58 protein-coding genes, 1 pseudogene and 1 other annotated feature (2 of these 60 running past the window's edge) are annotated in these 55,895 nt (G+C 52.3%); of the genes and pseudogenes, 27 read left to right on the forward strand and 32 right to left on the reverse strand.

Going from position 1 to position 55,895, the window contains the following annotated elements:
* Positions 1 to 863: the 5' portion of an alpha-amylase family glycosyl hydrolase gene (locus LJ739_RS08470; protein ID WP_229159202.1), read on the reverse strand. 445 nt of this gene lie to the left of the window's left edge; the window shows 863 of its 1,308 coding nt (coding positions 1–863); its start codon is at positions 861 to 863; its stop codon lies beyond the left edge, outside the window.
* Positions 864 to 1,000: 137 nt separating this feature from the next.
* The gene (locus LJ739_RS08475; protein WP_229159204.1) at positions 1,001 to 1,879 is read right to left on the reverse strand and encodes a LysR family transcriptional regulator; all 879 of its coding nucleotides are present in this window, start codon (positions 1,877 to 1,879) and stop codon (positions 1,001 to 1,003) included.
* Positions 1,880 to 1,974: 95 nt separating this feature from the next.
* Here LJ739_RS08475 and LJ739_RS08480 point away from each other — a divergent pair, with 95 nt between their 5' ends.
* Together LJ739_RS08480 and LJ739_RS08485 are read left to right on the forward strand one after the other, a co-directional pair.
* A complete protein-coding gene (locus LJ739_RS08480) occupies positions 1,975 to 2,475 on the forward strand; it encodes a lactoylglutathione lyase family protein (protein WP_229159206.1) in 501 nt (166 codons plus the stop codon).
* A gap of 102 nt (positions 2,476 to 2,577) precedes the next feature.
* Complete coding sequence (locus LJ739_RS08485; RefSeq protein ID WP_229159209.1) at positions 2,578 to 3,075, forward strand: GNAT family N-acetyltransferase; 498 nt, start codon at positions 2,578 to 2,580, stop codon at positions 3,073 to 3,075.
* 15 nt (positions 3,076 to 3,090) lie between these two features.
* Here LJ739_RS08485 and LJ739_RS08490 read toward each other — a convergent pair whose 3' ends face one another.
* Positions 3,091 to 3,978 carry a sulfite exporter TauE/SafE family protein gene (locus LJ739_RS08490; protein ID WP_229159211.1) on the reverse strand — a complete coding sequence of 296 codons (888 nt, stop codon included), beginning with the start codon at positions 3,976 to 3,978 and terminating at the stop codon, positions 3,091 to 3,093.
* A 90-nt stretch (positions 3,979 to 4,068) separates the two neighbouring features.
* Here LJ739_RS08490 and LJ739_RS08495 point away from each other — a divergent pair, with 90 nt between their 5' ends.
* The 3 genes from LJ739_RS08495 to LJ739_RS08505 all read left to right on the forward strand — a co-directional run bounded on the left by LJ739_RS08495 (position 4,069) and on the right by LJ739_RS08505 (position 6,876).
* The gene (locus LJ739_RS08495) at positions 4,069 to 4,566 is read left to right on the forward strand and encodes a DUF2244 domain-containing protein (protein ID WP_229159213.1); all 498 of its coding nucleotides are present in this window, start codon (positions 4,069 to 4,071) and stop codon (positions 4,564 to 4,566) included.
* Between the two features lie 114 nt (positions 4,567 to 4,680).
* The gene (locus LJ739_RS08500; protein WP_229159216.1) at positions 4,681 to 5,898 is read left to right on the forward strand and encodes a saccharopine dehydrogenase family protein; all 1,218 of its coding nucleotides are present in this window, start codon (positions 4,681 to 4,683) and stop codon (positions 5,896 to 5,898) included.
* Between the two features lie 120 nt (positions 5,899 to 6,018).
* The gene (locus LJ739_RS08505; protein ID WP_229159218.1) at positions 6,019 to 6,876 is read left to right on the forward strand and encodes a hypothetical protein; all 858 of its coding nucleotides are present in this window, start codon (positions 6,019 to 6,021) and stop codon (positions 6,874 to 6,876) included.
* Between the two features lie 27 nt (positions 6,877 to 6,903).
* Here the strand turns inward: LJ739_RS08505 and LJ739_RS08510 are convergent, their stop codons facing one another.
* The gene (locus LJ739_RS08510; RefSeq protein WP_229159220.1) at positions 6,904 to 7,197 is read right to left on the reverse strand and encodes a hypothetical protein; all 294 of its coding nucleotides are present in this window, start codon (positions 7,195 to 7,197) and stop codon (positions 6,904 to 6,906) included.
* 252 nt (positions 7,198 to 7,449) lie between these two features.
* Positions 7,450 to 7,570, forward strand: a sequence feature (His leader region).
* Positions 7,571 to 7,597: 27 nt separating this feature from the next.
* Here LJ739_RS08510 and hisG point away from each other — a divergent pair.
* The 10 genes from hisG (at position 7,598) to LJ739_RS08560 (ending at position 15,899) form a co-directional block, all read left to right on the forward strand.
* Positions 7,598 to 8,497, forward strand: a complete 900-nt coding sequence (gene hisG / locus LJ739_RS08515; protein ID WP_229159222.1) for an ATP phosphoribosyltransferase — start codon at positions 7,598 to 7,600, stop codon at positions 8,495 to 8,497.
* A gap of 4 nt (positions 8,498 to 8,501) precedes the next feature.
* Positions 8,502 to 9,800 (forward strand): histidinol dehydrogenase, encoded by a 1,299-nt coding sequence (gene hisD, locus LJ739_RS08520; protein WP_229159224.1) that lies wholly within the window; start codon positions 8,502 to 8,504, stop codon positions 9,798 to 9,800.
* The gene (gene hisC / locus LJ739_RS08525) at positions 9,793 to 10,878 is read left to right on the forward strand and encodes a histidinol-phosphate transaminase (protein WP_229159226.1); all 1,086 of its coding nucleotides are present in this window, start codon (positions 9,793 to 9,795) and stop codon (positions 10,876 to 10,878) included. The genes hisD and hisC overlap by 8 nt, the downstream gene beginning before the upstream one ends.
* A 2-nt stretch (positions 10,879 to 10,880) precedes the next feature.
* Complete coding sequence (hisB, locus tag LJ739_RS08530; protein ID WP_229159228.1) at positions 10,881 to 11,951, forward strand: bifunctional histidinol-phosphatase/imidazoleglycerol-phosphate dehydratase HisB; 1,071 nt, start codon at positions 10,881 to 10,883, stop codon at positions 11,949 to 11,951.
* Positions 11,951 to 12,559: an imidazole glycerol phosphate synthase subunit HisH gene (gene hisH, locus LJ739_RS08535; protein WP_229159230.1), complete on the forward strand. Its 609-nt coding sequence runs from the start codon at positions 11,951 to 11,953 to the stop codon at positions 12,557 to 12,559. Before hisB ends, hisH begins: the two co-directional genes overlap by 1 nt.
* The gene (gene hisA / locus LJ739_RS08540; protein WP_229159232.1) at positions 12,559 to 13,296 is read left to right on the forward strand and encodes a 1-(5-phosphoribosyl)-5-[(5-phosphoribosylamino)methylideneamino]imidazole-4-carboxamide isomerase; all 738 of its coding nucleotides are present in this window, start codon (positions 12,559 to 12,561) and stop codon (positions 13,294 to 13,296) included. The genes hisH and hisA overlap by 1 nt, the downstream gene beginning before the upstream one ends.
* Complete coding sequence (gene hisF / locus LJ739_RS08545; RefSeq protein ID WP_229159234.1) at positions 13,278 to 14,069, forward strand: imidazole glycerol phosphate synthase subunit HisF; 792 nt, start codon at positions 13,278 to 13,280, stop codon at positions 14,067 to 14,069. The genes hisA and hisF overlap by 19 nt, the downstream gene beginning before the upstream one ends.
* On the forward strand, positions 14,066 to 14,686 hold the full coding sequence (hisIE, locus tag LJ739_RS08550; RefSeq protein WP_229159236.1) for a bifunctional phosphoribosyl-AMP cyclohydrolase/phosphoribosyl-ATP diphosphatase HisIE: 621 nt from the start codon (positions 14,066 to 14,068) through the stop codon (positions 14,684 to 14,686). The genes hisF and hisIE overlap by 4 nt, the downstream gene beginning before the upstream one ends.
* A gap of 110 nt (positions 14,687 to 14,796) precedes the next feature.
* On the forward strand, positions 14,797 to 15,348 hold the full coding sequence (locus LJ739_RS08555; protein ID WP_229159238.1) for a cytochrome b: 552 nt from the start codon (positions 14,797 to 14,799) through the stop codon (positions 15,346 to 15,348).
* Entirely contained in the window at positions 15,345 to 15,899 is a 555-nt protein-coding gene (locus LJ739_RS08560) for a YceI family protein (RefSeq protein ID WP_229159240.1), read from the forward strand. Before LJ739_RS08555 ends, LJ739_RS08560 begins: the two co-directional genes overlap by 4 nt.
* A 44-nt stretch (positions 15,900 to 15,943) precedes the next feature.
* On the opposite strand, the gene LJ739_RS08565 is transcribed toward LJ739_RS08560, so the two are convergent.
* Positions 15,944 to 16,687 carry a GGDEF domain-containing protein gene (locus tag LJ739_RS08565; protein WP_229159243.1) on the reverse strand — a complete coding sequence of 248 codons (744 nt, stop codon included), beginning with the start codon at positions 16,685 to 16,687 and terminating at the stop codon, positions 15,944 to 15,946.
* A 195-nt stretch (positions 16,688 to 16,882) separates the two neighbouring features.
* On the opposite strand from LJ739_RS08565, the gene LJ739_RS08570 reads away from it, so the two are divergent.
* Positions 16,883 to 17,584: an aspartate/glutamate racemase family protein gene (locus LJ739_RS08570; RefSeq protein WP_229159245.1), complete on the forward strand. Its 702-nt coding sequence runs from the start codon at positions 16,883 to 16,885 to the stop codon at positions 17,582 to 17,584.
* A gap of 59 nt (positions 17,585 to 17,643) precedes the next feature.
* On the opposite strand, the gene LJ739_RS08575 is transcribed toward LJ739_RS08570, so the two are convergent.
* A complete protein-coding gene (locus tag LJ739_RS08575) occupies positions 17,644 to 17,991 on the reverse strand; it encodes a TonB-dependent receptor (protein WP_229159247.1) in 348 nt (115 codons plus the stop codon).
* 155 nt (positions 17,992 to 18,146) lie between these two features.
* Between LJ739_RS08575 and lepB the strand changes: the two genes are divergently transcribed.
* The 6 genes and pseudogenes from lepB to LJ739_RS19190 all read left to right on the forward strand — a co-directional run.
* A complete protein-coding gene (lepB, locus tag LJ739_RS08580) occupies positions 18,147 to 18,788 on the forward strand; it encodes a signal peptidase I (RefSeq protein ID WP_229159249.1) in 642 nt (213 codons plus the stop codon).
* A 201-nt stretch (positions 18,789 to 18,989) separates the two neighbouring features.
* Positions 18,990 to 19,430 (forward strand): Hsp20 family protein, encoded by a 441-nt coding sequence (locus LJ739_RS08585; protein ID WP_229159258.1) that lies wholly within the window; start codon positions 18,990 to 18,992, stop codon positions 19,428 to 19,430.
* 659 nt (positions 19,431 to 20,089) lie between these two features.
* Positions 20,090 to 20,545, forward strand: a complete 456-nt coding sequence (locus LJ739_RS08590) for a hypothetical protein (RefSeq protein WP_229159260.1) — start codon at positions 20,090 to 20,092, stop codon at positions 20,543 to 20,545.
* A 437-nt stretch (positions 20,546 to 20,982) separates the two neighbouring features.
* The gene (locus LJ739_RS08595) at positions 20,983 to 21,285 is read left to right on the forward strand and encodes a type 1 periplasmic-binding domain-containing protein (RefSeq protein WP_229159262.1); all 303 of its coding nucleotides are present in this window, start codon (positions 20,983 to 20,985) and stop codon (positions 21,283 to 21,285) included.
* A 12-nt stretch (positions 21,286 to 21,297) separates the two neighbouring features.
* Positions 21,298 to 21,807: a MipA/OmpV family protein gene (locus tag LJ739_RS08600; RefSeq protein ID WP_229159264.1), complete on the forward strand. Its 510-nt coding sequence runs from the start codon at positions 21,298 to 21,300 to the stop codon at positions 21,805 to 21,807.
* A gap of 69 nt (positions 21,808 to 21,876) precedes the next feature.
* Positions 21,877 to 21,960: pseudogene (locus tag LJ739_RS19190) on the forward strand (PEP-CTERM sorting domain-containing protein); the annotation flags it as partial.
* 218 nt (positions 21,961 to 22,178) lie between these two features.
* Here LJ739_RS19190 and LJ739_RS08605 read toward each other — a convergent pair.
* Both LJ739_RS08605 and LJ739_RS08610 read right to left on the reverse strand, forming a co-directional pair.
* On the reverse strand, positions 22,179 to 22,841 hold the full coding sequence (locus LJ739_RS08605; protein WP_229159266.1) for a hypothetical protein: 663 nt from the start codon (positions 22,839 to 22,841) through the stop codon (positions 22,179 to 22,181).
* Positions 22,842 to 22,981: 140 nt separating this feature from the next.
* Positions 22,982 to 24,013, reverse strand: a complete 1,032-nt coding sequence (locus tag LJ739_RS08610; protein WP_229159268.1) for a hypothetical protein — start codon at positions 24,011 to 24,013, stop codon at positions 22,982 to 22,984.
* 538 nt (positions 24,014 to 24,551) lie between these two features.
* On the opposite strand from LJ739_RS08610, the gene LJ739_RS08615 reads away from it, so the two are divergent.
* The gene (locus LJ739_RS08615; RefSeq protein WP_229159270.1) at positions 24,552 to 27,434 is read left to right on the forward strand and encodes a TonB-dependent receptor; all 2,883 of its coding nucleotides are present in this window, start codon (positions 24,552 to 24,554) and stop codon (positions 27,432 to 27,434) included.
* 99 nt (positions 27,435 to 27,533) lie between these two features.
* Here LJ739_RS08615 and LJ739_RS08620 read toward each other — a convergent pair whose 3' ends face one another.
* The 3 genes from LJ739_RS08620 to LJ739_RS08630 all read right to left on the reverse strand — a co-directional run bounded on the left by LJ739_RS08620 (position 27,534) and on the right by LJ739_RS08630 (position 32,806).
* Positions 27,534 to 29,513 (reverse strand): tetratricopeptide repeat-containing sulfotransferase family protein, encoded by a 1,980-nt coding sequence (locus LJ739_RS08620; protein WP_229159272.1) that lies wholly within the window; start codon positions 29,511 to 29,513, stop codon positions 27,534 to 27,536.
* Positions 29,513 to 31,033 carry a tryptophan halogenase family protein gene (locus LJ739_RS08625; protein WP_229159275.1) on the reverse strand — a complete coding sequence of 507 codons (1,521 nt, stop codon included), beginning with the start codon at positions 31,031 to 31,033 and terminating at the stop codon, positions 29,513 to 29,515. Before LJ739_RS08625 ends, LJ739_RS08620 begins: the two co-directional genes overlap by 1 nt.
* 1,035 nt (positions 31,034 to 32,068) lie before the next feature.
* Complete coding sequence (locus LJ739_RS08630; RefSeq protein ID WP_229159277.1) at positions 32,069 to 32,806, reverse strand: DUF4956 domain-containing protein; 738 nt, start codon at positions 32,804 to 32,806, stop codon at positions 32,069 to 32,071.
* 31 nt (positions 32,807 to 32,837) lie between these two features.
* On the opposite strand from LJ739_RS08630, the gene LJ739_RS08635 reads away from it, so the two are divergent.
* Positions 32,838 to 34,019 carry a hypothetical protein gene (locus LJ739_RS08635; protein ID WP_229159279.1) on the forward strand — a complete coding sequence of 394 codons (1,182 nt, stop codon included), beginning with the start codon at positions 32,838 to 32,840 and terminating at the stop codon, positions 34,017 to 34,019.
* Here LJ739_RS08635 and LJ739_RS08640 read toward each other — a convergent pair.
* Positions 34,012 to 35,169, reverse strand: coding sequence for a metallophosphoesterase (locus LJ739_RS08640; RefSeq protein ID WP_229159281.1), 1,158 nt, complete (start codon positions 35,167 to 35,169; stop codon positions 34,012 to 34,014). The two genes, LJ739_RS08635 and LJ739_RS08640, sit on opposite strands and share 8 nt — an antisense overlap.
* 327 nt (positions 35,170 to 35,496) lie before the next feature.
* Positions 35,497 to 36,333, reverse strand: coding sequence for a tetratricopeptide repeat protein (locus LJ739_RS08645; RefSeq protein ID WP_229159283.1), 837 nt, complete (start codon positions 36,331 to 36,333; stop codon positions 35,497 to 35,499).
* 179 nt (positions 36,334 to 36,512) lie between these two features.
* On the opposite strand from LJ739_RS08645, the gene LJ739_RS08650 reads away from it, so the two are divergent.
* Complete coding sequence (locus LJ739_RS08650) at positions 36,513 to 37,574, forward strand: endonuclease/exonuclease/phosphatase family protein (protein ID WP_229159285.1); 1,062 nt, start codon at positions 36,513 to 36,515, stop codon at positions 37,572 to 37,574.
* Positions 37,575 to 37,623: 49 nt separating this feature from the next.
* On the opposite strand, the gene LJ739_RS08655 is transcribed toward LJ739_RS08650, so the two are convergent.
* From LJ739_RS08655 to LJ739_RS08670, 4 genes are read right to left on the reverse strand one after another with little or no spacing between them, the layout of a single operon-like run.
* Complete coding sequence (locus LJ739_RS08655; protein WP_229159287.1) at positions 37,624 to 38,418, reverse strand: motility protein A; 795 nt, start codon at positions 38,416 to 38,418, stop codon at positions 37,624 to 37,626.
* A gap of 3 nt (positions 38,419 to 38,421) precedes the next feature.
* Positions 38,422 to 39,270 carry a MotB family protein gene (locus tag LJ739_RS08660; protein ID WP_229159482.1) on the reverse strand — a complete coding sequence of 283 codons (849 nt, stop codon included), beginning with the start codon at positions 39,268 to 39,270 and terminating at the stop codon, positions 38,422 to 38,424.
* A 23-nt stretch (positions 39,271 to 39,293) separates the two neighbouring features.
* Positions 39,294 to 40,001 (reverse strand): hypothetical protein, encoded by a 708-nt coding sequence (locus tag LJ739_RS08665; protein ID WP_229159290.1) that lies wholly within the window; start codon positions 39,999 to 40,001, stop codon positions 39,294 to 39,296.
* Positions 39,994 to 40,332 carry a PadR family transcriptional regulator gene (locus LJ739_RS08670; RefSeq protein WP_229159292.1) on the reverse strand — a complete coding sequence of 113 codons (339 nt, stop codon included), beginning with the start codon at positions 40,330 to 40,332 and terminating at the stop codon, positions 39,994 to 39,996. The genes LJ739_RS08665 and LJ739_RS08670 overlap by 8 nt, the downstream gene beginning before the upstream one ends.
* Positions 40,333 to 40,525: 193 nt before the next feature.
* Here LJ739_RS08670 and LJ739_RS08675 point away from each other — a divergent pair, with 193 nt between their 5' ends.
* A complete protein-coding gene (locus LJ739_RS08675; RefSeq protein ID WP_229159294.1) occupies positions 40,526 to 41,200 on the forward strand; it encodes a hypothetical protein in 675 nt (224 codons plus the stop codon).
* Here the strand turns inward: LJ739_RS08675 and LJ739_RS08680 are convergent.
* From LJ739_RS08680 to LJ739_RS08740, 14 genes are all read right to left on the reverse strand, one after another.
* Positions 41,156 to 41,980: a PEP-CTERM sorting domain-containing protein gene (locus LJ739_RS08680; RefSeq protein ID WP_229159296.1), complete on the reverse strand. Its 825-nt coding sequence runs from the start codon at positions 41,978 to 41,980 to the stop codon at positions 41,156 to 41,158. The genes LJ739_RS08675 and LJ739_RS08680 overlap by 45 nt on opposite strands.
* Positions 41,981 to 42,098: 118 nt before the next feature.
* Positions 42,099 to 42,332, reverse strand: coding sequence for a hypothetical protein (locus tag LJ739_RS08685; RefSeq protein WP_229159298.1), 234 nt, complete (start codon positions 42,330 to 42,332; stop codon positions 42,099 to 42,101).
* Positions 42,333 to 42,370: 38 nt separating this feature from the next.
* Positions 42,371 to 42,775 (reverse strand): MAPEG family protein, encoded by a 405-nt coding sequence (locus LJ739_RS08690; protein WP_229159300.1) that lies wholly within the window; start codon positions 42,773 to 42,775, stop codon positions 42,371 to 42,373.
* A 78-nt stretch (positions 42,776 to 42,853) separates the two neighbouring features.
* Positions 42,854 to 43,498, reverse strand: a complete 645-nt coding sequence (gene adk, locus LJ739_RS08695) for an adenylate kinase (protein ID WP_229159302.1) — start codon at positions 43,496 to 43,498, stop codon at positions 42,854 to 42,856.
* A gap of 398 nt (positions 43,499 to 43,896) precedes the next feature.
* A complete protein-coding gene (gene htpG / locus LJ739_RS08700; RefSeq protein WP_229159305.1) occupies positions 43,897 to 45,819 on the reverse strand; it encodes a molecular chaperone HtpG in 1,923 nt (640 codons plus the stop codon).
* 119 nt (positions 45,820 to 45,938) lie between these two features.
* The gene (gene recR, locus LJ739_RS08705; RefSeq protein ID WP_229159307.1) at positions 45,939 to 46,538 is read right to left on the reverse strand and encodes a recombination mediator RecR; all 600 of its coding nucleotides are present in this window, start codon (positions 46,536 to 46,538) and stop codon (positions 45,939 to 45,941) included.
* 17 nt (positions 46,539 to 46,555) lie between these two features.
* Positions 46,556 to 46,882, reverse strand: a complete 327-nt coding sequence (locus tag LJ739_RS08710) for a YbaB/EbfC family nucleoid-associated protein (protein ID WP_229159310.1) — start codon at positions 46,880 to 46,882, stop codon at positions 46,556 to 46,558.
* 26 nt (positions 46,883 to 46,908) lie between these two features.
* Positions 46,909 to 49,428, reverse strand: coding sequence for a DNA polymerase III subunit gamma/tau (gene dnaX, locus LJ739_RS08715; protein ID WP_229159312.1), 2,520 nt, complete (start codon positions 49,426 to 49,428; stop codon positions 46,909 to 46,911).
* A 9-nt stretch (positions 49,429 to 49,437) separates the two neighbouring features.
* On the reverse strand, positions 49,438 to 49,974 hold the full coding sequence (apt, locus tag LJ739_RS08720; RefSeq protein ID WP_229159314.1) for an adenine phosphoribosyltransferase: 537 nt from the start codon (positions 49,972 to 49,974) through the stop codon (positions 49,438 to 49,440).
* Positions 49,975 to 50,013: 39 nt separating this feature from the next.
* On the reverse strand, positions 50,014 to 50,136 hold the full coding sequence (locus LJ739_RS19050; RefSeq protein ID WP_267494179.1) for a hypothetical protein: 123 nt from the start codon (positions 50,134 to 50,136) through the stop codon (positions 50,014 to 50,016).
* A 73-nt stretch (positions 50,137 to 50,209) separates the two neighbouring features.
* Positions 50,210 to 50,950 carry an HvfC family RiPP maturation protein gene (locus tag LJ739_RS08725; RefSeq protein WP_229159324.1) on the reverse strand — a complete coding sequence of 247 codons (741 nt, stop codon included), beginning with the start codon at positions 50,948 to 50,950 and terminating at the stop codon, positions 50,210 to 50,212.
* Positions 50,950 to 51,798, reverse strand: coding sequence for an HvfB family MNIO-type RiPP peptide maturase (locus LJ739_RS08730; protein WP_229159326.1), 849 nt, complete (start codon positions 51,796 to 51,798; stop codon positions 50,950 to 50,952). The genes LJ739_RS08725 and LJ739_RS08730 overlap by 1 nt, the downstream gene beginning before the upstream one ends.
* An 80-nt stretch (positions 51,799 to 51,878) precedes the next feature.
* Positions 51,879 to 52,415: an HvfA family oxazolone/thioamide-modified RiPP metallophore gene (locus LJ739_RS08735; RefSeq protein ID WP_229159334.1), complete on the reverse strand. Its 537-nt coding sequence runs from the start codon at positions 52,413 to 52,415 to the stop codon at positions 51,879 to 51,881.
* 205 nt (positions 52,416 to 52,620) lie between these two features.
* Complete coding sequence (locus tag LJ739_RS08740) at positions 52,621 to 54,498, reverse strand: GGDEF domain-containing protein (protein WP_229159336.1); 1,878 nt, start codon at positions 54,496 to 54,498, stop codon at positions 52,621 to 52,623.
* A 164-nt stretch (positions 54,499 to 54,662) separates the two neighbouring features.
* Here LJ739_RS08740 and LJ739_RS08745 point away from each other — a divergent pair, with 164 nt between their 5' ends.
* A complete protein-coding gene (locus LJ739_RS08745) occupies positions 54,663 to 55,217 on the forward strand; it encodes a hypothetical protein (protein WP_229159338.1) in 555 nt (184 codons plus the stop codon).
* 60 nt (positions 55,218 to 55,277) lie between these two features.
* Here LJ739_RS08745 and tmpT read toward each other — a convergent pair whose 3' ends face one another.
* Positions 55,278 to 55,895: the 3' portion of a thiopurine S-methyltransferase gene (gene tmpT, locus LJ739_RS08750; protein WP_229159341.1), read on the reverse strand. 21 nt of this gene lie beyond the right edge of the window; the window shows 618 of its 639 coding nt (coding positions 22–639); the start codon falls outside the window, past its right edge; the stop codon is at positions 55,278 to 55,280.

Below are 55,895 nucleotides of genomic sequence, written 5' to 3' on the forward strand. Positions count from 1 at the left end.
GCATCGCCAAACTGTTCGAATTGGGTGCCGTCCCAGGCGTTTTTGTCGTGATTGCTGACAAAGGTCATCCGTATCGCCTCATGGGGAAAGGCTTTTTCGTTCCAGGCGTAGTACTTGTAGAGTTTCTGCAGGCTGCACTTGCCATTCGCCAGGCTATGCAGGGTTTCATTCCAGCTCCAGGCGTAGGTCATATCGAAGGCATCAAAATGCAATTCCCGCGACTCCCATTCAGCCAGCATCAATACCGGTTTAATCGCGCTGAGGTCGTGTCGGAGCTGGGCCCAGAAATCGTTCGGCACAAACCCGGCGACGTCACAACGGAAGCCGTCAATATCGGTCTCCCGCACCCAGTATTGCATCGCTGTATTCATGTATTGCCGCAGGCCGGGGTGGTGATAATCGAAATCGATAATATCACTCCAATCCCACCATGGCGTTGACCTAAACTGACCATTGTGGTCTTTGTCATACCACTCGGGGTGCTGCTGGGTCAGTGGGTTGTCCCAGGCGCTGTGATTGGCCACCCAATCAAGGATCACTTTCAGGCCCAGACGGTGGGCTTCCTTAACCAGCGCCTTGAAGTCATCCATATCACCGAATTCCGGATTAACGCCGTAATAATCTTTAACCGCGTAAGGAGAGCCCAATGTTCCTTTGCGATGCAGCGTACCAATCGGATGCACCGGCATCAGCCACAGGACATCAACGCCCAACGCGACCAGTCGTGGGAAGTGCTGCATCGCCGCAGAGAAAGTACCTTCGGGGGTAAACTGTCGAACATTGATTTCATAGATAACCGCGTCTTTGACCCAGTCTGGCGGGGTAATTTTCACCAATGGTTGCGCTTGGTGGCTTGATGGCATTTGGCAGCTCCCGAATTGCACGCCTAATCTGTCCATGTATCAAGCTTAAGACACAACCGCGCTACGGGAAAGGCTCCCGCAGGGTTGCTGCCCCAGTCAACGGGTTCCTTCTGATACCCGCTCCTGTGACGACGCCCCTAACCAGATTTCAGCCAGGCGCGTATCTCCTCCAACAGTACCTGTACTCGGGCCGGACGTTGTGTTGTCGCTGATGTCACCAGATACAGAGGCTCATAGACCGGCGTGCTCAGCGTGTGCACGCGGATAGATTCGGGCTTAGCGAAAGATGCAACCGCGTGTTGAGGCAATACCGTAAAGCCCAACCCTAAGCTGACCGGTTCGAGGATAAGGCCAATCTGGTTGGAAAAGCCGCGTACCGGGATCTGTTGCGAGCTGGAAAAATCACTGAAATTAGCGCTCAGCAGTAAATTGGCATGGTGATGACCATCGGGGTGATCAATGAATCCCAGCTTTTCCAACGCACTGAGTGACGGAACAGATTCTGAGGCAGGGGTGACCAACAACAGTTGTTCCCGGCCAACGTCGTTGAACGCGCATTGAGGGTGTTGAGGGATCTGGGTCATCAAACCAATGTCCGCGTGCTTTTGTACAACGGCAGACTCTATTGAGCCGTTCGGCGCAAAACGATGGTCAATGATCAGGCCCTGATGCTGCTGTTGGAAACCTAACAAGTGTCGGTACAACTGCAACCCCACACTGCCCGGCGATATCACATTGACCCGTCCTTGATGGGGAGGATCTGCCATCACCTGTTCCTGAAGATGTGCCAGTGAATCCACTATCGGCTGTGCTTGTTGATAGAGGCGCCGCCCTGCTTCGGTCAGTTCAAAACCGTTGGCATCGCGATCCAGCAATGATGCGCCCAGAAAACCTTCCAGCTTTTTGATGTGCTGACTGACACCCGACTGGGTCATAAACAACTGCTCAGCAGTGCGCGTAAAATTTTGCGTGTGTACCAGGGTGCAAAAGCTGCGTAGCCAGGCTGGGTTAACCATAACGTTTTGTAATCATCAAGCTAACAAATGATAATTTTATATCATTGCCCACCATCTACTACACTGCAAGTGTTTTCAATCAACGGAGCCACGTCATGCAAACCCCTTATCCGCGAACCTTTTCCCACATCGGTATTTCAGTACCCGACCTGGATCGAGCCGTGTCGTTTTACACTCAGGTATTGGGCTGGTACCTGATCATGAAGCCAACCGAAATCACCGAAGATGATTCAGCCATCGGGCAAATGTGTACCGACGTGTTTGGCGCTGGATGGCAGCGGTTCAAAATTGCCCACCTCTCTACCGGCGATCGGATCGGCGTTGAACTGTTTGAATTCGATAATCAGCAAAACCCGGACAACAATTTTGAATACTGGAAAACGGGCGTGTTTCACTTCTGCGTGCAGGATCCGAATCTGGAGGAGCTGGTGGAAAAAATCGTTGCCGCCGGCGGTAAAAAGCGCATGAAAAATCCCCGTTACTACTACCCGGGGGAAAAGCCTTTTCGGATGATTTACATGGAGGATCCGTTTGGCAACATTCTGGAAATTTACAGCCACAGCTACGAATTAACCTACAGCGCGGGGGCCTACTAGTCGACGCACGGGCTGCGTTTCCTGGCGCGGCCTTGTTCCATCGTAGAGCAGATCATATACTCGCGGCACACTTACGCTACCCGATGGAACCCTTGTTACCTCATGATTAGAGCGGCAACCAGTCATGATTGTGCCAATATTGCCCTGTTGGGCCTGTGCGTATGGATCGACACGTACGCCACAGATGGCATAAAAACCGCCTACACCCGCCATGTACTGGACACGTTTACCGAACACCGCTATCAGGCGTTGTTGAATGACCCTCACTACCATCTGCTGGTGAGTGAACAGGAAGGTATCTTGCAAGGTTATGTGTTGATCAACCTTGCTTCTCACTACCAGCACCCGGACAACGGCTTCGAAATAGACACCCTGTATGTGGACAAACGCCATGCCGGACTCGGTATTGGCAGACAGCTCCTGGAAGCCGTCCAGGGACGTTTCGGCGACCGATACTGGCTATACACCTGGACACAAAACGCCGCCAATGGGTTCTACCAACATCTGGGCTTGAAGCCCTGCGGTCAGATTGATTTCGAGTTTGACGGCGTGACCATTACCAACACAGTGTACCTGTCCCCCGGTAGCCAATCGGCGTAAAGCGGACAGCATTCTCTAGGCCGGCAATGCTGCCACGCCGAGCACCAGTACCCAACCGGCAAAAAACAGCTTCAGGTGAGTGGGCGAAAACCATAGCACCAGGTACTTGGCCAACTGCCCGCCAATGATGGCGCCGGCGCCGGCAAACAACACCACCGGCCAGAATACCGTTGCGCTGACAAGCGCGTGATACATCACCCCGGCCCAGACCGTAAATGCGCTGAGGATCACTGCCACAGCAATGGCCAAGGTCACGTTGAAACGCCTTAGGATCAGATAAATCGCCACCAACTCGCCGACCCCGATGGACAGCCAGGATGTCACCGCCCCCCCCATCAGCGCAATCAACACCAGCGACAGATAGTCGAACCGGGCCAGACGATGATTAATGGCCCGTTGTTTCATCAACGGCACCGTGGCGACAATGGCAATTGCCAGGAAGATAGAAAACACCCCGAATCGCCAGTGCAACACATCGGCATCAATGATCGGGCCACTGAAATGCTGGTATCCCTGGGCCAGCCACAGACCCGCGATGGACGGCAGCACGGTTATCCACACCAACGTGCCGATGGGCTGCCATTCCTGATCGGCCCGATGCTGGTGCCGGTAATGGGCCCACCAGGTGAGCGCGCCTGCGGTCATGCCACAACACTGGATGGCAAAGCTGGTGGCAACCGCTACCTGGGGAGAGAAATCGAGTTGATTAAAAAACGGGATAAACACCACCCCACCACCCGCACCGGTCGCGTTGGCAAACACCGCGCCCGTAACGCCCAGCAGTAAAAATGCAGCGTAATCACGAATAAGGCCAAGACTGTCGGGCAGCAGCACAAGCAATGCGCACCAAAAGACAGCCACCGTCACGCGTGTCAGGGTTGCAGGAGAAAATGATAACGTCACAGACCAACGGGTTCCTTTGTTTTGGGTTGATTACGGCTTGATGCAATGAACGGATTAACCCCTTGGCGGGAAATGTGCTAAACCGTATTCATGGTTACTGTACATGCTGACACACAGGAAACAGTGATTGTCCTGACGCCAAACCGCTCGGCATCATGGTCACAAACCAAAATCCTGTTGTGGATCCTTTGCCCGTTTGTGCTCCTTGTCGCGCTGGCGTGGAGCCTCAGTGGCGCCTGGTTGATACTGCCGTTCGCCGGTCTGGAGGTCGGCTTGTTATCCTACCTGATGTACCGGGTTTCGCAACAGTCCTATCGACGCGAGGTGATCACCATCACCGCCAATGATATTCGCGTACAACAGGGCCTTCGTTACCCTAATCGGCTATGGCGACTGCCGGTCCCTGACACCTACCTGCACGTAGCACAGGGAGCGCTGCATCACGACCTGCCCGATTTGACCCTCAGCGCGGGTCAGATCCGCCTGCCCATCGGGCGATTTCTGAATCAACCCGACCGGCTGGAAACCCGTCAGCAACTGGCTCAAGCGGGACTCATGGTGTGCTGCAACCGTTGGTGGCAGCAATGAATCCGCCCGTTTTGTGGTTGTCATGAAATCGCCATTGATCAGATATAGTCTTTTTGAGTCAAGCACTTATACTGTAAACCTAACTCATCACATTTGTTGTTGCCAAGGAGCATCATGAGCAAACATGACATCGTATTGTATGGAGCGACCAGTTTCGTCGGGCAAATCACTGCCGATTACCTGGTGCAGCAATTAAGCACCCAGCCAGAGCTGCGCCTTGCATTCGCCGGGCGCAACATGGACAAGCTGGAAAGCTTAAAGAAACAACTGGGTGAAAAGGCCAATCCGGTAACACTGCTGCACGCCGATGCCACTGACAATGACAGTATTCACAGCATGTGCAACGCCACTCATGTGGTTATCTCCACAGTCGGGCCCTATGCCCTGTACGGAGAACCGGTGGTGAAAGCCTGTGCCAGCCTGGGCACAGATTATTGTGACCTGACCGGTGAACCCCAGTGGATCCACCGCATGCTGGCGCGCTACGAGAGTGTCGCCAAGTTGTCCGGGGCACGGATTGTCCACAGCTGCGGGTTTGACTCCATCCCGTCGGATCTGGGGGTTTATTTTCTGCAACAACAGGCACAACAGGAGCACCAGCAACCGTGTAGCACCATTGCCATGCGGGTCAGGCGCCTCAAAGGTGGCGCGTCCGGCGGGACCGTCGCCAGTATGTTGCAGTTGATCGAAGAAGTCAGTCGTTCGCCGGCACTGCGCAAGGTGATCGCGAACCCTTACGCCCTGTGTCCCGACGGACATGGCTTCACGGTCAGGCAAGATAATCTGCATTCGGCCAAATACGACCGCCGCTTCAAGTCGTGGATGGCGCCCTTTGTCATGGCCGCCATCAATACCCGCATCGTGCACCGCAGCAACGCATTGCTGCAAAACGCCTATACCGATCACTTTCGCTACGACGAAGCCATGCTGACCGGTCACGACATGTCCGGCCGTATGCGTGCATATTCAATGACGGCCGTACTGGGAGGGATCATGCTGGCCGGTCGCTTCAAACTCAGCCGCGATATGCTGGCCAACTGGATTCTGCCCAAACCCGGCGAGGGCCCGTCGCCCCGGGAACAGGAAAATGGCTACTATGATCTGCGTTTTATTGGCCAGACCGATGACAATCACACCGTGTCGGTAAAGGTATATGGCGATCGGGATCCGGGCTATGGCTCAACCGCCAAAATGCTCGGACAGGCTGCACTGTGCCTGCGTTTTGATATCGCTGACAAGGAAGGCGGTTTCTGGACCCCGGCCAGCGCCTTTGGCCAGGATCTGATCACTCGTCTGGAGCAACATGCCGGCCTGCAGTTTACGGTGGAATAAACGGTCGGGGCTCGCAACCGGGTCGCAACTGTACTAAGGTTAATTAATCTACCGACGTGCGCGGTTTGACCGCCAGGGAACAAGGAATTGAGGCCCGGTTAAGGGCAGCAAGGTGACAGCATGATTAGGACGATGATCATTCTGGGCTGCCTGTGGTGTGCGGGCAGTCAAGCCAACGCTGACAGTACACTGGTCTGGGGGATCAACAACGCGCCCCCGTTTCATATCATGAGCGAACCTTTCAAGCATGCCGGGCTGTGCGATGTGCTGGTCGATGAGCTGATCGACAGGCTGCCCGATCTCAAGCATCAACGTTATTTCGCTCCCCACAGCCGCATCCGTCAGCAAGTCATCGCGGGCGAAAACCTGTGTTTCCCATGCATGATAAAGCGTCCGCCCAGTGAACACTGGTATTTCTCCGATGTAACAGCGTTGTACCCACCGCACCAGTTGATTGCGCGCACGAGTGCCCTTGAGCGTTGGCAAGGTGAAGAGGTGCAGGTTTCGTTACGCAGTTTATTGAATCGCAAGGAGCTGGTGTTCGGGATTTCCGCGTCGCGTAAATTCCCGCCAACGATTCAGCGGTTGATTGACAATGCCCCCTTCCCCTCAACGCAGGTACAACTGACCGGCACCGAAGGCACGGTGCGGTTGCTTAACCAAATCAACCTGGATCGCATTCAGTACACCATCGACTATCCGGCGATTTTTCGCTACTACACCTTATCTCAGGGACTTACCGATCTGTCCCTGTCCCCCATCGCAGAAAACCATGATGAGTGGGTCTACGGTGCCATTGGCTGCACCAACAATGCCTGGGGACGGCATGTGATAGGTGCAATCAACCGCGCAATACCTGCGGTTTTGGAAGATAAAACCTATCTGGAGAATCAGAGTTTTTGGCAGGGAGTCCCGCAACAGGAACTGGTTGAACGACTCCGAAAAACCGACCCCAAGGCGACCATGTCACCGCCTTGAAATGGCCTTAGGGCGTTGATGAAATAACTAGATATAGATGTCCAGGTGTTTGCGGCCGAACTCGTCCACAGTAATGTCGCCGTTGTCGCCATCCTTGTCCTGCTCGGCCTTATTGTCATCATCCTTGTCTTGCCCCTCCTGTTTGCCTTGCTGCTTGGCGTTTTGTTTGGGGTGGCGCTCATCAATAACATCCGCGCGCTCTTCATCGTTGAGCTCACGCAACTTAGCTTCTTTGCTGACCTGCTCAACTTTCTGCTCTTCCGCAGTCACCGGCACTTTGCCTTCACGGGGAAGTATGGGAAATATCAAATCATTCGACATGGGCGCTCAATAAAATCAATAACCTACACATATATCGTACACTTTTTGACCATCTTTAGCGCGCATTTGTTCCGATAAAAACTATTAACAGGTTGGGTTATAACCTTTGGTTTTAAGTAATGCCGTCGCAATGTGATGATTTTTGCGCCACCACTATTGCATTGACCAGCGTCATTCGCTACTGTTTAAAACAACAAATTGATAGCCAATGGCTGAAAACAAACCCATGCAAACCATTTTCCTGACACAAAATCATCACCATCATCATATAGCATAACCTTTCAGGTTGGTGCTGGAAGGTTATTGGGTTCCTTCCAGCGGCTTAAGCAGAATCGCATGACCCCCGGAAGGATCCTTCCGGGGGTTTTTTGTTTGGGTTACACAACTGCGAGAGGACAACATGACTGACAGTAAACGACTACGTATCGCCATCCAGAAATCGGGGCGACTGAGCGATGACAGCATCGCGCTGCTAAAAGCCATCGGCATCAAACTGCAAATCCGCGACCGTTTACTGATCGCCCATTCCACCAATCAGCCCATCGATCTGCTGCGCGTCAGAGATGACGACATTCCGGGACTGGTGATGGATGGCATTGTTGATCTGGGCTTCATCGGCGAAAACGAGTTGGAAGAGAAAATGCTGGAGCGTCAGGCGGCCGGCAAAGCCAATGCCTTCAACGTATTGCGCAGGCTGGATTACGGCGGTTGCCGACTGTCCATTGCGGTGCCAAGCGAATTCAATTACCGCTCGCCAAAAGACCTCAACGGATTGAAAGTCGCAACCACGTATCCCTATTTGCTGGAACGCTATTTCAAGCAATCTGACATTGATGCCAAGGCGGTCATGTTAACCGGCTCGGTGGAAGTGGCACCCCGTGCCGGTGTCGCCGATGCGATCTGTGACCTGGTGTCCACCGGTGCCACGCTGGAAGCCAACGGTCTTAAGGAGGAGGAAGTGATATTTCGCTCCAAGGCGGTACTGATCCAGCGCGCCGATCCCCTCGAGGATGATAAGCAGGCATTGGTCAACCGTTTGTTGCCGCGCATTGATGGCGTGATGCAGGCCAAAGAGAGCAAGTACATCATGTTGCACGCGCCCAAAGCCTACCTCGAACAGGTCAAAAAGCTGCTGCCCGGTGCAGAAAACCCCACCGTACTGCCGCTGGCCAGTTGTGAGAATACCGTCGCCATTCACGTCGTCAGCGCGGAAAACCTGTTCTGGGAAACGATGGAAAAGCTTAAAGCCCTGGGTTGTAGTTCAATCCTGGTCATGCCAATCGAAAAAATGATGGGATAACACAATGATTACCTGGTCAGCACTGCCCGCAATCGAACAACAGGACGCCCTTGCGCGTCCTGCCATGGCCGACAATCAACGCATCCGCGACGCCGTCAGCGACGTGATCAGTCTCGTGCAGGACGAAGGTGACAGCGCCTTGTTCGCCCTCACCGACCGGTTTGACGACGTTGAACTGCAAACCCTCGCACTGAGCCAAGAGCGTTGGCAAGCCCTCGCCGCGCAGACACCCGAAGCCACTCAGCAGGCGATTACCCAAGCATTTAACAACATCAAGGCCTTTCATGAAGCGCAGCGACCGGCCAATATCCGCCTCGAGACGCAGCCCGGCGTTGTGTGCGAACAACGTTATGACCCGCTCAGTGCCGTTGGACTGTACGTGCCAAGCGGCAGTGCACCATTGCCCTCCACGGTACTGATGCTGGGCATACCGGCCTTAGTGGCAGGCTGCCCGCGACGGGTATTGTGCACACCGCCGGATAAAAACGGCGACATTGCTCCGGCCATTTGCTTCGCCGCCTCATTGTGCGGTATCACCGAAATTTACCGCCTCGGTGGCGCTCAGGCGATTGCCGCGATGGGGATTGGCTCACAAAGTGTGGTCAAAGTGGACAAAATTTTTGGTCCCGGCAATGCCTACGTCACCGAAGCCAAGCAGCAAATCAGCCAGATCCCCGGTGGCGCTGCCATTGATATGCCTGCCGGTCCGTCGGAAGTGCTGGTACTGGCAGATCACACGGCAAACCCGGTCTTTGTGGCCGCCGATTTGTTGTCCCAGGCTGAACACGGCGCCGACTCACAGGCGATTCTGGTCTCCACCAGCGAAACCCTGGTGCAACAAACCGAGCAGGAAGTGGCCCGCCAACTGGATTCATTGACACGTCAGGACATTACCCGCCAGGCAATGGCCAATGCCCGCTACATCTGGGTACGTGATATCGACGAAGCCATCGAGGTCAGCAATCGCTACGCCCCGGAACATCTGATTGTGCAAACCGAACAGCCGCGGGCGTTGGTACCCAAACTGCAAAATGCCGGTTCCATTTTTCTGGGCCAATGGTCGCCAGAATCCGCCGGCGACTACGCCAGCGGCACTAACCATGTACTGCCGACCTACGGCTACGCACGCAACTATTCCAGCCTCGGACTGGTCGACTTTATGCGCCGTTACACCCTGCAGGAGCTCTCTGCCGACGGTATCCGCGGACTCGGTCCTACCCTGATGACCCTGGCCGACGCTGAAGGACTGGATGCCCACAAGCAAGCCGTGGCAGTGCGATTGGAGGCTTTGAACAATGACTGACTCACTCCAGGCATTGGTGCCTGACTACGTCAACGCCCTTACCCCGTATGAATCTGCCCGACGTCTGTTCAGTGGCGGGCAGGACTGGTTGAATGCCAATGAATCACCGTTTGTGCATGACTATTCGCTGGACTGTGAGCGCCTCAACCGCTACCCCGATTGTCAGCCGCCGCAATTACTTAAGGCTTATGCCGCCTACGCAGGGGTAGATGCTGATCAGGTGCTGGTCAGTCGTGGCGCCGATGAAGGCATTGAACTGCTGACCCGCGGGTTTTGCCAGCCAGGTGAAGACCGGGTACTGATCTGCCCGCCTACCTACGGGATGTACGCCATCAGCGCACAAACCTTTAACGTCAGTGTCGAAACCGCGCCACTAAAGCCGGATTTCAGTCTCGATCTCGACGCAATGGCAGCCTTTGTCGGCAAGGTAAAACTGGTGTACGTGTGCTCACCGAACAACCCCACCGGCACCCGTGTCAGCCAGCAAACCCTCAGGGCAGTGCTCGAGTGTTTTGGTACCACGGCCCTGGTGGTAGTGGATGAGGCTTACATCGAGTTTGATCGCCAAGGCAGTGCCAGCGCACTGATGAACGATTATCCGCAACTGGTGATCCTGCGCACATTGTCCAAAGCCTTTGGACTGGCAGGCCTGCGTTGTGGCTTTACCCTGGCTCAGCCAGGCGTCATCCAGACCCTGCTCAAGGTCATTGCGCCCTACCCGATCAGCGATCCGGTGGCGCAGATCGCCCAACAAGCGCTGTCCGCTGACGGCCTGCAACGTATGCAGCAAGACGTCAGCACCCTACAGGCTGAACAGCAACGGCTGAAAAACGCCTTGTCTGACATGCAAGGCATCACGCTGCTTGGTGGTGACAAGGGCAACTTTCTGTTGTTCCGGGTCGACAATGCCGCTTCGGTCATGGATGCCTTGGTCAGCCAGGGCATGCTGATCCGCAATCAATCCAAACAGCCACAACTGAATAACTGCCTGCGTGTGTCAATTGGCACCGAGGCGCAGAATAATCGCTTGCTGGACATGCTCAACAGCGTGCTGGCACCGCAACGTAAGGAAGTCTGAGCATGCAACAACAAGCCATTTTGTTTATCGATCGCGACGGTACGCTGGTAGAAGAGCCGCCCATCGACAAGCAGTTGGATAGCCTTGAAAAGCTCAAGTTTGAACCCTCTGTGATCCCGGTGTTGCTGCGTTTGCAACAAGCCGGTTATCGACTGGTGATGGTCAGCAATCAGGACGGTCTGGGCACCGACAGTTTCCCGCAGGCCGACTTCGACCTGGCCCACGACGCCATGATGGCGGTATTCAGCTCACAGGGCGTGGTGTTTGACGATGTACTGATTTGCCCACACTTTGCCGAGGATGACTGCAGTTGTCGCAAGCCCCGCCTGGGCCTGGTCAAAGACTACCTGCAACAAGGCCGTGTCGATTTCACCCGTTCGGCAGTGATTGGCGACCGCGAAACCGACATGCAACTGGCCGACAACATGGGCATCGCCGGATACCGCTACGACCCCAACAACCTGCCATGGCCGGCCATCGAGCAAGCCCTGCTGGCCAGCGAGCGGGTCGCCACGGTACAACGTAAAACCTCGGAAACCGACATCACCATCAGCGTGGATCTTGACCGCAGCGGTGGAAGCAGCATCAACACCGGCATCGGCTTTTTTGACCACATGCTGGATCAGATTGCCACCCATGGCGGTTTCCACCTCGACGTCGCGGTGCAAGGGGATTTGCACATCGATGATCACCACAGTGTCGAAGACACCGCCCTGGCACTGGGGGAAGCATTGAAGAAAGCCCTGGGTGACAAGCGCGGCATCGGCCGCTTCGGTTTTGCCCTGCCCATGGACGAATGCCGTGCAGAATGCATCATGGACATCAGTAACCGTCCGTACCTGAAATTTGATGCACCGTTCAGCCGCGATCAGGTCGGCGGCATGGCAACAGAAATGGTGCCGCACTTTTTCTATTCGCTGGCCCAGTCGATGGGCCTGTCATTGCACCTGACCACCACCGAGGGCAATGCCCACCACCAGGTGGAAAGCCTGTTTAAGGTATTTGGTCGCGCACTGCGTCAGGCCATTACCCGACAGGGTAGCGATTTGCCCAGCAGCAAGGGAGCGTTGTGATGAAACAGGACATCGTCATCGTCAATACCGGCTGCGCCAACATCGCGTCAGTCCGCTACGCCTTTGAACGGCTGGCAGTGGCGGTATCGGTCAGCGATGACCCGGCGCGCATCAACAGGGCCGACAAGGTGATTCTGCCCGGCGTGGGCAGTGCCCAGGCGGCCATGACCAGCCTGCACCAGAAAGGCTTGGTTGAACCGCTGCAACAACTGACCCAACCGGTATTGGGGGTATGTCTGGGCATGCAGATGATGGTTGATGCGTCAGCTGAAAGCCGCGACGGTGACATCCCCTGCCTTGGCCTGATCCCCGGACGGGTTGAGCGCCTGCAGGCCGAGGGGTTGCGACTGCCGCACATGGGCTGGAACACCCTCAGTGATATCGCCGAACACCCGTTGCTGCACGGTATCGATGAACAGCAGTACTTTTATTTTGTGCACAGCTTTGGCGTTGCGGTCAGTGACACCACCCTGGCGCGGGGCAACTACGGCCAACCGTTCGCCGCCGTCATCGCCAAAGGCAACTTTATGGGCGCCCAGTTTCACCCCGAACGCTCCGGTCGTGCCGGTGCCCGCTTACTGAAAAATTTCGTGGAGTTAGTCAACTGATGATCATACCCGCAATCGATCTGATCGACGGTGACGTCGTACGCCTCTACCAGGGGGATTACCAGCAAAAAACTGCCTACTCTGCCGATCCGTTGTCGGTGGTAGAACGGTATGCCGACGACGGTGCAAGCTGGTTACACATTGTGGACTTAACCGGCGCAAAAGACACCGACCGCCGCCAGCTTGCCCTGATCAAAGACATGGTCGATACCAAGCGCATGCATTTTCAGGCCGGCGGCGGCATTCGCAGCGAACGGGACGTGGAACAGCTGCTGTCGACCGGTGTTTCCCGCGTTGTCATCGGCTCACTGGCGGTCAGCCGCCCGGCGTTGGTTGCCAGTTGGCTGCAACGTTATGGCAGCGACGCCATTGTGCTGGCACTGGACATCAATATCGCCCCTGATGGGCGTAAGTGCATCGCTACCCACGGCTGGCAGCAAGACTCCGGCGTTGAACTGGAACCCCTTCTGGACAGCTACCTTGACGCCGGTGCACGCCATATTCTGTGCACCGACATCAGTCGCGATGGCACCTTGCAGGGTCCCAACACCGAACTCTACCAGGCCATGGCGGCGCGTTTTCCAACGCTGGCATGGCAGGCCTCAGGGGGCATTGGCGGCCTTAACGACATTGAAGGCCTGAAACCCACCGGGGTGGCCGGTGTGATCCTCGGTCGTGCGCTGCTGGAAGGCAAATTTACCGTCAAGGAGGCCATCGCATGCTGGCAAAACGCATAATTCCCTGCCTGGATGTCCGCGACGGCAAAGTGGTTAAAGGGGTACAGTTCCGCAACCACGAAATTGTCGGTGACATCGTGCCTCTGGCACAGCGCTATGCCGAAGCCGGGGCCGACGAGCTGGTGTTTTATGACATCACAGCGTCCAGTGATGCCCGGGTAGTGGATAAAAGCTGGGTCAGTCGCATCGCCCAGGTGATTGATATCCCCTTCTGTGTGGCCGGCGGAATCAAAAGTATTGAGGATGCCGGACGCATTCTGGAAATGGGTGCCGACAAGATTTCGGTTAATTCACCGGCGCTGGCAAACCCTGACCTGATCCGCGCACTGCACGATACTTTCGGCCAGCAATGTGTCGTGGTGGGCATCGACAGTTTTTTTGACGCACAGACCGGTCAGTATCAGGTATACCAGTTTACCGGTGATGAAAAGCGCACCCAGGCAACCCGCTGGCAAACCCAGGATTGGGTAGCAGAAGTCCAGCAACTGGGGGCCGGAGAAATCGTCCTCAACTGTATGAATCAGGACGGTGTTCGACAGGGGTATGACATCCCACAACTGAGCAGCATTCGGGCACGTTGCAACGTGCCGCTGATCGCCTCCGGCGGCGCGGGCAGTATGGCCCACTTTGCCGATGTGTTTACCCAGGCAGACGTCGACGGTGCACTGGCAGCGTCGGTGTTTCACAAAGGTGTCATTGACATTCCGGCACTGAAACAGTATCTACGCCAACAGGGTGTAGCAATGCGCAATGATGACAGGGAGTGCGTATGAAGATTGATGAAACCAACCTGACAGAGCTGGCATGGGACAAAATGGACGGCCTGTTGCCTTGTATCGTACAACACGCGCGCAGTGGCGAAGTGCTGATGCAGGGCTACATGAACCAGGCTGCGGTACGCGCCAGCCTGACCTCCAACAAGGTGACCTTCTTCAGCCGCTCCAAACAGCGCCTGTGGGTCAAAGGAGAAACGTCCGGACACTTTCTGATGATGCAGAGCCTGTGTGTGGATTGTGACGGAGATGCGTTGCTGGCACTCGCCCTTCCCCAGGGCCCGACCTGCCACACCGGCGCCAAAACCTGTTTCCTCGACGCCGATGCACCGGACATGGCGTTTATTGCCAACCTGGAACAGGTGATTGCCTCGCGTAAATACGCGGACCCGGATTCGAGCTACACCGCCAGTCTGTATGCCAAAGGGATCAAACGGATTGCCCAGAAAGTTGGCGAAGAAGGGGTCGAAACCGCGCTGGCGGCGACGGTGAGAGATCACGAAGAGCTCAAAAACGAATCCGCCGATCTGCTTTACCATTTGCTGGTGCTGCTGCAGGCCAGTGAAATCAACCTCACCGACGTGATACAGGTGCTGCGCAAACGCCACGCGGACTGATCCTAAACCACCAAACCGTTCTAATTAACTGAACGGTTTGGTTGTTTTTCGTGATTTTCATCCCCATTGACGCACGATAAACTCCGGCCATCGATTGGAGAAAGACCCTTATGCTTCGTAATACCGACACCAGTTACGGCTGGCTGACCATTGTTGTGCACTGGCTGACCGCCGTTACCGTCATCGGGCTGTTTGCCGCAGGTGTATGGATGGTCGATCTCGACTATTACAGCAGCTGGTACAAAACCGCTCCCCACTGGCACAAAAGTGTCGGTTTGTTGTTGGCAGTGGTTACCCTTGCCCGTCTGGTATGGCGCTACAGCCATCCGCGCCCGGTGATGGATTTGCCCGCCCTGCATCGACGACTGGCCCGTGTAGGTCACATGGCCCTGTACCTTGGTCTGTTAGCCTTGTTTACCTCGGGTTTTCTGATTTCCACCGCCGATGGCCGCGGGATCGATGTGTTTAACTGGTTCACCGTACCGGCATTGCCGGTTGCCTTTGAGCGCCAGGAAGACATTGCCGGCGTCGTTCACGAATGGGTCGCCTATGGCCTGATTGGCCTGGCTGTTGTACATGCACTGGCGGCCCTTCAGCACCACCTGTTACACAAAAACGATATTCTTATCCGCATGTTAAAACCGTTAAAGGAAGAGCTATGAAAAAAACACTGATTGCGACAACGTTGTTGGGTTTCCTGTCCCTGCCTGCACTGGCTGCAGACTATGTGATTGATACCAAAGGCGCCCATGCCTCGATCAACTTCAAGATCAAACACCTGGGTTACTCATGGCTGACCGGCCGCTTCAATACTTTCGACGGTACCTTCAGCTATGACAAGGCCAATCCCGGTGCTGCCAAAGTGGTGGTTAACATTGACACGGCCAGCATTGACAGCAACCACGCCGAGCGTGACAAGCACATTCGCAGCGATGATTTTCTGGATGTGAATCAATTTCCAAAAGCCAAGTTTGTCAGCACCAACATCACCGATAACGGCGACGGTACACTGGTAGTCGCGGGCGATTTGACCTTACACGGTGTGACCAAGTCAGTGACCATCGATGCGTATAAAATTGGTGAGGGTGAGGACCCGTGGGGCGGATATCGTGCCGGCTTCTCAGGCACCACGCAGCTGACGCTGGCCGACTTTAACATTAACGGTCCGGCAACCATTGATCTGGATCTGCACATTGAGGGTATAAAGCAGTAACACTTCCCCTTGTGTTGAGCCCGCTCCAGTTGTGCGGGCTTTTTTTATTCGCTGAATACCCTGTTCCGACCGCCCTGTTTGCTGCGATACAGCAAGCCATCGACCCGGTCCAGGGTGGTATCGAGATCTTCACACTCGCGGTAGGCTGTGCAGCCGAAACTGGCGCTGATCCCCTCAGGTAATTCGAAATCGAACTGACTGATGGCCTGTCGTATTCGCTCTGCCAGCTTGGTCGCCGCTGCCAGCTCGGTGCCACAACAACCAATTAAAAATTCTTCCCCACCCCAACGGATCAGAATGTCACTGCGACGGCTGTGGCGATGAACAATTTCCATCACCCGCTTAAGGACGTTGTCGCCCACACCGTGACCGTGGGTGTCATTAATGCGCTTAAAATGGTCGATATCAAACATGATCAACGACAGAGGGACTTTGTGCAGATTGGCGCGTACCACTTCGGTATCCAACAATTCCTGGCCCTTGCGCCGGTTGAACGCACTGACCAGTGCATCGGTATTGGCCTCAGTGATTTTGTTGCGCATTTCACGCTGACGTCGCAGCACGTACAACCCCAGATACAACGACATCAGGGCCAGACTCAGGATCACATTGCCCACTGGCGCCCACTGCTCATCATGCAACAACTGCAGTAGCCACTGTGCGCCGTCGTACTGCCCGATCATAAACCAGGTAACTGCAAAGGCCGCCAGCAACAAGGTGGTATCCAGCCAGACGATACGTTCGCCAGCCGGAAATTGCTTGAAGAAATGTAACAGCGCTTTATTCACAGTGTTCCCTGTTGTTATTGTATGGGGCGAAAACAGCTGTACTGGCAAGAAAATTGACAGTCCAGGGCCGTTCAAGACACCCTTTAACCCGGTATTATCGGCACAACGCCAAAAAACTGTCTGTTTTTTGCGTCATTGGCGCTAATTTGCAACTTTAATGCCACCATTTGATGAATTTTTCAGCAAGGAGTCGCGATGCGTACCATCGGTTTGATTGGCGGAATGAGCTGGGAATCCAGCATCAGTTACTATCAGGGATTAAACACGGGTGTCCAGCAGCGCCTCGGAGGCCTGCACAGTGCCAAGGTGATCCTGCACAGCCTCGACTTTGCGCCGATTGCCGACGCCCAGCGCAACCAGGACTGGGACCGTGCCGCCCACCCCCTGATCGCGGCTGCCAAGGGGCTACGGCTGGCTGGCGCGGAGGGGATCATGATTGGTACCAATACCATGCACGTGGTGGCAGATAAGGTTCAACAAGCGGCGGCGCTGCCATTGCTGCACATTGCCGATGCGGTGGGTCAGGCACTGCGGGACGATAACATCAGCACCGTAGGACTGCTGGGCACCCGGTTTACCATGACCCTGCCCTTTTACCGTGACCACCTCAAAACCCACTATGGCATTGACACGCTGGTACCCGACGAGGACGACCAACAAAAGGTACATGATGTTATCTATCAGGAACTGTGTGTTGGCCGCATTGAAGCGACATCAAAGCAGGCCTATCTGGCGGTGTGTGACAGACTGGCGCAACGGGGCGCACAGGGGATCATACTGGGCTGTACCGAAATCGGTCTTTTGATCAACCAGCAGGATACGCCGCTGGCACTGTACGACAGCGCCCAATTGCACGTGGACTACGCCCTCGACTGGGCATTGTCATCGCAAAATTGAGCAGGCATTAAAAAGGCCACCCGAAGGTGGCCAATCACTCTTCACGGAACCCGTGACACTTAGTAGAAGGTGTAGTCCAGACGTACAGTCAGGCTACGGCCTTCCAGATACTCAATGTATTGCTGAGCCGTGGTATTGTCCGTGCTGCGGCTACGGGCGTTACGGTATTTAACCGCTTCTTTATCAAACACGTTGTTCAAATGAACACTGAGTTTGATGTCATCCGACACATCAACACGACCTGACAGGTTGAAGTAGCTGTAGGAAGGTACAACGTCTTCATCACGCACGTTGAAATGGGTTTTGTATTCACCGTAGTAGGAGTAATCCATCCGCACGTAGGCTTGTTTACCGAACAGGTCATAGCCTTTAAATAAACAGAACGCACATACAACGAAGGCAAGCATGTGACCAACTGCACCGGCGGAGTGACGAACGAGGTGAACGATGATCAATTTTCCATCACAGTCTGACAAACGCTGTTACATCTCGGCGTGGAACCGGGCGTGTTTTTACTGCATCTTATGTGCATGACGAACACCCGCCGACACGGAGACTGGCGATGATGACAATGACACGACTATTGCGTGAAAACACCGGCTTTCTGGCCGTATTACTGCTGATCTTTGCTTCGCGCAGCAGCATTGCTGATTGGTACGAAGTGCCTTCCGGCTCGATGCAGCCGACCATTGTGGAAGGCGATCGAATACTGGTCGATAAAATGGCTTACCGCCTCGACATTCCGTTTACCAACGTGAGCCTGGCCCACTTTGCCGACCCGCAGCGGGGTGACATTGTGGTGTTCGAATCCGAAGCGGCCGACGAGCGTTTGGTGAAACGTGTGATTGGTGTGGCCGGTGACACCTTATCGATGCGCAACAACCGTCTGTGGCTCAACGGCGAGCCACTCCAGTACGATGCCATCGAGAGCAAAACCCAATATGTTGAAGCCTTGCCGGATGCCCCGCACCGTATCCTGCTGCAGCCGCCAGCCTCCCAATTGCAATCTTTCGGTACCGTAACCGTACCTGAGGGCCATGTGCTGGTACTGGGAGATAACCGGAATAACAGTGCCGACTCGCGGGTATACGGCTTTGTGCCCTTGGTTGAAATCCAGGGTCGCGCCCATCGGGTACTGATTTCGTTCGATACCGAGCACTTTCTCAGCCCGCGCCAGGAGCGCATATGGAAAGAATTAATTTAACAATTTCAACTAGTTATAAATTAATTTGGTTTTTTTGCCAAAAACACTGTTGAAAAAATCACGCCCTATCCACACATACAAGTTGTCGGCGCCGGAATCGGGTCGACACCACCGGGCAACATGGCCCACTAACGTTTAATCGGTTGTTGCCGCACAAGCGGGATAACCAACACATATTGCTTAATGCATGAGGATATGACTATGCGTAATATCGATCTGTCTCCACTTTACCGTTCTTTCATTGGCTTTGATCACCTGGCATCGATGATTGATGCAGCGTCCCGTAACGAAAAACAAGCCAGTTATCCGCCCTACAACATTGAGTTGCTGGCGGAAGACAAATACCGAATTACCATGGCTGTGGCCGGCTTTTCCCGCGACGATATCGAAATTGAAGTGCAGGAAAACACCTTACAGGTCACCGGCAAGAAAGACAGCAAAGACGAAGAACGCAAGTTTTTGCACAAAGGCATTTCCGAGCGCAATTTTGAGCGCAAGTTCCAGTTGGGCGACCACGTGAAAGTGCTCGCAGCGGATCTGGAAAACGGCCTGCTACACATTGATCTGGAGCGCGTAATCCCTGAAGCGAAAAAGCCGCGCAAGATTGAAATCGGCAGCAACCTGTTGGAAAACAACGGCTAACCTGCCCTGGTAAATGTGTGAATTTTCTCCTGTTGTTATGACAAAGGCGCCGCAAGGCGCCTTTTTTTATGGGTGCTAATCGACAGGGCGCTCTGGCCCTGCGATTAGCGCAAGTTGAGTCAGGCCGCCTGACTATGTCCACAACACACAGCATGCGCAAGGGTGAGCACCGGTCGCGTCAGCGATGAGGGGTGACTTAACGTCACGCCGAGAGGCGCGCAACGACGCGAAAGGACGTCGCGGCTGGAAACAAACCACAGGGATGTGTTAGTACTTCGATACCAAAACATCCAGTAAGCAATTCCACTCGACGAGGAACGGACGACGGTACAGGGTGAACCACGCCCGCAATGAGCGAAAACGTGCAGCTCATTGAGTGGTGAACGGGAGGACAGAGGACGCCCGACCTGGGCTTTTGCTGAAGGCAGGATGCCGAAAGCACAAAGTACCGGCTGGGTGCGTTACCAGGGATGGGGTATGCCTGAGTTTTCAAGACGTGTCGACAACGTGATGAATGAGTCTCTATAAGATCTAAGGATTCAACAACAGGGACGCCGAAAGGCGCACAACGACGCGACAGGAATGATACGATAGCTAGTTCACGGTAAGCCTCTGGCTGCCTGTTGCCTTTTTACTCAAATGGAATTTGGTTTTTGCGTATGAAAAGAATACTCCTGTGTTGCTCCCTTATCGTTCCTGGCATAGGGTATAGCTGTCCCGAACTGGCCGGAACGTGGCAGTCTTCCGCACAAAAGTTTGAATCCTTCAACAAGCGTTGGGCAAACGTCGATCCTGATGCCTGGTCCTTTATGACCCAAACCCAGGGCCACGAAGTTATCGACTTCACCACGAAGGGCACGATGATGATTTCCACGCCTGAAATCGACCTCAGTATGGGTGACAAAACCATAAAAATGCCCGCCAAGCATGAGCTCATTCCCTATGACATTTTGGGTTGCACTGAAACCAGTATCGTTTTGAAGTACGACCGATACGGAGAAACTCGCATCTCGCAACTTCATTTCGACAGCGCAGATACCTACTGGGCATATATGGGCACCGCAGGCGGCGATGGCAATAGCCATATCCGGGAGTATTACACCAAGACGCAATAACCCGGCTCTCAGTGACGGTGCAATGGGGCAGCAAAGATCTTAGGTACACATTACAGCACCGATGTAGACCTTCCGAACTGTGCCAGTTACGGTCACGCAATTAGCCAATTTGGAAGGCTACTTTTTTACGCAAGACAAACGTTGGCCATGGGGTCATACAGGCCTGCAGGAAGCAAGTGAGCGAACAATCGAAAACCATCACTGCCAAGGCGATGCTCTGTTGCAGAGCAATGGGCTCAGTGAGCGATCAGTTCCAGCCATAATTAACAATTCATCTGAGCGCCCACGGCTTCTTGGAATGGGGATATATTAAGTGCAGCGGTAACATCATTAGCTGGGCCTTTTTTAGAAGACGCTGAGTGATCTTTTTTCAACTACCTGCCTATAAAAGATATCTGTAAAACGTGTCTTTACTGACAACCACCAGAGACATATCAATGAAGAAGATTACAACCCTCCTTGTGGCAATGACCATTTGCCTCTTTGCCTTTAGTACAGCATCTGCACAGGATAAAACTGCCTTAGTGCCGCTACCGTCTTTGGATGATTTCACAAAGGGCAAGGATGGCTGGGCCTTCGGACTGGGGCTTGGTGTTGAGTATGAAACGGCTTACGAAGGCTCAGATGAATTTGGTTTGGAACTTCAGCCTGCTGGAGCAGTACAATGGCGCAAAGGTGACAATATTTTCTATTTTGCCGGAGAAGCTTTTGGTTGGCGTGGTCTTCGAAACGACCATTAGCTGCTAGAGGCGTTGTTAGGTTTCGAGGAAGGCCGAGAGGAAGGTGACTCTGATGAAGGCTGGTTAGATGGGCTGGGCGAACAAGACGAGGGCTTTGAATTAGTGATTCAAGCACGTCGCGCATTCACAGAGGATTGGCGCTATTGGCTGGTTGGTCGTGTTGTGACGGGTGATGAAGGAAATTTGGGATTATTTGGCGTGGGGCGCCGTTTTGGTGACCAACTTGATGGCACCGGCCATGAAGTGAATGTCGTCGCAGTTTTTCATGACAGCGAATACGCAAACAAAGGTTTTGGCATAGACTCGATACAAGCAGCCGCTTCTGGTCTGGATGAAACGACGTTAAGTGGTGGATTACGATCGGTTGGAATTGATTACAGTTTCCGTCACTACTTGAATGAAAATTGGCAGATTTACGGCGAAGCACTTTTTGAATACTACAGTAGTGACGTTCGAGAAAGCCCAATCGCAAGAAGCAATTATGAGACCGAAGTCGGTGTCGGATTCATTTACGTGTTTTGATACCCGTGTTTGCCGGGACAAGCGCCGCCATTATAGTTCACAACGTGAACGGCTGCCCGCACCAGCGTACCTGAACCGACAAACCTGCTGCTGATGGGGTTAGGACTGGTGTTGTTCTTTGCCCGGTACCGCAATCGACAACCAGCACGCTGAGTCGCTACAAGTACCGTTGAACAACGTGCAGCGCTGTTCTCATCCAACCGGTGCTGACCCGCTCGTAAGCGGTTTCCCCTCATTCAAATGGGGCAATCGCCACATCCATTTCACGCCTCAATGACAGAGACCAACCCCCTCCCCTGAGCCAGTACAAATATGCTATGTGTGTGCGGAGGAGCAAAAGCCAACTGTTTTTTATCCTTTTAAACGATTTTTTATGGGGTTTGGGTGATCACTGCGACAATATAACCCGCAATACCAGCCCCCACTATTTTTGACCATCCAACAAATAAAACCCAAAATCCCTTATATAGCTTTTTCTTATTCCTTACATCAACAAATGTCATCCAATTAATTTTTATATTATCCATGAATGAATTTGAATATACGCCATAAATACTTGAGTTGCGGTTATAAAATAAATATTTGCAAATGCATTTTTCAATGACTCTATCGCTCACATCATCTGGGCTAAGAGCTATGTAAAGTATAATGCTATCTTCATTTCTTGCGTAGCGTTCGGATTTGTAGGGATAAATAATAAAAGCAACAGAGCCTGTACTACTAAATGAAGCTACTAAGGCGGAACCTTTCTCTGCTTCACATGTTGAGCCCTTTTTCTCAGGCGTATCAATTTTTTCAATAACGCCTGTTTTATTGGCTCCAGAAGAAAGTTGTACTGTAGCCTCATTTACTGTTTCGTCATGTACTCGGCAAAACATATTAAATGGGTATTTTGTATTTCTTGCGCTCTCAGCAATTTCTTGAAACTTATTTTTTATCTTTGGTTGCGTAACTAGTCGCCAATTTAATCGGCGTCTATAGAGCTCAAAACTACTTGATGCCAATTTAGATGATTCTTTTTTAAGGACTTTCAAATTTATACCTTAGCAGGATTAAACCCCATAACGCCGCGTTAAGCGGTGAGTAATAGTTGGCTAAACTTGTGGAGTGGAGCGAAGCGGAACCGAGCCAACTGTTACGAATCCGCCTTCAACGCCTTGTTATACATTTTTACTCATTGCTCAAAACAGTAAAAAGCTAGCTCCAATTCTGGACAATTGGCAGAAAATGAACTCGTCCAGTTTACTCCTGTACTAGTTGGGTCACCTAATGAAACAACCGTATTGTTTGGGCCGCTTATAGGCATTGGTAGTTGTTCAGACCAATTTTTGCAACTATTACCAAGTGGGTGACCCTCTACATCCGTAGCACTCCAAACTCTGTTTTCAGCGCTGTTAGGTGTAGGTTTGCTTACTATCATCCCGTGTTCGTTTTCGTTTATCGGGAAGCTTAAGCAATTACCATCAAAGCAATTTGTGATTTGTTCTAAATTTTCTGCAACTACTTTTCCACTTGGTAGAGTATATTTATTGTTGTGACTCTTAAACCTAGACGCAGGCCCAACTTTGGAGTCACTCAACCAAGATTTAAACTCTCCGTTAAAACCAGCCCTACTAGCTAAATTTTCACATAGAGTGTCAGCCACAGCAACACCTCCAAAATCTGATTTAACTTTCTGGCTTGATACAAAAACAATTTTACTTTTCCTTTCTGAAACACCTGAACTATCAGCATTTTCGCTGACTGCAGGCTCACTTATGAGTGGTTTTTCACTTTTTTCTTTAAAATAATATTGATAGAACTTGCTTGAGCCGAATTTTATGCCTGCTCCAAATATTGTTAGTAAGGTTGCCCCTAAAACAAACCAGTGTTTCACTTCTACATGCTTTACTAACCATACCCACGTTACTTTCTGAGGATATTCTAACTCTGAAGTCGTCGATATTGTTGATTGATTAGATAATTCTAGGGAAGTGATAGCTTTATTCAAAACACCAACAGCTTCATCCATATTGTTTAAAGCGTCTTTATAGCTTTTTATTCGGTAACAAGTTACTGCACTCAGCGTCGCTTTTTTAAATTCTTTTTCATGGTTTGGCGACAAACTAAGTAATGGTTCGACTTTATCTGCCCAATCAACAAAATTATCAAGGCCTTTGAAGTCTACCCCTCGTTCTAATTGTAGTTCCTTTAACTTTTCAATCATCCCCAGACCTTCAAAAGATATAACAGCTTATTACTGAGACTTCATAGTAACACCCGTTTCCCATGAAAAAACATATTCTGTGTTTTCATGGGAAAGGTAAAATGTCTGCTTAACGTCCGAAGCGGTCTTCCAGTTGAAGCCAGTGTTGTCATTCGAAATTGCATAATATTTCTCTTTTGGTTTGGGTGAGTTCACCAAGCCAACCCCATAAAAAGAGGTACTGTGAAAAAGGTCTCTAACGCACACAACCTAACGTCCACAGACTGACTTCACCTTGACTGAACATACAAAATTTTAACAAAAAAGTGGTGCTGGATGATATTTGTGTCAAGAGGCTAAATTTTGGGTGTCAGTTGATGATTAAGCGTGACGAAACGTCCGATTACAGTGTTCAGGCCAAGTTGCGTTTTTACCGAAGTGGTGTACAAGGAGTGGTGTACAAAGAGGGGGCTTAAAAAAGTAGTCTGGCTTTATGCATAAAAAGCCAAGCACAATAACCCCATAAAACCAAAAAAAACGGATGTAAGGGAAGAACCACATGCTCAACAATCCTAGCACTTCATTCAAGCGCAAAACTCTGGTACATGCTGTTGCAGCAGTACTGGCAACTGGCGCTATGTCGGTATCCGCGCAAGAGGCATCTCAAGACGATACTGTCGAAAAAATTCAGGTTTCCGGTACCCGGATCCTGCGTGAAGGCGCAATCGCACCTTCTCCTGTCACGGTAATCAGCGGTGAAGACCTGCTAAAATCGGGCGCTATTAATATAGGTGAGGCACTCAACGATCTGCCAGCCTTAGCTAATACATTTTCACTGGCTAACGCTGGTAACTCTATTGGAACTGCTGGTCTGAACCTGTTGGACCTGCGTGGTATGGGCACAGCCCGTACTCTGGTACTGGTTGACGGTAAGCGCCACGTATCAGCAAACCCAGGCACTGCGTCTGTAGACGTAAACACCATTCCTACTGCCTGGGTTGAGAAAGTCGAAATCGTAACCGGTGGTGCATCCGCAGTATATGGTGCCGACGCCGTAACCGGTGTGGTTAACTTTGTACTGAAAAAAGACATTACTGGTTTTGATGTCAGCGTATCCAAAGGTTACGCCGAAGAAGGCCCTTTTGATACGGACAAGTTCACCCTGTCTTACGGTACCGACTTTGATAACGGTCGTGGTAACTTCGGTATCGCTATCTCGCACTCTGCACAAGATGGCATGAATGCCAAAGATCGCAAACAGACTGCGACCCCGACTGCTGAGGTCAGAAATCCTGCCAATGGTGACTCACGTGATGAAAATGGGGCAACCATCCACGATGGAATTCCTGACCAAATCTGGATCTCGGACGCCGCATGGTATGATGACTCGATTATGGGTAACTTTTATACCTATGATTACGTTAACTACACTGGCGCAACCTGGTATATCTTCAACCCAGACGGTTCTGTGCGCCAGCAACAGCTGGGCACTACTTATAACTGGGGTCGTTGCTCGGGTGCGTGTGATCAGTTGGACCTGAACAAATACAATGAACTTCAGCCGACTTTCAAAACACTGAATATTGCGCTCAAAGGTAACTATGACATCAATGATGATATGAATGTCTATGGTGACGTGAAGTTTGTTCGCTCTGAAGCCGACTCTATCGGTCAACCATCGTTTTTCGAATACAGCAGCGGTATCACTATTAATAGAGATAACCCGTTCATTCATGAGAGCCTGGGCAACCTGATGGACAATGAAGGTTTGAGTTCCATCAACCTACATCGTTTCAATGAAGATATTGGTCGTCGTTTCGAAGAAAACACCCGTGAAACTACCCGCGCTGTAGTGGGTTTACAGGGTAACCTCAATGACGATTGGGCGTTCGATTTATATGCCCTCTACGGTAAAACTGAGCGTGAACAAATCAATTACGATAACGTGATTACAGACCGCTTCAGACAGTCTGCAGATGCTATTTATGCTCAAGACGGCTCTATTGTTTGTCGCGATGAAGAGGCCCGTAATGCAGGTTGTATCCCGACCTCCCTGTTTGGTTTTGGAAACGTTGACCCGAATGCGGCTGATTGGTTTACCACTGATTCTTTCTCAAATAGTAAGATTCAACAAACAGTCGTGAACTTCTCGGTCACCAACAGCGGTATCTTTGAATTGCCAGCAGGATACGTAGGTTTCGCGGCTGGTATGGAATACCGTAAAGAACAAAGTGACGACATGCCTGACCCGTTTGCGGCCACTGGTGCAACCTTCCTGACCGCTATCCAGGAAGAGCATGGGGAATTTGACGTAACTGAATTGTTCATGGAAAGCTCTATCCCGCTGTTGAGCGATGTACCTCTGGTACGAGACTTGTCTTTGGACGTGGCATTCCGCTACGCAGATTACAGCACCATCGGTGGTGCCTTGAGCTGGAAAGTAGGGGCTGACTGGGCGGTTACCGATGAACTGCGTTTCCGTACGACCGTATCAGAAGCGATCCGCGCGCCAAATATCAGTGAATTGTTTGCTGCTAAAGGCCAGAACTTCGCGTTCGTAGACGATCCCTGTGACGTAGAGTTTAACCAGAGCGCTACGCGTCTGGCTAACTGTGGGGCTCAGGGTATTCCTGCTGATGCGCAAATTAACCCGGTATCGACTATCGAGCTGTTAACCGGTGGTAATCCGAATCTGACCGAGGAAGAATCGACCAGTTATACTGTGGGAATGGTCTATCAGCCTGAATTTATTGAAGGCCTGAGCCTAACCATCGACTACTGGGATATTACTATCGACGACGCAATTACGCTGGTAGATGCACAGGACATTCTTGACAAATGTTACGACTCCGAAGCGGGTATCGATAACCAGTTCTGTGCGTTGATTACTCGTCGCGCGGATAATACCATCGAGTTAGTTGAAAGCACTCAGCAAAACGTTGCTAAAAACGAAGCGCAAGGTGTTGATATTGAAGTAGGTTACGACTTTGACGCACTGGGCGGTAGAATCTCTACTAAGCTGATTGGTACTTACCTGAAGTCTCGCAAAGAGTTCCCGTTCCAGATCGACCCTACCCAGGTTATCGAGAACGCAGGAACGTTGGGTGAAGCAGAGCATCAGGCTAACTTCCTGTTAGGCTACAAAGGGGACAACTGGTCAGCGAACTGGCGTACCCGTTATCTGGGTGATGTTAGCCGCTTCACGCCTCAGGATCTGGAAAGAAACCCTGACCCAAGCAACATTATGGGTTACGGCAGCTACTTCCAGACCGACGTGAGCATAGGTTACACCTTTGACAACAACCTGACCCTGGAGCTGGGTGTAGATAACGTGTTTGACCGTGATCTGCCTGGGTTTGTGACAGGAACTGGCACAGGTTCTGCGAGCTACGACAACATCGGTCGTCTGTACTATGCAACCCTGACCTACTCAGTGGAATAAGCCCTGATCTCATTCTGGGAACTAAAAAACGCCGGCTAGCCGGCGTTTTTTTATATATATGACACGCTTTAATGTCAGCAGATTAATTTCAAGTATTGCTCAGTAAATATTAGCGAATCGCTGTAACGTACCCTCTCCTAACGCCTGTCTGAGGGGGGCTAACTGAGTCTCATAATGCTTCCAGCGCTCAAGAGCCTTGGTATTGAGTGGGCTGCGTACTTGCTCACTGCTGGCGGTTCTTACTGCCCGAGTATTCTGATGAAAATTCAGGCAAGCCTCTTCAAACGGCAGGCGGCAAAAATCCAAAAGTGCACGGATCTGGTTTTTTGGATCCGTCAACAAACGCTCGTGTTGCAAACAATAAACGAAACCCGGAATGCTCTCCTGCCAGTGATCCATCATTGACAGGTACTGGTTGTAGTAAAAACCTATATGCTCCTGGCTGTAGCTGAAATTGTGACCGTGACCAAAGTACTGGCGATAAACTCCCAGACCACAATCCATTGGATGTCGCCTTGCATCGATGACCAAGGCATGAGGCAGAATCAGACGGATCAGACCGACATGCTGAAAATTCGGCGGTAACTTGTCTATGAAATAAGGTTTGTCGGTGCGATACACCTGCGTTTCCCGCAGATACCAATCGCCGAATTGGGCAAGCTCTTCGGACGTGAACTTGTCCATATTGCCACTCTTATCGCCGTTCTTTTCACAGCTAGCCTGGTACACCATGCGGGCTAGTGCAGGCAGAGTCTTCAGTTCCATTGTGCCTTCGACCTGAGAATGACTGGCTAGTATCTGTTCCAATAGGGTCGAGCCGGCTCTTGGCATGCCGACGATAAATATGGGTGTAACATCGACTTCTGGTAGCCTGAGCTTATCGTTGAATAGGCCCTTATGAAACGCCTGTTTGATAGCAGAAGCTTTGTGTTGATAGTTACTGGGTGAAAAATACGCAGCCGGTTTATTCAGGTTCGCCTGGCTGAAATACTGATAGGCCTGCGAATAGTCCTTTTGCTTCTCAAAATGCATACCCAGAGCAAATCCAGCCTGACAGGCTTGCTCGAGGGGAATGTCTGGGTTCTCCTGCATCTGACGCATATCTGCGATATGTTCCTCGCTAAATTGCCAGCTTTTGAAACTGGAGAGCGCCCAATAGGCCGAGCCTTTGGTCTGCTCACAAGTAAGGCACTGCTGATACGCCTCCATCGCCAACTCCCTCTGGCCAAGGTTTCTCAGTACATGGGCGCGCTGCAACTGGATTGGTAAGGGATCTTCACTGAGAGTAAGGGCAGACTCATAAGCTTTTACACTGTCGGCAAACCTACCGGCTTCCAACAAGTTACTGGCATGTAGCATCCAGGCATCCATGTCTTCAGGCTGCAGACGAGTTAGCTGCTCGGACTCATCCACCGCATTGGCTGCATATCTGAGCTGGCCACTAATCTGGGACATCATCGCCCACAAATCAGGGTGATTGGGCGCAAATTTCAAGGCCTGCTGCAATGCACCACCTGCTTGTTCCAGACGCCCGTCTGACAGCAACTGTCTGGCGATAAACAGTAAGGCATCAGGATGACCGGGGGCGCGTTGCAGTATTTGCTGGCACAGGTTCATGGCCTGATTGATTTGCCCACTTTCGCGCAACGCTTCTGCTTGCGTGATGATTTGCCTGTTTGGGTCGGTTTGCTCGCCATGTATACGGCTTTGTTGTGCTTCAGACGTTTTACCCAGTTTGACCTGGGTGAGGCTCAGAAAATGCCAGGCTCGATACATTTTCGGATCGCGTTTAAGGGCTTGCTGGAAGCACTGCTCTGCTTCGATTAGTCGATTCGTCTCAAAATAGATGCCACCGATAGATGCAACCAGATTGGCATTTTGAGGATCTAATTCGAGAGCCTTACTAAATGTTTGTAATGCTTTGTCTTTTTGCCCTTGCTGCATGTAACAATGACCGACCAGTTCCAGTACCCGTGGATTGGTTGGGTTGCTCTCGACTAAAGGTAACAGTATGTCGAGAGCGGGTTGAGGCTGACCCTGATTGAGCCAGTTCATGGATTGTTGTAATTGCTTATCCATTAATAATCCTTCAATGGGCTAGGCCATGGCATGTCAGCGTGAAAACGACTCAGATGCTCTCGGTGGAAGATGAAACTCCGCGCTTTGTTGTCACACCATTGACGCTCGGGAGGATGACTATCTAGTTCAAAGGTGTTTTCAAATCCCCCTTTCCCGGCAAGCAGACAGTACCAAGACGTCTTTAAGTAGGCGAGCTTGTCTTGATGTTTGTGTAAGGCTAAATCGAAGTTACCGGTCGCCCGCCAGGCAGCGATAATGTCAGATAACGCTTCTGATTGTTGAGGGTTGTCGCGACAATCCCGCCAGTAGTCGCTATCTGAGCGTGAATTCATCAGGTAGTGGGCTTGCAAGTAATCCCGGGTGCCATCAATGATTTTATTGATTTCCTGATTAAATTCATTGCGCTTCACGTCACTAAATCCCCCTTGTTCATAGCACCCTATAAAATGCTCAATGGTCCGCTGTACCACAAACAGCATCGGCGCTTCCAGAGGTTCCAGGAAACCCTGCGAAAGACCGATAGCAACACAGTTTTTCTTCCAATGCTGGCTAATACGTCCGGGCTCCCACTTCAAATGCAGTGCTTTAGCGTCAGTTGCACCGGGTCCAAGCAGCTCCCGCAATTCTTGTTCTGCTTGCTCAGCAGAGCAGTACTTCGAGCTGTAGACATAGCCGTTACCGTAGCGGTTAGACAATGGAATATGCCAAACCCAACCATGTGTCAGCGCCTTGGACACTGTATGAGGTTGTATGGGATCCCGCTCATCCAGTGGAGTTTGTATGGCCACCGCACTGTCGTTAAACAGGTAAGGTCGATAGGACTGCTGCTTTTCTCCGAGGGTCTGCTGGACAAGCAACCCTTTAAAACCGGAGCAATCCACAAAAAAATCACCACGCACTGGGCCCGACGATTCAGTATTGAGAATAGCGATTTGACCTCGTTGATTGCATTGAATATCGGTTACCTTGTCTTCAATCAACTGTACGCCAAGTTTCAAAGCATGCTGTCTAAGAAACTGGCCTAACAATTCGGCATCAAAATGATAGGCGTATACCAGATCGGACGCGGGAATTTCATTACTTATTGGCGCTCTTGACTGACGAGTCAATGCACTGGCCAGGAAATAATCATTGGGGTGAGCATGATTGCTCCCGCCATGGCGTTTCTCGTTACATTGTCTGAAAAATGCCTGTGCCTGAGGACCATCCAGATCAGAATAAAACGGGTGGAAGTAACTGTCATAACCCGGCTTTTCAGACCAACCTGGAAAGCTAATCCCGCACTTGTAAGTTGCATTGCAAGCTGGCATCCACTCGCTTTCGGGAATCGCAAGACGCTCGAAAAACTCTTTTAGGTAAGGGGTACTTCCTTCGCCGACGCCGACCGTGCCAATTTTGTGAGATTCAATCAAGCTGATGCGCATGCCCAGCTTGCCCCACTGATGCGCCAGAAGGTTTGCAGTCATCCAGCCGGCCGTGCCGCCACCGACGATAACCAGGTGTGTTGGTTGATTGTTCATACTTCTCCGGCCAACTTCTTCTCAAGCCCTGTAAACGTCGGCAATCCTAGGGGTGTCGGACAGCCATACCCTACGTTACTGGGCGCCTTTGTCAGGCGTTTTTTGCAATGTCGTTAGTATACCGGAACTGCTCACCAAGCTGTATGACTTTCCCTGCTGAGAACAGAAGAGTATAAGGAGAATTAAAGCTATTTCCCCCCCCGTAACAGCTGTACGTTTGATTAGGTTGGTTTGTTTAAATGCTCGGTTGAGGACGCTTTGCATGGCCTGTGAGTCTTCAAATTCATGGGTAGACAGGCCATTGATACAGAAAATTGTTGTCTGGCATGTCAACACTCCTACCATGAAGTAACCTATTGCTTAGTATTGTATGTTGACTTGTTGTCTAAGCACCAACGTTGAAGTCGCGTTGGATTTTGAAATCGTGTGCGTACTGTTCGTCAGGCGGTTTCCCTCATTTAAATGGGGAAACCACCACACCTGTTTGACGCCTTGAGGACATTTACCCCTGCTCTATTCTGGAATCACGATTCTGCGGCGGTGCGAGTGATCACTTAGAGCGAGTAGTGGACCTTGGAAGCGTTGATAGAAGCTACCGTCATTGCGGCGAAGGCCGCAATCTCCATTGGGTCGATGACTAACCAAAACCGTGTTGATTCGTGTGAGTCAGGTAATGTGGGAGGTCCCGGCCTTCGCCGGGATGACGATTCTTCGTAGCGAAATTATTTGGGTCACCGTCCACTACTGGCACAAAACAAACCTGGTCTTCGCGAGAATGACAAACTGGATATAACACAATGCCGAGCGTCATAGTGGCTCCACTCAAATTCTGACAGTGTCTGATAAAGTGCACGTCATCAGGACACTTCCAGCGCTCCATAAAAAATCTTTAGCAGCAAAACAGCTCAGTTGGCCCTGTGGCCGGGAAGCCGGTCACAATTAAAAGTGCTCGCAGCAGCGGCAAAGCTGGGATGGAATGACACCCTGTAATGAAACCTGAAAAATAGTGCCCTGACAGCGTGTTAAGTCGTTATTTCAGTCGTTATTGCTGTCATCGCCGTTGGCTGATTGACGATCCTGTAACTCTCTTTCGCGTTTTTCGTCTTGCTCGCGGAGCTTTTTCTGGTAAACGTACCGTGATTCCAGTCCCGGTGAAATGTAGCAAGTAATCAGTGCTGCGAGATTAAAAAAAACTGTTGCAACAACGGCGACTTCCAACGCGTGTACACCTGCTGCCAGGCCGACGCTGATGGCGGTTAAAATGAATAAGGCATCAAAGGTATCCTGCAACGCCCGCCTAAATCTTACGCCAGCAACAATGCCTGCCAGACTGAATGCCAGCGCCAGGGAATGCTGCACAATCATTACCACCCCTGCAACAACCGCAGGTAAAACCAAAATGGTTTCCGGTATAGAGTGATCAAACTCATCGCCTTCATGCGTTGCGTTATAGACCCAGGCAACAGGGATCATAAGCGCAATCGTGCAAAACAAAGCGGTAGCGAGTGTGGTCATGCCCGTTATCCAATCTGAGGGCGCATTTGCTTCATTAACTTTCAGCAGGGTTTCGCTGGTCTTGCCTGCGATGACGCTAAATTCAGACAAGCCGCCGACAGGCAAAGTCGATAAAAAATGAGGGTAAAGCCAGATAATGAGCATGCCCGTGCCAATGAATCCCCCGTAATAGATCAGAACGTGCATCATCGTTTGTATAAGATTGCGTCTATACTGTCGATAGTCAGCATCAATATAATCAGAGGAAGGCTCTTCCATAGGATGTGTACTTCAGTGACAGGTGTGTACCATGAAGATGGGAGAAAATAACAAGGTTGTCAAACCTGTGGCCAAGATGCTGGCGCCCGGTTGGACACGCCCCAACAGCCGCAGCACAGCGGTATTGCTCAGTACAGAACCTCATGTGTTGCGCGCACTGTTTTTGGGCCTGAGTGTTTTAGTCCTGCTCTGCTCCTCAATGGCAAATGCGGCTATCAGGCCAGGCGACCCGCCCAGACCGTTGTTTCGCTCAGATGACATCATCGATATTGACCTGCTCATTCCTGACTTGCGCACGTTGATTAGGCTGGCACCAAAAAGCGTTGAGCCAAGAGCAATGCAGTTGCGCTATCGATACGAGGGTGAAACCTACCTTCTCAACGGCAATGTGCAGGCAAGAGGAAACGCCCGGCGCGATCCCTCGGTGTGCAGCTTTCCACCGCTACGACTTATCTTTGAACAAAAGTTGAGAAAAGTGCCGCTTTTTACGGGCCATAAAAAAATAAAGCTGGTTACGCACTGTCAACGCAAAGCCCGATTCGAACAACTGATGTTAAGAGAATATACCGCTTATAAAATGATGAATGAAATATCGCCAGTCAGTCTGCGTGTCAGGCTGGTTCGAATCAATTACTATAAAGGCCGGCAAACATCGCCTTCGATGACAAGGTTAGGGTTCTTCATAGAGGACATCGATGATCTGGCCAAGCGTCACGGGCTCAGGGAATATGATACTGGTGCTATCAAAGCAACGACGCTTGAGAAGGAAACTGCAACGCTATTCGCCCTGTTCCAGTATCTGATAGCCAACCTCGATTATTCCCCCAATTTACCGAAAATCGGGAACACCTGCTGTCATAATGTAAAGTTACTTCTGCCTTACAGCCTCACCGAGGCCAAAACTAACAGTGTTGTGCCCGTCGCCTACGACTTTGATTATTCTGGATTTGTTGATGCCCCCTACGCCATAAACCATGGTGATATACCTATTTCTTCCCGCTTGTTTCGCGGGGTATGTGCGTATAATGATACAGTTAACCAGTATCGCGAGCGCCTTCTTACCTTAGAAGAGCGCTTGTTTGAGGTAATAGCAGCGGTGCCGGAAACGACAGATAAAAACCGTGAAACCATGCGTGCTTTTTTAACCAAATCGCTGACATTGCTCGCCAGCCCGACTTTTCTTGAACAAACCGCGATCCATTGTATTAGTTGAGCTTATCGCTCTCGATAACAGGCTCTTTCGTTTCGGGGTTTTCAAGCTGCTGTATGTAGCTTTTAAGCGTCTCATTCTCAGAGTCCAGGCTAAGCACCTTGTGCAGATAACTGCCCACGTCGTTACCGGGTGAGGGCAGGTCTATACGATTACCGTTATGTACAGCGGTCAATTGTTTCCCGGTTATTTCAAGAAATGCGCAGGGACCGCCGTAGTAGTCAGCCAGTCCAACATCTACGCCAATCACGGTGCCGTCAAACCGGGGCAAAATTGCGCCGGCAACGGGGGTATGCCCCACAATAACGTGATCGACCTCGTAGCGTTCCAGTACGTCAGTGATGAGCTTGCGTTCAGCCGGATCGTCCTCGCTTGCAAGGATATGGCCCCGATACCACAGTGGTCCGTTCGGATCATTCAGCACGTCAGATTTCATCGCCTGTTCACGTGTGCCCAACTCACTCTGTATCCATTGGTTTATCTCGGTAATCGTATAATTTTGGGTGGTTGGGCCCATACCTCCGTGCACGAATAACAGCCTGCCTATCTTTAGCACAGCCGGGTTTGACGAAGCCCAGGCTCCGTAGTCACCCTTGGGAGCCCAGGCCTGCATATACTCGACATACCCAAGCGGGAATTGCATTTCAAGAAAGCGGATATAGTCAGCGGATTCATAATCAGGCCAGCTTTCCTCAGGCTGGGTCTTTTTCATGTGCTCAATATACAGGTCAAAGTAAAGATGCTGCTTGCGCTTGGAACGACTGTTTACAAACGCTTTATACTCCCCGGGATGGGTATAGCGAGTATCAGCAGCAATGAGCATAGCTTCGTGGTTACCTATCAGAGCATAAACATCACCCTTTGCCCGCCGCGCCATGGATTTTAGTTTTCTGAGTAAATCTATAATTTTTCGGCTGTCAGGTCCCCTGTCAACAATATCGCCCATCTGAACCAGCGTGGCGTTTTTGCCCGTCCAGCGCATTCGGCTGTTAATCAGACCGGCTTGCCTGAGCACACAGGTAAACTGTTCGAAATCCCCGTGTATATCACCGACAACAACGATCTTGTCTGATGCGTCTTGTGGTGCGGTGCCTGCAAAAGAAGAGAATGTTATTAAAGAGGGAAGCAGTGCTAGCCAGAAAAATTTCAACATTTCATTCCTGCAGTGAGACATATCTCTAGTATAGATAGACTTCGCAGTTATGAATGTGTGCGGGAAAAACTAAAGCCCTAAGCTGTGCATTTCAATAACTGCCCACTGGCATTTTCAGTGCGGATAGGAATAAGGCTGGAAAGAACAAGTGTGTTATCTTGCGGCTCATTCAGTTGTCGGGCGAACCTTGAGTAAAGAACTTGATGGCAGCAAGATAAGAGAATTCGCGGTTAGTGCTTAGCTCTGTCAACAGCAACTCCGTATTCTTCTAACCACCACCATCCACAACTGGCACACAGCCGGCCAAGAGGTCTCTCCCCTTTTCACTCAACGCTCGCCCTGCGCAGCCGCCGCATTTTTGCGATCAGCTTCAACGGCCAACTCCCGGATGTAGGCATACATGTCGTTGAAGCGTGGGTCGTCCAATACCTTGTTGTTTTTCTCCACCAGCGTTTTCATTTCCTGCACCGATTGACGGAAGTTACCGATTTCCGCATAAGCCCTGATGATGGCCAGTTGCAACTCCAGATCGGTGTTGAAGTGTCCCATGTTTTTCATCGCCAACTCGCCCATCGCCAGGGCTTTTTCAGGCGCGTTTTGATGCTCCATGTACAGAATGGTCAGGTTGCGCATCGAGAGGTAGTTGGGTGTTGCGCGATTGCTGCGCTCGGCGTACTCAATCGCCTCATCATAACGCTCGAAATGCAGTAGAAACGACGCGTAAAATTGCGTGACGATGTAATGATCTGGATAGGTTTCAAGTGTGCTCTGGTAGTGTTCCTCGGCCAGTCGGGCGTTGTGCTCGACATTGTCACCGCGCATCGCTGGCTGTGCGTAGGACTCACCAATACTGGCCAGCAGGATGGGGCGGAAATGATCGTCATAGATTAGCCCTTGCTGGTAAGCCTTGCGAGCGCTTTCGTAGTCCTTCAGGTTAAGGTACAAACCGCCCAATTTGTGATAGTAGAAGCCACTGTCAGAGCAGCCTTCGGGGGCGGCTTTCCAATACGCCAGGCCTTCAACAACCGGTAGTTGCTGCACAAACAACATGTCCCGCAAAGTACGGTCCTGATCATCGCAGGCATCGGCAAGGGCTGGGTTACTCAGGGCACTGAGGGCGAAAGTGGCCGTCACCAGCGCACCAAAACGTTTACGGTTATTCATTGTTCATCCTTGATGTTGTCCGTTATTCATTGTCATTCCTGCAGCGCATAACAGCCCAGAAACCATTGACAGTCAACAGGTTTCTCCCGCATTGTAAAAACATCACAGGGAGGCACCTTGGTGTTTGTCGTGCTGTCAGGCGACGGTCCCTTTCAGTCAATATACACAAAAGGCACAGCATGAAAACATTGCTCAAAGGATTGGTCGGGCTGGTCCTGCTCGTTGGGATAGGGTTCACCAGCTGGGTTTACCTGAGTACCTATCACCCTGCGGACGTTGAATCCGAAGCGGTGCACAATCAGGCCGACACCCCCACCCTACTGCCCGGCCAGACGGTCAAAGTATTGAGTTGGAATGTCCAATTCATGGCCGGCAACCAGAATAACCACTTCTTTTATGATGATGGCCCGGATCCGTGGCCGGACAAAGACACCGTAACCAAGGTCACCGATAACGTGGCTGCGTTCATCCAGGCCCAGGATCCGGACATTGTGCTGTTGCAGGAAATGGACGATGAGGCTGATCGCACCCACCTGCAGGATCAGACCCAGATGCTACTGGCGCGCTTGCCGCAATACACGGCGTATACCGAGACGTTCTATTGGAAAGCCGATTATGTGCCCCACCCTGCGATTGCGGGGCGGGTCGGCATGAAGTTGCTGGTCTTGTCGAAGTATGCCCTTAGCAAGGCAACCCGCTACGCCTTGCCTGCCATCACCACCGATGACATCGTCACCCGCCAGTTTAACCTTAAGCGAGCCATGTTACAGGTGCACCTGCCGGTGGAAGGCAGTAACGAATTGGTGCTGATCAACACCCACCTGAGTGCCTTCGCCCAAGGCAGTGACACCATGGCACGGCAAATCGACACGGTGATGGCGCGCCTGGCTTCACTGCCCGAGGGTACCCCTTGGGTGATGGGCGGTGACTTTAACCTGTTGCCCAACGATGCCGCACTGGCGTCCTACACCGAGTTACGCAGTCACTATAACGACCAAGGCACGGAATTGTACCCGCTGATCACTCAGTACCCGTCAGTGCCCTCACTGGCAGACATTGAAGCGGATCCCTCGCCCTGGTACACCTACATGTCACCACTGGATCCCGCCCGCACGCCCGACCGCACCATTGACTATATCTTCCATGCACCGACACTGGAAAAAACCCATGGTGCGGTGCTGCTCGGCGATGCCAAACCGCTGTCTGATCACTTACCCATCGTGCTCGAATTTACCCTCTGACGGGAAGCTGCACGCGACCAACCGTCGCGTGCAGCAAGCCCAGCCTGGCTCAGGCCAGGTTGCTTTGGGCCAGCACGTCTTTGAGCTGGTCAGCCGAGCGACGCTTGTGGTTGTCTACGTAGGTCTGCAAAAACTCAAAGGTGGCTTTAGGGTTCTCACCCTGCATGATTTTGACCACCGCGTCTTTGACCAGTGACTGATACAACAAGATCTCATTACTACGGGTACTGAGTTTTTTCGCCAGTGGCGTGGTAATGCCGTTGGCAATCAGTGCGCCGTACAGTGTGGTCAGCAACGCCACCGCCATGCTCGGTCCGATGCTGTCGGGATCTTTCATGTTCTGCAACATGGCCACCAGCCCAATCAACGTACCCACCATGCCCATTGCCGGGGCAAACTCCGAGAAGGTGGTCAGTACCTTGATGGAAATCTGATTACGTTCGCGGGTAAGGTAGATTTCTTTGTTCAGCAAGCCCTCCACGGTTTCCTGCTCGTAACCATCCACCACCATGTTCATGGCTTTTTTCACAAACGGATCATCATATTCCTGCGCCTCCAGTGCCAACAGGCCGTTACGCCGCGACACATCCGCCAGACGGATACAGGTGTCAATGGTCTGGGGCATGTTCAGATGGTTGTCCCTGAACGCGTGGCCAACATTGCCCAGCGCAGTAAAAAACACCGCCGGTCGCACGCTCAGCATCACCGCACCGAAGGTGCCTATCACCACAATCGCCACCGAGGACAGATTGAGGTACGACAGGACGGACTCGCCGCCGGCCGAAATACCCGCCACGATGGCCAGCATGATCAGTACCACACCAATAAAAGATCCTTTGTCCATCCGTTATTCCTCGTTAAGTAGTCCAGCAGGCAATGCCTGCTGCTTGGGTTTGCCCTGGGTGAGCATAATTTCCACACGGCGGTTTTGTGCCCTGTGCTCGGTTGTGTCGTTGTCATTCAGGGGCTGCGCTGAGCCCCAGGCCGTAACCCGCACGGAATTCAGCAATGGATGGGCTTTAAGCACTCTGGCCACCGCCATCGCGCGCTGGGCAGACAGGGCGAGATTGTCGGCAAACAGTTCATTCGCCACCGGGCGGTCATCGGTGTGCCCGGCCACTTCCACCTGCCCCGGGATCTGCGCCAGAAGCGCTGCCAATCGGGTGAGCAACGGCTCAAACTGAGGCTGCAAAAAACCACTGCCGGCGGCAAAACTGCTGTATTCAGGAATACGAATGATCAATTGCTGGCCCTGGTGATCAAGCTCAAACTGCCCCGCAGACAAGGCGTCTGGCAGTTCCCGCTGTATGGCACCAACCACGTCAGCCATGGCACCCTGTCGGCGTGATTGGGCCTGTTGTTCGGCTCGTTGGCCAACGGTGCTGTGACGTAACGCCGGCAGCATTTCCTGCTGACGGGGCTGGCGAACTTCATCCAATAACGTAGGTTCGGTCAGGGTCGGGGAGAATTCCTGAGCAATCACGCTGGTACCGAGCGGAATGGCGTCTGCTTCGACCTCTCGCTGCACCCCGAATGCCACTTTCATCGAACCGGCAATCTGCTGAAACTTGATCACATCCAGCTCGGAAAACGACAATAACAGCACAAAAAAGCACATCAACAGCGACATCAAATCAGCAAACGTTGCCAGCCAGCCCTGCTGGTCTTCACTCTTTTCGGATTCAACCAGCAGCATCTCACTGTTCATTGCCCCTGGAGTCACGACGGCTCCGCCATCAGTCCCTTGCGCTGCGCAACCACGCCGGCAATCGCCAGACAAGGCAGTAAGTAAAGTGCAGCGAATAACATGAAGGCCAACAATGGGCCGATCGCGGTAGGTACCATGTCAGTCACACCGATGTAGTAGCTGCCGATGACATACGGCGTTATCGCGCTGGCATACCCCCACAGTAACAGGGTTCGTGCCGACAGTGTGGTGGTTCGGAACAATACCGACAAGGTGAATAAAACCAGCCCGGACCAGACCAGTGCAGGCAGGTTGATGAACATGCCCAGAGATGCGCCCTGACCAAACGCCTTCGCGGCTTCCTGCCAGTATGCCGTGCTCAACACGATGACATGCAGATCACCACGCAGCAGCGCCTGCCACAACGGCTCCGCCGTGGCATCCATGTTGGATAACCAATACACCAGGGCAACCAATGTCGGGCTGAGGATCAACACGCCGAACAGCGCCAGTAGGTGTACCGTCCAGTTACCCTGCAAACGTCGGCGGATACCGTATCCACACGCGTGGAATGTCTGGCGCCACAACCAGCGACGCGCCATGGCGGCGTCCTGTTGTTGTCGTTGCTCAAATTCCTCCAGCAGGTCACCGACCAGATGATCACGGCTGTTCGGGTCCGACAGGTGGCGTAAACACCACAAAGCCAGTGGCGAGGGAGTGGGTTGATGATGACTACGCATAGGCACAGACTCCTGAGCAGATTGACACATCTTGCCAGAGGGTATTCATCGCCTGGCGAACCTCTTTGAGGGCCTGTACACCTTTGGCAGTCACGTCGAAATAGCGCTTGGGCCGACCGCCCCGTTGCGGTGTGGCCTCCCCCATGCGCGAGGTCACCATGGCCTTTTTCTCCAGCCGTTCCAGGGTTGAGTACAGTGCGCCTAGCGCCACATCCCGGCCCACTTGCTGATCCAGCAATTGGCGAATACTGGCGCCGTAAGCCTGATCACCGAGCTTGAGCAATGCCAGTAACACCATCTGCTCAAACTCACCCAGAAATTTTTGCGCCATACCGCCCTCCTTTTTTCCTACAATGTAGATGAATTCAGATCCCCGCTCAATGATTTTTACTACTTTGTAGGAATAGAATTTGATACCTGGGTACAATCGCTCACCGGCTCGTCGCACTGACACCATCATGACCCCTTTGCGATCAACGACTTATCCTTTACACTGGCATCACATTTTGGCCAAGGATGTGTCTATGCAGCTTTACCAACCAGAGCATCAATTATCCGCCGTGGTCGCCTTCGGGGCGAAAAACACCGGGTTTACCCTGTCAGTGGCCTACCTGTTGCTGACCCTGTGCGGTATTTTTTACGCGGATGCGTTCTATGCGCAGTTTGAGATCCCCTACCTTAAACTGGCGGAAACCAGCGATCTACTGATCATCGGGATCAGTGAACCGGCCGCTTTGCTGATGTTCTTTCTGGCCATCATGCTGACCATTGGATTTGATTACATCACCCGTAAGACTTACCAATGGCAGCAGTATTGGAAACAGCAGCCAGCGTCGCTGAAGCGGCGTGCTTGGATGATTTTTTTGTATGTGCCCAAATACAAGGTGTCGGTACTGGTCAGCCTGGTGTTTCTGTTTGTACTGTATGCCTTTGTGTTTGTGACCCTGTATGCCGAATGGCACAGTGAACGGGTCAAGAACGGGCGTGGGGATCAGGTGCTAGTGACCTTGGACGTCGAAGGACCCCAAGTGAAAGGTCTGTTGCTAGGCTCCACCGCCAACCACCTGTTCACCTATGACGTCGATACCGACAGTGCAAACATCTATCCGGTGCAGCATGTGGTCAGGATCGCGCCGGTAGCAGCGCCAGAGGCATCAGCCGCGGCTGACACCACGGCGACGAATGATAAGGCCGAATAGGCCTGCGGCAAACAATCCCATTACACCAGGTTCAGGCACCGACGCCAGGCGACTTGAGCCTGTAGAGACCCCCACGGCAAGTGTGTGCCATGGCGTACAGGAAGGAGCACCACAAGAGCCAGGCTGACGACTGGAAACATTCAATATGGTTGCTTGCTGAACATAAGCATCGCCCAGAAAGGTCAAAAAATCTTCAATAGAATACTGACTCAATGTGTCGAACACGACTTTGTCAGAAAAGTGTTGAAACTCGATCACACCGGTTAATGTCAGACTCTCATTGACCATATCGCCGGTCTCAGTATCGATACGCTCATACTCAAAGTACTGAGAATAAATCAGACCGGCCGAACCACCATGATAGGCGGGCAAATCGGATTCAGTGAACTCGTTGAACAGATAGAACTCGGTACTTTGCACAAAGCCCGGCGCACTCATCGCATCATCAAGGTGGGTATCTGGCGCAATTATGTCAGTGAACGGCGAAATGGCATTGATCGCGTAATCACGGTAATGGGTGGTTTGCAGATATCGGGTCATGTCAGGGGATGTAAACTGCTCATCGACCCTGTCCAACGCACTGTTTTCATTGACAAACATCGAAAATGAGAAGGGTGTGGGTGTAACATCGTAGGTTTGCTGACCACTCCCGGCAATGGGATGGTCCTGATAATTAACCCAATAGTCGCTGTCGGTTTGCAAATTGAGGTCAATCACAATCCCGTGAGCATTTAAAGAGAGGCAGACAGCAGTTGCCAATAACAATCCTTGTTTCAACATGATAACTCCGTTTAATTCGATGTAGTTACAGCACTAACATATCTCATCTTGTAGAAAAAACAACCGGTTAATCTTTCCCAATCAGGCCGGTTCTGACAACAGCCTGCGATTTTCCGGGCTACTGACCGTTGCCAGAAACAAAGCGAGTCACCACCAGCTCTGACAACACCATCAGAACAACATACGCCAGTATCCCCGGCCAGTTGTATAAGACACTGCAAACAAAAGCGCCCACCGCCAGCAAAGCCCTTTCCAGCGAACGCACGGCCGGTGTTTCATCCAGGCGATGTACGTAAAAGGTACCAAGCACAAGTACGATGGTCATTAGCGACCAGAAAACCAACGTTGTCATTGAGCGACTCCTTGCTCAAAGCGCTTCAGAACTTGGGTTCAGGCAGTCGCCTGCAGACCGTAGACACTGATCAGGTTGAGTGTAGCCAGACAGGCGAGAACCAAAAAGGTTACCACAGTGCCACTGAAGCGCTGCCAACTGGTGCCGTAGTGATGACGCAAACCAATGGCGTGAAACACCCGCGCCACCAGCAACAGCGCACCGTTGCCGTGCAACCACAGACTGTCCACACCGTTCAGCTCGGCCACCAGCAGTAAAATCAATGCCAGCGGCACGTATTCACTGAAATTGGCATGGGCGCGGATTGTCTGGGTGATCTGGCGGTTGCCGCCATCACCAAGGGCGACTTTTTCTTTCAGACGGTGACGTATCACCAGGCCACTGAGATAGAGATAAAATAAGGCGAGCAATGAGGCGTAGAAAGCCGTGATGGATACTGACATGTAGGAAGTGCCGGTTGCCACAAACAATAAAGCCCACAGTAGTGGGCTTTAACAGATCTTTCAAGTAGTTAGTATGGCTTAGCCGAGTAAGGCCGCCAGTTTCTCGCTGACCTGATCCACCGGTTGGGTACCGTCCAGCTTATGGTATTGGCAATTGCCCTGGCTGGCTTCACCCTGGTAGTAATCCACCAGCGGCTTGGTTTGCTCGTGATAAATACCCAGGCGCTTGCGCACGGTCTGCTCTTCATCATCGGGACGGATCACCAGCTCTTCACCGGTCTGATCGTCTTTACCTTCCTGTTTAGGCGGGTTGTACACCACGTGGTACACGCGACCTGAAGCCGGGTGTACGCGACGGCCACCCATGCGTTCGACGATGATTTCGTCTGCGACGTCAAATTCGATCACATGGTCAATCACGATTCCCGCTTCTTTCATCGCATCCGCCTGAGGGATGGTGCGTGGGAAACCGTCCAGCAGGAAGCCATTTTCGCAATCCGGCTGGGCAATACGTTCTTTGACCAGACCAATGATAATGTCATCTGACACCAGCTTGCCTTCATCCATAACTTTCTTGGCCGCTAATCCAAGCTCGGTTCCAGCCTTTATCGCGGCGCGCAGCATGTCGCCCGTCGAGATTTGCGGAATACCGTATTTCCCCATCAGAAATTGAGCCTGAGTGCCTTTTCCGGCACCGGGGGCACCAAGAAGGATGATGCGCATGCTATGTCCTCGTCTTGTAGTAGGGTTAATCATCAAAGGTCAGCCGCAACTTTACACATTCAGACCAGTGGATACAAGCCGTATCCCCGCTGTTTGCCCCGCCAGTGGCGGGTTTTCATGCAGATCGGAGCTGTGATGGCGACAAATTCGGCACTTTCACCGTTGATTGTGGCTTGCCACAGCTTTCGGCCAACTCAGCACAGATACACATTAATACCTTGTTTACAAATGACTATTTTGATCATTTAGGCCTGTAAACGGCATGCTACGACCAAAGTCTTATACATTCATTGCCTGTATTAAAGGCGTTGTAGGTTGCCAAGCTGTATATTCATCGGCTTAAAATAAAAAACGGGCATTAACGCCCGTTTTTTATCATCAAGTATGAGAATGACGGCTTATTTGGCCAAGTCAATTAACAGCTTGTTCAGTTTCTGCACAAACGCGGCAGGATCTTTCAAACTGCCTTGCTCAGACAAGGCTGCTTGGTCAAACAACACCTCTGTCCACTGGTTAAAGCGGGTTTCATCCTGCATATCAGCAAGCATTCTCACCAACTGATGCTCAGGGTTGAGCTCGAAGTGGTATTTGGCTTCCGGCACCGGTTGACCGGCGGCTTGCATCAGCTTGACCATCTGGGTGCTCATGCCGTGTTCATCGGCGACGATACAGGCCGGAGAATCGGTCAGACGGTGAGTAAACTTAACGTCCACAACCTTGTCACCCAGGGTCGACTTAACCCGTTCCAACACGCCTTCAACCTGCTTCTCGGCTTCTTCCTGAGCTTTCTTGCTGTCTTCGTCTTCCAGGTCGCCGAGATCGAGGGCACCTTTGGCAACCGACTGGAATGCTTTCTCGTTAAACTCGCTCAGATGAGACATCAGCCACTCGTCAATGCGGTCAAACATCAGCAGTACTTCGATGCCTTTCTTGCGGAAGATCTCCAGGTGCGGGCTCGACTTGGCCGCCTGATAGCTGTCGGCCGTGACGTAATAAATCTTGTCCTGGCCCTCTTTCATGCGATCAATGTAGTCCTGCAACGACACCGTCTGGGCATCGCTGTCGGTGTGTGTTGATGCAAAGCGCAACAGACCCGCCACTTTTTCTTTGTTGGCGAAGTCTTCTGCCGGCCCTTCTTTTAGCACGTTACCGAACTCATTCCAGAACGACTGGTACTTGTCGGCATCGTTTTTGGCCATGCGTTCCAGCATCTGCAAGACACGCTTGGTACAGCCCTGGCGGATCGCCTGAGTGATCTTGTTGTCCTGCAGAATTTCACGTGACACATTAAGGGGCAGATCGTTGGAGTCGAGCAAACCTTTGACAAAACGCAGGTAGGTCGGCATGAACTGCTCAGCGTCATCCATGATGAACACCCGCTGCACGTACAGTTTCAGACCGTGCTTCTGCTCACGATTCCACAAGTCGAACGGCGCTTTGGCCGGAATGTACAACAAACTGGTGTACTCGGTTTTACCTTCGACTTTGTTGTGCGCCCAGGTCATTGCATCAGCAAAATCGTGCGACACGTGCTTATAGAACTCCTGATACTCTTCATCGGAGATCTCAGACTTGTCGCGGGTCCAAAGCGCAGTGGCCTTGTTGACCGCTTCCCATTTGCCCGGCTCGGCGGGGATTTTTTCGCCATCCGGGCCGTCCCGTTCTGGCACTTCGTCTTTCCACATCTGCACCGGAATGCTGATGTGATCGGAGTACTTGCTAACAATGTTGCGCAAACGCCAGTCGTCGAGAAACTCTTTTTCTTCCTCACGCAGGTGCAGCACGATTTCGGTACCACGCTCGGCCTTGTCGATATCGGCGACGGTGAATTCACCTTCACCGGCCGACTGCCACTCAACACCACGGTCAGCAGGCTGGCCGGCGCCACGGGTGCGCACGGTAACGTGATCGGCAACGATGAAGGCCGAGTAGAAGCCCACACCAAACTGACCGATCAGTTGGGAGTCTTTGGCCTGATCGCCAGACAACTGACTGAAAAATTCTTTGGTACCGGATTTGGCGATGGTACCCAAATGTTCAATCACCTCATCACGGGTCATACCGATGCCGTTGTCGGCAATGGTCAGGGTGCCGGCGTCTTTATCCACGCTCAATTTGACGTGCAGATCACCGTCGTTCTCGTACAAGCTGTCATCCGACAAGGCGCGGAAGCGCAGTTTGTCGGCGGCATCTGCCGCATTGGAAACCAACTCACGCAGGAAAATTTCTTTGTTCGAGTACAGTGAGTGGATCATCAGGTGCAGCAGTTGCTTCACCTCGGTTTGAAAACCATGGGTTTCTTGATGGGCTACCTCAGCCATAAACCAATATCTCCTCGTTGGTATGGTATTTGGGGATGTTGTCTAGACAATAGGGACGAATGATCCAATTTCAAGGCAAAAAAAACGGGACCTTACGTCCCGTCTGTTTGCGCCATGGTTTACAGCTGTCGTCGTCCCTGAAAGGCGTGGGTCAGGGTATTGCCGTCGATGTATTCCAATTCACCACCGACCGGCACACCATGAGCGATGCGACTGGCAGTCATGCCATGTTCGCGGCACAGCTGTGCGATGTAATGGGCGGTCGCCTCTCCTTCCACGGTGGGATTGGTTGCCAGAATGACTTCGTTAATTCCACCTTCGGCCAATTGCTCGGCCAGGGTATCCAGGCCGATCTCAGCCGGCCCGATACCGTCAATCGGCGACAGGTGCCCCATCAATACAAAATAACGACCGTGGTATTCAGCCGTCTGCTCGATGGCGAGCACATCCTGTGGTGATTCCACAATGCACAACAAACCACTGTCAGCCCGTTTGGCACTGGCACAGATATCACACACGGCATCTTCGGTAAAGGTCCTGCAACGCTGGCAATGACGCACGTGCTCCATCGCATCGTGCAATACCTTGCTCAGGTTGAGCGCCCCCTCGCGGTTACGCTCCAACAGGTGAAACGCCATGCGCTGAGCGGTTTTATTGCCAACGCCGGGCAATACCTTGAACGCATCAATCAATGCGCTGATCAAAGGAGAGAACTGCATACGCCGCTAAGCCCGTATCAGAAAGGCAATTTCATTCCCGGTGGCAATGGCATACCGCCGGTGATTTCAGACATTTTTTCCTTAGTGGTTTCCTGCACTCGGCGCACCGCGTCGTTACAGGCGGCGGCCACCAAATCTTCGACCATGTCTTTGTCATCGTCCATCAGGGATGGATCGATATCCACGCGACGCACGTTGTGATTGCAGGTCATGGTGACTTTTACCATGCCCGCGCCGGCTTCACCGGTCACTTCAATGCTGGCCAATTCTTCCTGGGACTTCTGCATGCGCTCCTGCATCTGTTGCGCCTGCTTCATGATGTTACCCATGCCACCTTTAAACATAATGATTTCTCTCTGTTGCTATTGGATTATCGCGCCTTGATGGACTCTTCGATCACATCGGCTGCGAATGTACTACATAAACGTTGAATGTTGGGATCGTCGGCCACTACCCGCTGGGCGTGGGCCAAACGAACCTGTTGTATTTGCTGTTGCACCGCATACGGCGTGCTGACGGGCTCACCGTGCTTAATGGTGAGGTTTACCTCACGCTGTAATAACTGTCCCAGCGCCTGCTGCAGTTGCTCGCGGGCAATCGGTGTATCCAGGTGCACTTTGCTGTGCAATAGGGTCAGCCGTACGCTGTCCCCTTCCAGATGGTAGCTGGAATGCAGCGCCAGTTGTTTGGTCAATGCGGCAATCGGCATATCCTGGATCATGCGACTCCAGGTGTCCAGCTGGCTGGCGGTGATCACCTTCTCACCCGATGCCAGAAACGCCGGCACATCGAAATCCACCGGCACATCGACAACCTCGTCAAGGTGCGCATTGGGATCAAACGCTTCGTCGGCACTTTCAAGTGGCCCAGCCACCCGCCCTTCCCGCGCCCACTCGGGCAGATGCTCGGCGGCCGTTTCCGGTGCCACGTAGCGGGGAGGCTCGGACAAACTCGGTCCATTGAGCAGACTCTGGGCTTCCACGGCTTCGGTTGAAACCGGGGCTGTCACCTTCTCCTGTGCTGACATCAGCGGCGCGGGGGCGCTGTCAGGCTGTTCTGTATTAACGGCGGGACCGTCAATGTCCCAGGGCGGTGTATCATTGTCCTGAACCGGCGCGCCGAAGGGTGGAATCTCATGTGCCGAACTGGTCTGCTGCGGCGCATTGTCGGTCGGTGCACTGGCGTCAGTGTCGGTGTCGGCGTCAACATCAGCGACGTCTTGGTCAGGTTGAGCAAGTTCATCGACCGCAGTATCAGCTACCGGCAGTGCGTTTGCGACCGGAACGGTACCGGGCTCAGCCGTCGTTGTCGGTGCCTCTTCGGCTGTCGGCTTTTTTACCGGATCGGTTGCCTCCTGCTCAACGCTCGGTTGCATCAAATTACGTTTGATGGCCAGTAAACTGGCGGTGACGTTGGCCTGGGGGGTCTGTTCAACGGGCGCTGGCGCCTGTACCTCAGCATCGGGCGATTCAGGCGCCTCAAACGGCACCGGCTCGCCCTGCTCAGCGATGTGATATTCATCACCTTCTGGCATTGGCGGCTCAGGTGCAAATTGTTGTGGATGCTGCGCTTCGGCCTGCTGCCAAATCGCATCTTGCTGCTGCGACAATCCGTCGTTATCGGACTCATCATAAGGTTCAGGATGATGAGGCGCCGATGATGCGTCTTGCTGCGCCATCGGCGCTTCTGCACCTTCATCTTCGCTCACTGGCGCAACACTGTGCTGTTCAGGCTGCGCGGGCGAAGAGGCGGGTACGGTCAACTCGGCGGCTTGCTCACGGTAGGTTTGCGGCGCGATGGAGAATTCACCGGGGGTGAACGCCAGCATGCGCAGCAATACCATTTCCAGGCCGGTTCGACCGTCAGGGGCATAGGGCATATCTTTGCGCCCCTGCAAGGCAATCTGATACATCACCTGCACCTGTTCCGGGGGCAATGTCTTAGCCAGATGATAAATACCACGGGCTGCGGTGGTCTCAAGTTTGCAAGCATCAGGCACAAACTGAGTCAGTGCCACCTGATGTAACAGACTCAACAACTCAGCCAGCACCTGCTCATAATTGGGTGCCTGTGCGGCCAATTGCTCGACTTTATCCAGGGTTTGCTGTGCATCCCGCTGCAACACACTGTTGAGCAATTTGAGCACCACATCTTTGTCCATCAGGCCCAGCATGGTGGCGACCGTTTTGCTGTCCACTTTGCCGTTGCCCTGCGCAATGGCCTGGTCGGTCAGACTCAAGGCATCGCGCATACTGCCATGGGCAGCCTTGGCCAGCTGCTGCAATGCCTGAGGTTCTGCCTCAACATTTTCCTGGCCGAGGATATCCTGCAGTTGCTGGGCAATCTGCGTACGGGTCAGGGCCTTGAGGTTGAACTGCAGACAGCGCGACAATATGGTGATCGGTAGCTTTTGCGGATCGGTGGTCGCGAGCAGAAACTTGACGTGCGGAGGCGGCTCTTCAAGGGTTTTCAACAGTGCATTAAAACTGTGTTTGGACAACATGTGCACCTCATCGATGAGGTACACTTTATATTCGCCGCGGGTTGGCTTGTACTGTACGTTGTCGAGCAGTTCCCGGGTATCTTCCACTTTGGTACGGGAAGCGGCATCAATCTCCAACAGGTCAACATAGTGCCCTTGCTCGATTTCGCGGCAGGTTGGGCACTGACCACAAGGGTTGGCGCTCATGCCCTGTTCGCAGTTCAGGCTTTTGGAGAATATCCGCGCAATGGTGGTTTTACCAACACCGCGGGTTCCGGTGAACAAATAGGCATGGTGCAGGCGCTGGTTTTCCAGGGCATTGGTGATGGCAGCCACCACATGCTCTTGTCCCACCAACTGGGAAAACGTCTGCGGACGCCATTTTCGCGCCAACACCTGATAACTCATGGTTATCTCCTAGTCACCTTCAAATTCACACAGGGCGTGGGTTTCCACACCATGGGCTTGCAGGCGTTCAATGCCGCCCAAATCGGGCAATGAGATGATGAAACCCGCATGGGCCACTTCGCCACCCAATCGACGGATCAGATTAGCGGTTGCGATCATGGTACCACCAGTGGCCAACAAATCATCGATCATCAGGACTTTTTCACCCGGTTTGATCGCATCTTCGTGGATCTCCAGGGTATCCATGCCGTATTCCAGCTCGTAAGACTCACCAATGGTGCTGCGGGGCAGCTTGTTAGGCTTGCGCACAGGCACAAACCCTATGCCCAGCTCAATCGCCAGGGGGGCACCAAACAAAAAGCCGCGGGCTTCGGTGCCGGCCACTTTATCAAACTTATACGGCGCATATTTCTCGACCAACATCGCGATGCTGGCAGAGTAAGCGGTGTGATCTTCAAGAACAGAGGTGACATCACGAAACATGATGCCTGGCTTGGGGTAATCAGGAACGGTTTTTATAACCGACTTAATGTACGCGGCAGACACAGACTTCCTCGTTGTATAAAACAGTAATTACTGGTGGTGTCAGAAAAAGAACACCAACCAGCCAAGAATGACATGCATCAGGGGTAGCGCGACAAGGGTAGCGACTGCGGCGAAAAAGTAGCCCCAGTTAAACGGATCTTGTGGCAGATTATCGGTTTGCATGTGATTGCTCCAGACTGTAATTCGTCAAAGGCGCAAATGGTAATCCAATCGCCTGCAAATTCATAGTCCGGACTTACCCTGGCAGCAAAATCTGCGCGGATAACATCTGCTGTGTGGTTTGCAATAGTCCCTGTCTGACTTGCTCAGCAGGCACTTGTGGCAATTGCCCGGCCATCGTTGTGGCCAGGGTTTTGAGATCAATGCCGGGATTGGCCTGAATAACACTGAACAATTGCGCTGACACCGGATTCAACAGCGAAAAACCGACATCATCGTTATCATCACGATAGACCACCAGATAATGGGGGCCATCCGGGGATTGGGGTTGATACTCCGGGCCAATACGGTGCACCGCAAAGGCGTAGCTGACCAGCGTCGCTAACGGTGAGGCTTGCACCTGGTCAGGCAACTCACCGCCCTGCCAGGGCGATACGGTCTGCTCAGTGCGTCGGATACTCACGTCAAGCTCCAGCCATTCATAGTGGGCCAGTTCGGTCATAAACGGCGGGTCGCTGTCCTGTGGCTGATATTCGTTACTGAGGAATTCAACAAACTCTTTGCTGATCTCCACAAAGTACGGTGAGCGACACGGATGCTGAGCGAAAAACTGTCGCGCCAGCGAAGCCCATTGCTCGTCACTGTACAGGCTGGCCAACACCGGGAAGCCATTATCCAGAAACCCTTTCACGTTGTTAAAAAACAGCTCTCTGTACACATTCAGACGGCGCTGTTCAATGCCCTGTTCAAAAGGCACCTTCTGGGGGTCGCGCAGATGATCGGCAAACGCTTGTTGTAACACATCAAAAGAGGCCATCAGGCACGCATTCCTGTGTCGGGATGTTGCATGTCAAAGCGGCGTTGCAACGTGCGGATCTGCTCCACTTCGGTTACCAGTTCGGCCAGTGGCGGAATGTTGAAATCCCGCTCCAGCAAGGTCGGAAATACGCCATGCAATGCATAGGCTTTTTCCAGCAAGGCCCACACCGCCGGAATGACATCGGCGCCATGGGTATCGACTTTCAGATCGTCGGCTTCATCGTAATGACCGGCGATGTGGCCATAAACGATTTTGCCGCTTGGCATCGCCTTCAGGAACGCCTCTGCGTCATAGCCATGATTGATCGAATTGACGTAGATGTTGTTCACATCCAGCAACATCAGGCAACCCGATTCTTCCAGCACCGCACAGGTAAATTCCTGCTCGGTCATTTCCTGCCCTGGTGCGGCATAGTAAGACACATTTTCCAGCACCAGCGGACGTTCGATGATGTCCTGAACTTGTTTGATCCTCGCCACCACATGTTTAACTGCGGCTTCGGTGAACGGGATCGGCATTAAATCGTAGAGATGGCCTTTTGCCGAGCAATAACTCAAATGCTCGCTGTAAAACAGAATGTTGTGGCGATCGAGAAACCCTTTGACGTCTTTGACAAAATTGACATCCAGTGGTGAGGGGCTGCCAATTGACAATGACAGTCCGTGCGCAACGAACGGATGGCGTTGGGTCAACGCAGACAATTGACGTTCATAACGTCCGCCGAGGGGGATCCAGTTTTCCGGCGCCACTTCCCAGAAGTCAACGGCACCCGGTTCAAGGGTATCCACCTGATCGATAAAGTCGCGACGCAATCCTAAACCCGCGCCTTCAAGGCCTGTGATCATTGCTTGCTCCCATGGCAAAGACGTTAAAAAAACAACAGGCCGGTAACCCGGCCTGCTTGGTACTGTGACAGGACTATGGTTTAGGCTTTACCACCACATTTGCCTTCACCACACTTACCTTCTTTCTTGGCTTTGTCGCCGCCACATTTACCTTCGCCACACTTGCCTTCTTTCTTGGCTTTGTCGCCGCCGCATTTACCTTCGCCACACTTGCCTTCTTTGTGGGCTTTATCGCCACCGCATTTACCTTCGCCACACTTGCCTTCTTTGTGGGCTTTATCGCCGCCACATTTACCTTCGCCACACTTGCCTTCTTTGTGGGCTTTGTCGCCGCCGCATTTACCCTCGCCACACTTGCCTTCTTTGTGAGCTTTGTCGCCGCCGCATTTACCCTCGCCGCACTTGCCTTCTTTCTTACCTTTGTCCCCGCCGCATTTGCCTTCGTTGTCGGCTTTCTTGCCGCCACAGGAACCTTCAGCTGCCGATTGCATGTAACCGGCATCCAGCGTCTGAATACCGAAAGGGTTTGCGTTAGCTTGCAGGCTCACCGATGCCAGTGAACCGATAACAACCGCACCCATGGCTGTTGCAATTGTTGATTTCTTAACCTGTTTCATATCGTTTTCCTTCGTAATGTTCATGAGCCTGGAACAAGCACACATTGTTCAGGGCAGTAGACCCTGCTGCTACTAAATTTATTTCACATTTTTCAATTCGCAACAAAAAAAGGGACGAATAGCCGGATTCTGCTGACCAATCTACCATCACATTGCCGCGAAATTGCGCCTTTCAACATCTGATCCCTGTCTGTAAAACGACTCATCACGGTGTTCCACCAGTCACCGGACTCGTGTCAGCATCCCAGCGAACGACCCGGTTCTTGCCCGTCGACTTGGCTTGATACAGGGCGTCATCGGCCCGTTTCATCAGTGTCGTCAGTGACTCCTCGCGCCCCGTCAATGAACACAGGCCGGTACTGATGGTGACCGACAAGTCCTGTTCGTCCGTGTGTATCTTGCCATCACTGACGGCGGTCGTGATCCGCTCGGCAATATCACAGGCGGCGCTGTGCGGTGTAGCCGGCAGAATAACCAAAAACTCTTCACCGCCAATGCGGCCAAACAAATCGTCGGCACGCAATGCATAGTGCACCCGTGACGCGACCGCTTTCAGTACCTTGTCGCCACTTAGATGGCCATAGCGGTCATTGATGGATTTAAAATCATCCAGATCAAACAGCAAAACAGACAAGGGCTGACCATTTACAATGGCGTGATTGAGCAACTTTTCACCCTGCTCAATCATGTGGCGACGGTTGGCAATACCGGTTAATTCATCGGTTTGCGCTTTATGCTTGAGTCGTTGACGGGTTTTGTTCAGCCACACAATGACAGCAAAGGCCACCAACAGGAGCAAAGCAACGGTTGCCACGGTCAGCTGGCTGATGAATTGCTGATCTTTTTGGCGCGCCAGTTCCAGTTCACTGATGGCCAGCTTCTGTTCCAGAATTTGCTTTTCAAAGCCCGCCACCCGAGTGTCATGCTCCGCCACACGCAACAACGTTTCGTTTTCCACGAATGCCGACAACTGACGTTGACTGAGATCATACAAGGCAAACATGTGCTGCAGGGTTTGCTGCACATCCCCCTCGGCAGCGGCGGCAATCGCCTGCGCTTTGAGCGTGCTGGTCTGCAATTGGCTGTCCAGGGATGAAAACTGTTTAACCTGTAAACCCGCCAGGTGCAGATCGCCCTGACGGGCAAACGCTTCGGCCAGCAGAATATTGGCAAAATTGACGAAATACTTTTCATTGGTGGTGTTGGCCAACGTCAGGGCATTTTCCAATACCCGCACGGCAACCGCATAGTCCTGCTGTGCCAATGCCAGCCGACCGGCGTTAAAGTGCGCAAAGAAAGTGAAGTCTTCATGGTCCGGACTGCGTTCAGCCAAGGCGTACAGGGCATCAACGTGGGTTTGCGCCTTGTCAAACCACCCTAACGCGATGGCCTCGCCGACCAGGTTATGCCGCATGTTAAACATGTCGCTGCGATCATCAACTTTTGACCACTCATCGAGTGCCCGTTGCAGATAATCGTACGCTTGCAGGTGAACCTGCACTTTGCGGTAGATATTGGCTGTGGCGTTATAAATCATCGCTGAACGCTGCTCGGACAACTGTTCACGCTGGGCAATGGTGATCGCCTCATCCAGCAGCGCCAGCCCCTGCTGAAAGTTGTCTGCCCGATTAAGGCAGAACGCCCGTTGGGTCAACGCTTTAACCAGGGTTTCGGGGTCGTTTAGTTCGCGGGCATACGCCAGCGCGGTGGCGCGATCCGGGCAATATTGTTCAATGTCATTGGTTTTTACATAGGTAAAATAGGAGCGCTCAATATAGGCATGCACCAGCGTCGCAGTAACATCAATGCTCTCCAGTAATGAGATGGCGTTGTTGAGGGCACTGTCCGAGACCGGATAATCCTGCATTTCGCCGGCCAGAAAGCCGACTTCGAAATAGTACTTACCCTGATCATGCACTGGCCATTGCGCCACAGCGTCAGCATTGGCACGGTAGACTTCAAGCTTCTGTTCCAAGCCGTCAAACTGTTCAGCCTGTGCTTTTACAGCATCGAATGTCACTGAACCCGGGCCGCTCTGCGCAAAAAGACTTGCAGATACCAGCCATAACAGTAACCAACGCATACACCCACTCCTTACTGTGATCTTGGTTCAGTGTATCAGACAAACCGAGGTCCCATGCAAAACACAACATTGATGCACAGATAAAAACTTTTTTGATCACATCAAACTTTTTCAAACACCCGCTCGACTTAACCTGTGACGAATCGAACCAAAGGACAACTACCATGACGTTTAAAAAAGCATTTCTGACCCTGGCCATCTGCAGTGGTGTCATTGCAGGCAGTAGCCTGGTCAACGCGCAGTCTAGCAGTAGCAATGATTATCTGTTGCATGCCTATCAAGATTGTAAGCTGATCAAGACCGTTGCGATGGACCATGATGTCATCCTGGCCTATCAGGATCTGCAGGAAGCATCGGATGAAATGACCGACTTGCAGATGCCCATTGACGCCATTCAGGAAGACATCGACCGCTATTCCGAGGACATCAAAGCACTGACCAAACTCGCCATTATCGAAGATGGCCAGCGTCTGGTGATCGACAAAACGCTGCTCAAGCAACAGGAAGCCGTCGCTGACCAGTTACAGGCATTAATTGCGCAACACCAAGGGGATTTTGACGCCATCGGACACAAAGGCAAACACATCGGCGAAGTGGCCAAACGCTTTGAGCAAGGGGTAAAAGATCAGTTGCAGGGTATCGACTATGATCAGATCAAAGTACAGACGCCGGACAGTGACAACAACTGGGAATGTGATGCCGATATCATGATCATGTAGGCCAAAGGAATCACAGGGGACAATTGCCCCCTGTGATTTACTCGGATTGTTCAGTTAAGTTCAGCGCGGCCTGAGTAAAAATACCTGTTCGGTGGCGGGCACACGCCCTTTCAGGCCCCCTTCCAGCACCGCCGTTTCCAGCACCTGAATGGCATAGTTGGCCTGATACTGCTGCTGTACCCAATCTTCGCTTACGCTGAACGGCGGCCCGGCGTGGGCGGCTTGTTCATACACAAAGGTGATCAGTAACTGGGGTGCATTGGCGCAAATGGACGTCAAATGCCTGGCGTAGTCCTGACGCATGCTATCCGGCAAAGCAACCAGCGCGGCACGATCATAAATGCCGTCCACCGGGCCCAACAATGCAAGGGTCAGCTTAAACACATCGCCGACATAGACCGTCAGGTTGTCGGCACGATACCGGGTCAATACCCCTTCCCTGACGATTTCAGGGGACAGCGCCAGCTCGTCAAACAACTCAACCACCGCCGTTTCATTCAGCTCACAGCCGATCACCTCATAGCCCTGCAACAGCAGCCAGTGCATGTCGCGGGATTTGCCGCACAGGGGCACAAACACCCGGCTGTTTGCGGACAACCCCAGTTGCGCCCAGTGGCGCAGCATAAAGGGATTGTAGTCGGATTGATGAAAGCCGATTTCACGGCTTTCCCATTTGTC

It is taken from the genome of Fluctibacter halophilus (assembly GCF_020687825.1).
GTDB classification, from domain to species: Bacteria; Pseudomonadota; Gammaproteobacteria; order Enterobacterales; family Alteromonadaceae; genus Fluctibacter; species Fluctibacter halophilus.

What these genes read in the sequence shown, in the direction of transcription:
- LJ739_RS08475 (WP_229159204.1), bottom strand. Translation starts at nt 1,879, where the DNA reads ATGGTTAACCCAGCCTGGCTACGCAGCTTTTGCACCCTGGTACACACG.
- LJ739_RS08480 (WP_229159206.1), top strand. Translation starts at nt 1,975, where the DNA reads ATGCAAACCCCTTATCCGCGAACCTTTTCCCACATCGGTATTTCAGTA.
- LJ739_RS08485 (WP_229159209.1), top strand. Translation starts at nt 2,578, where the DNA reads ATGATTAGAGCGGCAACCAGTCATGATTGTGCCAATATTGCCCTGTTG.
- LJ739_RS08495 (WP_229159213.1), top strand. Translation starts at nt 4,069, where the DNA reads ATGGTTACTGTACATGCTGACACACAGGAAACAGTGATTGTCCTGACG.
- LJ739_RS08500 (WP_229159216.1), top strand. Translation starts at nt 4,681, where the DNA reads ATGAGCAAACATGACATCGTATTGTATGGAGCGACCAGTTTCGTCGGG.
- LJ739_RS08505 (WP_229159218.1), top strand. Translation starts at nt 6,019, where the DNA reads ATGATTAGGACGATGATCATTCTGGGCTGCCTGTGGTGTGCGGGCAGT.
- LJ739_RS08510 (WP_229159220.1), bottom strand. Translation starts at nt 7,197, where the DNA reads ATGTCGAATGATTTGATATTTCCCATACTTCCCCGTGAAGGCAAAGTG.
- hisG (WP_229159222.1), top strand. Translation starts at nt 7,598, where the DNA reads ATGACTGACAGTAAACGACTACGTATCGCCATCCAGAAATCGGGGCGA.
- hisD (WP_229159224.1), top strand. Translation starts at nt 8,502, where the DNA reads ATGATTACCTGGTCAGCACTGCCCGCAATCGAACAACAGGACGCCCTT.
- hisC (WP_229159226.1), top strand. Translation starts at nt 9,793, where the DNA reads ATGACTGACTCACTCCAGGCATTGGTGCCTGACTACGTCAACGCCCTT.
- hisB (WP_229159228.1), top strand. Translation starts at nt 10,881, where the DNA reads ATGCAACAACAAGCCATTTTGTTTATCGATCGCGACGGTACGCTGGTA.
- hisH (WP_229159230.1), top strand. Translation starts at nt 11,951, where the DNA reads ATGAAACAGGACATCGTCATCGTCAATACCGGCTGCGCCAACATCGCG.
- hisA (WP_229159232.1), top strand. Translation starts at nt 12,559, where the DNA reads ATGATCATACCCGCAATCGATCTGATCGACGGTGACGTCGTACGCCTC.
- hisF (WP_229159234.1), top strand. Translation starts at nt 13,278, where the DNA reads ATGCTGGCAAAACGCATAATTCCCTGCCTGGATGTCCGCGACGGCAAA.
- hisIE (WP_229159236.1), top strand. Translation starts at nt 14,066, where the DNA reads ATGAAGATTGATGAAACCAACCTGACAGAGCTGGCATGGGACAAAATG.
- LJ739_RS08555 (WP_229159238.1), top strand. Translation starts at nt 14,797, where the DNA reads ATGCTTCGTAATACCGACACCAGTTACGGCTGGCTGACCATTGTTGTG.
- LJ739_RS08560 (WP_229159240.1), top strand. Translation starts at nt 15,345, where the DNA reads ATGAAAAAAACACTGATTGCGACAACGTTGTTGGGTTTCCTGTCCCTG.
- LJ739_RS08570 (WP_229159245.1), top strand. Translation starts at nt 16,883, where the DNA reads ATGCGTACCATCGGTTTGATTGGCGGAATGAGCTGGGAATCCAGCATC.
- LJ739_RS08575 (WP_229159247.1), bottom strand. Translation starts at nt 17,991, where the DNA reads ATGCTTGCCTTCGTTGTATGTGCGTTCTGTTTATTTAAAGGCTATGAC.
- lepB (WP_229159249.1), top strand. Translation starts at nt 18,147, where the DNA reads ATGATGACAATGACACGACTATTGCGTGAAAACACCGGCTTTCTGGCC.
- LJ739_RS08585 (WP_229159258.1), top strand. Translation starts at nt 18,990, where the DNA reads ATGCGTAATATCGATCTGTCTCCACTTTACCGTTCTTTCATTGGCTTT.
- LJ739_RS08590 (WP_229159260.1), top strand. Translation starts at nt 20,090, where the DNA reads ATGAAAAGAATACTCCTGTGTTGCTCCCTTATCGTTCCTGGCATAGGG.
- LJ739_RS08595 (WP_229159262.1), top strand. Translation starts at nt 20,983, where the DNA reads ATGAAGAAGATTACAACCCTCCTTGTGGCAATGACCATTTGCCTCTTT.
- LJ739_RS08610 (WP_229159268.1), bottom strand. Translation starts at nt 24,013, where the DNA reads ATGATTGAAAAGTTAAAGGAACTACAATTAGAACGAGGGGTAGACTTC.
- LJ739_RS08615 (WP_229159270.1), top strand. Translation starts at nt 24,552, where the DNA reads ATGCTCAACAATCCTAGCACTTCATTCAAGCGCAAAACTCTGGTACAT.
- LJ739_RS08620 (WP_229159272.1), bottom strand. Translation starts at nt 29,513, where the DNA reads ATGGATAAGCAATTACAACAATCCATGAACTGGCTCAATCAGGGTCAG.
- LJ739_RS08625 (WP_229159275.1), bottom strand. Translation starts at nt 31,033, where the DNA reads ATGAACAATCAACCAACACACCTGGTTATCGTCGGTGGCGGCACGGCC.
- LJ739_RS08630 (WP_229159277.1), bottom strand. Translation starts at nt 32,806, where the DNA reads ATGGAAGAGCCTTCCTCTGATTATATTGATGCTGACTATCGACAGTAT.
- LJ739_RS08635 (WP_229159279.1), top strand. Translation starts at nt 32,838, where the DNA reads ATGAAGATGGGAGAAAATAACAAGGTTGTCAAACCTGTGGCCAAGATG.
- LJ739_RS08640 (WP_229159281.1), bottom strand. Translation starts at nt 35,169, where the DNA reads ATGTTGAAATTTTTCTGGCTAGCACTGCTTCCCTCTTTAATAACATTC.
- LJ739_RS08645 (WP_229159283.1), bottom strand. Translation starts at nt 36,333, where the DNA reads ATGAATAACCGTAAACGTTTTGGTGCGCTGGTGACGGCCACTTTCGCC.
- LJ739_RS08650 (WP_229159285.1), top strand. Translation starts at nt 36,513, where the DNA reads ATGAAAACATTGCTCAAAGGATTGGTCGGGCTGGTCCTGCTCGTTGGG.
- LJ739_RS08655 (WP_229159287.1), bottom strand. Translation starts at nt 38,418, where the DNA reads ATGGACAAAGGATCTTTTATTGGTGTGGTACTGATCATGCTGGCCATC.
- LJ739_RS08660 (WP_229159482.1), bottom strand. Translation starts at nt 39,270, where the DNA reads ATGCTGCTGGTTGAATCCGAAAAGAGTGAAGACCAGCAGGGCTGGCTG.
- LJ739_RS08665 (WP_229159290.1), bottom strand. Translation starts at nt 40,001, where the DNA reads ATGCGTAGTCATCATCAACCCACTCCCTCGCCACTGGCTTTGTGGTGT.
- LJ739_RS08670 (WP_229159292.1), bottom strand. Translation starts at nt 40,332, where the DNA reads ATGGCGCAAAAATTTCTGGGTGAGTTTGAGCAGATGGTGTTACTGGCA.
- LJ739_RS08675 (WP_229159294.1), top strand. Translation starts at nt 40,526, where the DNA reads ATGCAGCTTTACCAACCAGAGCATCAATTATCCGCCGTGGTCGCCTTC.
- LJ739_RS08680 (WP_229159296.1), bottom strand. Translation starts at nt 41,980, where the DNA reads ATGTTGAAACAAGGATTGTTATTGGCAACTGCTGTCTGCCTCTCTTTA.
- LJ739_RS08685 (WP_229159298.1), bottom strand. Translation starts at nt 42,332, where the DNA reads ATGACAACGTTGGTTTTCTGGTCGCTAATGACCATCGTACTTGTGCTT.
- LJ739_RS08690 (WP_229159300.1), bottom strand. Translation starts at nt 42,775, where the DNA reads ATGTCAGTATCCATCACGGCTTTCTACGCCTCATTGCTCGCCTTATTT.
- adk (WP_229159302.1), bottom strand. Translation starts at nt 43,498, where the DNA reads ATGCGCATCATCCTTCTTGGTGCCCCCGGTGCCGGAAAAGGCACTCAG.
- htpG (WP_229159305.1), bottom strand. Translation starts at nt 45,819, where the DNA reads ATGGCTGAGGTAGCCCATCAAGAAACCCATGGTTTTCAAACCGAGGTG.
- recR (WP_229159307.1), bottom strand. Translation starts at nt 46,538, where the DNA reads ATGCAGTTCTCTCCTTTGATCAGCGCATTGATTGATGCGTTCAAGGTA.
- LJ739_RS08710 (WP_229159310.1), bottom strand. Translation starts at nt 46,882, where the DNA reads ATGTTTAAAGGTGGCATGGGTAACATCATGAAGCAGGCGCAACAGATG.
- dnaX (WP_229159312.1), bottom strand. Translation starts at nt 49,428, where the DNA reads ATGAGTTATCAGGTGTTGGCGCGAAAATGGCGTCCGCAGACGTTTTCC.
- LJ739_RS19050 (WP_267494179.1), bottom strand. Translation starts at nt 50,136, where the DNA reads ATGCAAACCGATAATCTGCCACAAGATCCGTTTAACTGGGGCTACTTT.
- LJ739_RS08725 (WP_229159324.1), bottom strand. Translation starts at nt 50,950, where the DNA reads ATGGCCTCTTTTGATGTGTTACAACAAGCGTTTGCCGATCATCTGCGC.
- LJ739_RS08730 (WP_229159326.1), bottom strand. Translation starts at nt 51,798, where the DNA reads ATGATCACAGGCCTTGAAGGCGCGGGTTTAGGATTGCGTCGCGACTTT.
- LJ739_RS08735 (WP_229159334.1), bottom strand. Translation starts at nt 52,415, where the DNA reads ATGAAACAGGTTAAGAAATCAACAATTGCAACAGCCATGGGTGCGGTT.
- LJ739_RS08740 (WP_229159336.1), bottom strand. Translation starts at nt 54,498, where the DNA reads ATGCGTTGGTTACTGTTATGGCTGGTATCTGCAAGTCTTTTTGCGCAG.
- LJ739_RS08745 (WP_229159338.1), top strand. Translation starts at nt 54,663, where the DNA reads ATGACGTTTAAAAAAGCATTTCTGACCCTGGCCATCTGCAGTGGTGTC.